This window comes from Micrococcaceae bacterium Sec5.7, assembly GCA_039636785.1.
Classification (GTDB): Bacteria; Actinomycetota; Actinomycetes; order Actinomycetales; family Micrococcaceae; genus Arthrobacter.
Genome location: CP144169.1, coordinates 3389447 through 3443869, shown reverse-complemented (window position 1 = coordinate 3443869; position 54423 = coordinate 3389447). Strand labels below are relative to the sequence as shown.

The window sequence follows — 54423 nt, the reverse complement described above, 5'->3', positions numbered from 1 at the left end:
CTGTGGAACAGCTGAACTGTCATCGAGCCAGGAAGCCAAGCAGTAGTCCGGCATTTCGGCACCTTCGGGCCACTCCAATCTGCCTTCGTTACTCGTCTGTCCCAAATGGGATTCCGTGGGGGTGCTGGGACGCGGCCGTGACCGGATCGAGGTCGGCCAGGGCGAGGGGGCGCGCCGGATTCTGTGGAAGCGGGAAGCTGCTGGTCGCATGCAGCGTGGAGTCCACGTGCAGGAGTTCGCCGGGCTCCATCAGGCGCCAATCCGGTTTGGTATCCATTGGTTCGCTGGCCACGAGTACATACGGTGTGGTCACGCGGTCCTCGCTGCGGGCGTTGATCCGGCGGCTGCGGGCCTCAATGTGCCCCTTGCCTTTCAGGTCTTTCGGGTGTCGTTCCAGGACGTAGAGTTCATGGGTTTCCGGGTAGCGCACGGCCCAAAGGTCGGTGGCTGTGGTGATGATCAGGTTCAGGCTGTAGACGGGCAGCGCCTCCGCGGTCCACCGGAGCGCCCGGGCAATGCCTTCTCCTACGTCGCCGGCGGCCAGCCGGGTTTCGGCGGTGATGAGGGCGAAGAGCCGCTCGCTGTCGGTCTGTCCTTGGACCAGTTCCTCCACTCCGAGCTCGGCCAGGCGTGCGTCGAGCTTCTCCAGTTGCTCGAAGGCTCCGTTGTGCGCGAACAGCCGCCCGTCCTGTTCGAAAGGGTGGGTGTTGACCATCGTGTGGGACCCGGTGCTTGCGTAGCGTACGTGGGCCAGGAAGGTGGTGCTTTCCAGACGGCGCGCTTCCCGTGCGAAGTCCCGGTCTTCCCATGCGGCGATCGGTTGTTTCGACACCTCAGGGCTTCCGTCCGGTGTGAAGACTCCGATCCCTGTGCCGTCGGGTTCGCGGCGGCTCTGCAGGGACAGGCTGTTTGGGGCATTCAGCAGCCAGAACGTGGCCTTTATGGGGGTGTTACCGGCGTGCAGGCCGAACAGACGGCACATGCGGCCTCCAATACGGTGGGGTCAGGCTCAGCCGGGCGTTGCACCCGGCCGGTGGCCGGTTTGCAGGTCCTCCAGGAAGCTGGCCGCCGGGTTGTGCCGCCGCCACTACCTAGAGGTAGCTCTTGACACTCGCTCGGAGGACTTCGCTGTGCTCGTAGATTGTGCTGGCCCTTCGGTGGTGAGTCCCTCCGGAGGGCCAGTACGTCCATCACGGCGACGGTTTGACTACCAACGCTGAGCCGCCCCCGCGCCTGACGGGCTCAGCCGCGGCGACCATGCTCCCGTCGGGCCTGAACTCGATTGCGGTGGCCGCGCCGATCTCTGCTGCCGAGGTGAACGCGTCACCCGATGGTGTGAACTGATGACCGTACGGTGTCAGCTGGCTTCCGTATGCCGCGATGAACTCCGGCTCGGCCGTGACCTTGGCCGTGTTCCGTTGCGACGCGCGCGGTGCCGCGATCGCCTCGGAGATGCTCATGCCCAGATCCACCCTGTTCAGGATCGTCTGCAGGACGGTGGTGATGATCGTCGATCCGCCGGGCGAGCCGAGCGCGAGGAACGGCTTGCCGTCCTCGAGGATGATGGTCGGCGACATCGAGGAGCGCGGGCGCTTCCCCGGTTCGATCCGGTTCGGGTCGGTCGGGTTATATACGGTCGAGAAGTCGGTCAGCTCGTTGTTGAGCAGGAACCCCCGGCCGGGCACCACGATGCCGGACCCGCCGGTCTGCTCGATCGTGAGTGTGTACTCGACCACGTTTCCCCACTTGTCCGCGACCGTCATGTTGGTGGTCGAGATGTTCTCGGTGTCTTTCTCGTCGGCGAGAGGCGCGGCGGCAGCCGGGCACGCGCCGTCGTACGCGGACACGTCCCCCGCTGGGACGGGCTTGGCAGCCGCGTGGAGGGGGTCGATCTGGCAGGAGCGCTCCTTGCCGAACAGCGGATCAGTGAGCGCGGCGGTGGGCACGTCAACAAACGCCGGGTCGCCCACGTACTTGCCCCGGTCCGCGAACGCGAGAGCGCTCGCCTCGAGGTAGTGGTGCAGGGCGCTGGGCCTGGACATCTCGGAAAGGTTGAACGTGTCCAGGATGTTCAGGGACTCGCCGACTGTGGTGCCCCCGCTGCTCGAGGGCGCCATGCCGTAGACGTCCAGGCCGCGGTAGTCCACGTGCGTGGGCGCCTGGTCCAGGGCGCGGTATGCGGCGAGATCCGCCGTCGTCATGTGGCCGACCGGGACGGGCAGCGCGGTGGTGGCGGTCTTCGGCGGAGCCTGGACTGTGGCCGCGATCTCGGCCGCGAGCGGGCCGCTGTAGAAGCCGTTCGTGCCCTGCTTGGCGAGGAGCCGGTACGTCGCGGCGAGGTCATGGTTCTGGAAAACACTGCCGACGGCGGGTGCGTCGCCGCCGGGGAGGAAGAGGCTGCTCGTCGAGGTGAATGCCTCGAAGCGAGGCTTGTTGTCGAGGGTCTGCTGGCGGAACGTTTCGTCGACCACGAAGCCGCGGGTCGCGACCTTGATTGCGGGCTCGAGGGCATCGCCGAGGCTCAAAGTGCCCCAACGGGCGAGTGCGCGCTCCCAGGTGGCCGGGGTGCCGGGGACGCCCACGGAGACGCCGCTCGTGACGAGCTCGGGCGTGAAGCGGTAGGGCTGGCCGGTCGTTGGGTCAATGAACGCGTCGTGCGGCATCGCTGCCGGTGCTGTCTCGCGGCCGTCGATCGTGCCGGCTTTGCCGGTCTTCGCGTCGTAGAACACGAAGTAGCCGCCGCCGCCGATCCCGGCACTGTACGGCTCGGTCACGCCCAGGGTCGCGGCCGCGGCGACGGCGGCGTCCGCCGCGTTGCCGCCCTTGCGGAGGACCTCGATCGCCGCAGCGGATGCCTCCGGGTCCACGGTGCTCACTGCGCCGCCGTACCCGGTGGCGGTCGCGGTCTTTTCAGTCTCCCGCGGATCGGCGAACGCGGGGCTGACGACGGCGCCGCCCGTCACGCTCACAGCCAGAGCCGCCGTTACGGCAGCCAGTCGACGTCTCAGATGTGGCATGGCGCTCCCGAGTTAGGGTGATGCGAGTAGGTGGTGGGCGCCACACTACCCCGCAGCAATACGACATTCAACGCTGGGCATTTGGGGGCAGCTTGCAGAAGCGCAAGGTTCCGGTCGTCGACTTATGCAGGCCCTACACCACCAGCCGCAGCGGGCGTTCGCCCAACTGCACCGTGATTTCCTGGCCCCATGAAGCGGCGAGGCGGTCGTCTTCCATGCCGTCGCCGAACACCACCAGTTGGTCGGACGCCACGGTGATCCGGAGTGACTCGCCGGCCTGCAGCAAGCCCTCGGTCAGCGCGGTTCCTGTGATGGGGGACGGCCAGGCTTCGCGGACGAACCACGCGAGCCGGGGGTCCTTCGGTGCAGGCAAGTTGCGTCCTCCGCGCTCCCGGGCGATCGATGCGCACCAGCCGGTGGCGCCCGTGCCGGTGGAGACGATCAGTCCCGAGGAGGACTGGCGCTCAGCCTGGCCGCCGGGCGCCGTGAGCTGGTACCGGGCTGACTGGTGCGAGGCGTGTCCGACAAACACCTCGTTGAGCCCCGAAAGTTCCTGCCCGTCGTCGAGCCGTGCCGTCACCGTGGTCAGACTCTGGCAGCGCAGTCGCTCCACCGGCCCGGCCACTGCGGCGTCCTGCAGCAGACCGGCCGCTGCCCGAGGGGTGTGCCGGACCAGGACGCCCGGATTCGCCCCGGGCTCCGGATCGATTCCGATGACGGGTTGGCCGTTGAGGTACTTCGCCGCGTTGGCCACCAGTCCGTCCTGGCCCACCACCGCGATGACGTCCTCCGGCGTGAGTAGGAAGCGGCTCAGGTCCTGGCGCTCCACCTGGGCGTGCCGCCACTCGGCGGGAACCGCCGCGCGGATGACCGAGAGCGCCGCCTGTAGCCGGTCGTGGTGTAGCTGGACGTCGTGGAGGGTTCGACCTCGGTTCCTCAGGAAGAACTCGGCCTGGCCGCGGGTGGCGTGCCGGTCCAGGAGTTCTTGGAGCTCGGTCCGGCGGTGGACGATGACGAGGCGGGGGTTTGCCATGACGGGATCCTACTTCTGGACCCGGCCGGCCGCTGCTCCGGCCGCACTGACTGCACCCGCCGCACCCCCGGCTCCAGCCGCAACCGCACCGCCTGCAGGCTCCCGGAACAGCCCGGCAAGCGCTCCGCTGAGCAGGTCAGGCGTGATGGTGAGGTTCCCGATGTTGGGCAGGGATCCAGCCGCGTCACGCAGGGCCAGCGCTAACAGCGTGGCCTGTTCCATGCCCCGGTAGACCTCCATGGTGGCGGCCTCGCTTGCGGCAGATGCCTCACCCACCAGGCGGATCTGGTTCGCCTCGGCCGAGGCGCCGATGCCCTTGCGCTCTGCCGAAGCCTGCGCCTCGATGAACCCCGCGGCGGCCTTTTCCTCGGCCCCGCGCCGCGCATTGGCACCCTCTTGGCTGACCAGGTGTTCGCGACGGGTCGCCAGTTCGATCTGGCTTGCCATCTCGTTCTCGGAGATGGTCCGTTCGCGCTCGACGGCGAGTGCCCGGCGCTCGTAGACGGCGCGGTCTGCTTCGGCCTGGAGATGCTCCCGGACCGGTGTCTGCAGGGCCCGCTCGACGTCGGACTCCGGCCGGACTGCCAGGACCTGCACCCCGAGTATCTCGATGCCGGTCGACAGGAGCCGGGTATCCGCGCGGAGGGCTTCGGCGAGGACCGTGCGGAGCTGGCTGACTCCGCGCTCCAGTGCCTCGGCAAGCGTGGTGGTGGCGATCTGGTCGATCGCGTGGCTCTGGCACAACTGGCCGATGATCGTGGCTACCTGTTCCCGCCCAGCGGCCGGCGCGGAACCAACCGGCTGGAGGCCGAAGTCGAGCCGGCTGGAGACGGCCACGGGGTCAATGAAGCGGTAGGTCACGTTGGCCTGGACGCTCACATCCTGGTGGTCGCGGGTGATGGCGTGGAACAGCGTGGGCAGCTCCTGGTCATCCACGGGAACCTCGCTGAGCACGGAGTTGGCGGGACGGAACCAGAATGCCTGGCCCACTCCCTGGTGCTTCACCGTGCCTTTCTGCAGGTGGACGACATAACCGGTGGGACCGCCCAGGAAGTGGCTGATCCAGGGGCAGCCATCTGCAGCGAGGAGTTCACCATCGCCCAGCTCCGGGCGGTGTATGAAGCGGTGTGGGGCACGCGCCTGGACCCCCGGAATTTCCATCGTAAGGCCACCGGCACGCCCGGCTTTTTGGAGGCTACGGGGCGGATGACGGCGGGCGACGCCGGCCGTCCGGCCGCGCTGTTCCGGCTCGCCGAGGCGGCCCGGCCGGCGGCGGGCCAGCCAACCCGGGCCGTGCTCAACCCGCCGCTCATGCGCCCGCGCGACTGACTTCCCGCCCTGCGGGATCAATGTCCGACCCGTGCGCCACAATGTCTCCATGACCTTTGCGAACGTAGGAACTCTCGGCACCAAACCTGGCCAGCGCGACGCCGTCGTCTCCATCTTGCTCCGGCCCATGGCCGGACTGAAGGATGCGGGTTGCCTGCTCTATGAAGTGGGCATCAACGACGATTCGCCGGACACGGTGTTTGTCTGCGAACTGTGGGAGTCGCCCGAGGCTCATCAGGCCTCGCTGCAGCTGGACAGCGTGCGGGCAGCGATCAGCGAGGCCATGCCGCTGTTGTCCGGGGAGATGGGTGGCAACCAGTTCAATGTGCTTGGCTCGCCCATCCGCTAGCCCGCGCGGGCCCGCCAGCGGTCAGTGCCTCACTACGCCGGAGTCCACGTGAACTGCGGCTGCACACGGTTCAGGAACGCGCTGATGCCGATTCCCATGTCGGGGCTGTCCGGCATGGCGGCCCAGGCGTCCTCCCATTCCTGATCGATGCGGGGGTGGTCCATGTCCGTCAGATTCACCAGCCGCGGTGAACGCCTGGCCCGTGAGGAGAATGAATTTCGCGTTGGCATGGCCCACCAGCCGGACCAGCCGCTCGATTCCCGGTCTGGGGTAGATGATGCCGATCTTGGCCGGTGTCAGCGCGAAGACGGAGCGTTCGCTCGCGATGATGAAATCGCAGGCCGAGGCAATCTGCCAGCCCCCTCCCATGCAGGCACCGTCAACCAGTGCCACGGTGGGCTTCGTGATGGAACTGATGGCCAGATCTGCGCGGCTCAGCTGATCGACGCTCGTGTCGTCGTCCTGCCGGATCGATTTCGATCTCGGGGCCGTCGAGCCGGATTGTGCCCGGCAAGTTCGAGGAGTATGGCGAGGCTGCCATCGGCACCGCCCGGGAGATCAGCCGGGCGCTGGGTGCGTACTCAGCGAAGGGCTACTGAGCCGGCTGAGCCAGGTTCCTACTAAAGCCCATGGCGTCCCGCCCATTGACTTCAGGCGGGGGAGGGCTACGGTTGAATTACGTCAGCATGGATCTGTTGAACGCGTGTGCGTTGTAGGGGACAACGGCACAAATTACGGGTTTGCTCGGACACTCAGGCCCCAGGTCGGCAGCCCGTACGTCAATAACACGGTTCCACCCCAAGGGCCTTATCCTAATTCCCAGGTAGCGTCTCATGTCAGCAAATTTCGTCACAGCCTTGGCTGTTAAGTCCTTTGATGTCCCGGATAAGAAGCGGTGGCCGGACAAGGCCGAGGTTGATCTGGTCACCATAGATGACTACTCGGTTGCCCGCCTGATTCTCGACCCCGGCTGGCGATGGTCCGAATGCATCAAACCCATGGAGAAGACCGAGTTCTGCCAGCACCACCATCTCGGATTCTGCGTCTCCGGGGTGATGGAGGTCGAAACGTCCGAGGGCATACATTCCACGATTCATGCCAACGACACCTACACGCTTCCTCCCGGCCATGATGAATGGGTGGTGGGATCCGAGCCTTTTGTGGCCGTTGAATTCCTGGGCGCGGCATCGTTCGGCCGGCCCACCAGCCGGGGCGTGCATGCCAGAATCTGACAATCAATACCACCGCCGCGCAGCGGTGATACTCGGAGGAAACCGGACCGGAAGAAGACGACGACGACGGCGGCACGGAAGTGCCGCCGTCGTGCGCCCTTAGCGGTGTCCTACCGCGCGGTACCGGACGCCCGTGCCGGCTGAAGTGCCCGGGTGGCGGCCAGGGCACCGCTGAAGGCGTCCGCAATCAGTGATGTGGAGTTGAAGAGGATTATCTGTGCGCCGCGTTCCTGCCGGTGGCTGGCGTCTTCGGCCGAGTCGGCGATGACACACAGGGAACAATTCGCCGAGCCGGTGACATCGGCTGCTATCTGGTCGATGGCCGCCGTGACGTCGAGCCTTCTGCCATGGGAAGCCGAGTGACATGGACAGGTCGCTGGGGCCGATCCACACGGCGTTGAGGTTTGCTTCTGCGGCGATTCCGGCGTTGTTTGCGGCGGCTTCTTTGTCGCAGTCCTCCCCTCCCTATTTGCCCCCAGCAACCAGACGTAAACTGGCCTTCGAATCACTTGGCGTGAGTGGGAGTACGGATGCTCTGGAAGTTGCTGGTTCAGTACCTGCGGCCGCATCAGCGGCTGCTGATCGCCGTCGTCGTTTTCCAGCTGGCGCAATCCATTGCGTCCCTGTACCTGCCCACGCTGAATGCGGACATCATCGATGAGGGCGTGGCCAAGGGCGACACGGGCTACATCCTGCGGCTCGGCAGCGTGATGCTGCTCATCACCCTGCTCCAGATCGCCTGCGCGGTCACGGCCGTGTACTTCGGGGCGAAGGCGGCGATGGGGCTCGGGCGGGACCTGCGCGGCGCAGTGTTCACCAGGGTGGGCGAATTCTCCGAGCAGGAGGTCACGCGCTTCGGGGCGCCGTCGCTGATCACCCGTTCCACGAACGACGTCCAGCAGGTGCAGCAGCTGGTGCTGATGTCCGCCACCCTGATGGTGGCCGCGCCCATGCTCAGCATCGGCGGCGTCATCATGGCCATCCGCCAGGACGCGCAGCTGTCCTGGCTCATCGCCGTGAGCGTGCCCGTGCTGCTGGTCGCCGTCGGACTGATCGTTGTCCGGATGGTGCCGCTGTTCCGCAAGATGCAGGTACGGATCGACACCGTCAACCGGGTGCTCCGCGAACAGCTCACCGGGATCCGGGTGGTGCGCGCCTTCGTGCGCGAGGATGTGGAGACCGCGCGGTTCGCGACAGCGAACGACGACGTCACGGACGTTGCGCTGCGGGCCGGCCGTCTGATGGCGCTCATGTTCCCCGTGGTGATGCTGGTGCTCAACGTCTCCAGCGTGGCCGTGATCTGGTTCGGTTCGTTCCGGATCGAGGACGGCTCCATGCAGGTGGGCACCCTGATCGCCTTCCTGAGCTACCTCATGCAGATCCTGATGTCCGTCATGATGGCCACGTTCATGGCCGTGATGATTCCGCGCGCGGCCGTCTCGGCGGACCGCATCGGCGAGGTGCTGGCAACCGAATCCAGCGTGCGCCCTCCGGCGAATCCCGTCAGCGGGACCGCCGGCCGCGGCGAACTGGAAATGCGCGACGTCGGATTCGCCTACCCGGGTGCCGAACGGCCCGTCCTGGGCGGCATCAGTTTCACCGCCGACGCGGGGGAGACGACGGCGATCATCGGCAGCACCGGCTCGGGGAAGACCACCCTGGTGAACCTGATGCCCCGGCTCTTTGACGCCACCAGCGGTTCGGTGAGGATCGACGGCGTGGACGTCCGCGAGCTGCACCCGGACCTGCTCTGGGGTCACATCGGGCTGGTTCCGCAAAAGCCGTACCTGTTCTCCGGCACCGTGCGCAGCAACCTGCTGTACGGCAAACCGGATGCGACCGAGGACGAACTCTGGCAGGCGCTGAGGACCGCGCAGGCGCAGGATTTCGTCCTGGAGATGGAGGGCGGCCTGGATGCGCCCATTTCGCAGGGCGGCACCAACGTCTCCGGCGGGCAGCGGCAGCGGCTCGCCATCGCCCGGGCGCTCGTGAAACGTCCGGAGCTTTACATCTTCGACGACTCGTTCTCGTCGCTGGACACCGCGACGGATGCCAGGCTGCGGCAGGCCCTGAAGCACGACACCTCGGGGGCAACGCTGGTGATCATCGCGCAGCGCGTCTCCAGCATCGTGGACGCGGACCAGATCCTGGTGCTGGAGGACGGGCGGTTGGTGGCACGCGGAACGCATGACGAGCTGCTGGAGGACTCGGAGACGTACCAGGAGATCGTGTCCTCCCAGCTGGCAGCGGAGGAGGCGGCATGAGCACTGTCCGTGGTAACCGGCCCGGAGCGGCCGCGCCCGCCGGTGCGCCCGCCGTCGAACGCATTCCCCGGCCTGCCGGCGGGCCGGGGCGAGGCGGACCCTTCGCCGGGATGAACATCCCCGCCGAAAAGGCGATGAACTTCGGGCCGTCCGCCAAGCGCCTGCTGGGCACCCTGCGCCCCGAGCGGCTGTGGCTGGTGCTGGTCCTGGCGCTTGCGGTGGGCAGCGTGGCGTTCTCCGTGATCGGCCCGCGGCTGCTGGGCGAGGGCACCAACCTGATCTTCTCCGGCGTGGTGTCCAAGCAGCTCCCGGCCGGGGTGAGCAAAGCCGACGTGATTGCACGGCTGCGCGCGGCCGGCGAGGATTCCCAGGCGGACATGCTCAGTGCCATGACGCTGACCCCCGGCACCGGGATCGACTTCGCGGCGCTCTCCTCGGTGCTGCTGTGGGCGCTGGCGCTGTATGTCCTGGCCTCGGCGTTCGGCTGGGTGCAGGCGTACGTGCTCAACGGCGTCGTGCAGCGCACCGTGTACCGGCTGCGCGAGCGGATCGAGGCGAAAATCAACCGCCTGCCGCTGCGCTACTTCGATTCGATCCAGCGCGGCGAGCTGCTCAGCCGGGTGACGAACGACGTCGACAATATTTCCCAGAGCCTGCAGCAGTCGCTGAGCCAGGCGGTCTCGTCCATCCTCACGGTGGCCGGGGTCCTGGTGATGATGTTCCTGCTCTCTCCCACGCTCGCCGTCATTGCGCTGGTGACCATTCCGCTGACGCTGGTGACCACCGCGCTCATCGCCAAGCGCTCGCAGAAGCTGTTCGTGGCGCAGTGGAAGAACACGGGGGAGCTGAACGGCCAGATCGAGGAAACGTACACGGGCCACGCGCTGGTGAAGGTGTTCGGCCGCCAGCGGGAGGTGGAGGAGAGGTTCCGGCAGAAGAATGTGGAGCTGTACCAGGCGAGCTTCGGCGCCCAGTTCATCAGCGGCCTGATCATGCCGGCCATGACGTTCATCGGCAACCTGGTTTACGTGGGGATAGCGGTGGTGGGCGGGCTGCAGGTGGCTTCCGGCGCGATGCAGCTGGGCGACGTGCAGGCGTTTATCCAGTACTCGCGGCAGTTCACCCAGCCGCTGGCCCAGCTGGGGTCGATGGCCAATCTGCTGCAGTCCGGTGTTGCGTCCGCCGAGCGGGTGTTTGAGCTGCTGGATACCGAGGAGCAGAGTGCGGATCCCTCACCGGCCGCGTCTCCTGTTAGCGGGCGCGGGCGGCTGGTGTTCGAGAACGTCTCGTTTTCCTACTCGGCTGACAGGCTGCTCATTTCTGATTTGACGTTGGTCGCGGAGCCCGGGCAGACCGTGGCGATCGTGGGGCCCACCGGGGCGGGGAAGACCACCCTGGTGAACCTGATGATGCGCTTCTACGAGCTGGATGCCGGGAGGATAACGCTCGACGGCGTGGACGTCACCGCCATGACGCGCAACGAGCTGCGCTCGCGGATGGGGATGGTGTTGCAGGACACGTGGCTGTTCGGCGGATCTGTCCGGGACAACATCGCCTACGGCCGGCCGGATGCGTCCGAGGCCGAGATTCTGGAGGCCGCGACGGCGACGTATGTGGACCGGTTCGTCCATTCGCTGCCGGAGGGCTATGACACAGTGCTCGACGACGAGGGCGGCAACGTGAGCGCGGGCGAGAAGCAGCTGCTCACCATCGCCCGGGCGTTCCTGTCACGGCCTTCTGTTTTGATTTTGGACGAGGCGACGAGCTCGGTGGACACCCGCACCGAAGTGCTGGTGCAGAAGGCGATGAGCGCGCTGCGGTCGGACCGGACGAGCTTCGTGATCGCCCACCGGCTGTCCACGATCCGCGACGCCGACTTGATTCTGGTGATGGAGGCCGGGCAGATCGTGGAGCAGGGGACGCATGCGGAGCTGCTGGCCGGTGGTGGGGCGTACGCCGCGTTGTATGCCGCGCAGTTTGCGGCTCCGGTGGCGGAGGTCTAAGGGCGCAGTACCAACCACTATCGCTTCAACGCGGTCACGAAGGTCCCGGTCACGATCTTGCCCTCCGCCGCCCGCACCGGAAATGCTCAGCTGAAGCCTTAGCTGCAGAATTGGGCGAAGGTGGTGCCGGCCTGCTTATAACCGGACTGCAGCTCGGAGAGCTTCTCCGAGTCCGGGCTTGATTTCGCCGACTCGTCCGTGTATTCGATGATCGACTGCAGCGCGGATTTCAGGTCGTCCGAGGCCACTGCCTCGATGGGCCGGATCTGGTTTGCGAGGCGGTTCAGCCCCGTCTTGCCGATGCCGTTAGCCGGGCTCGACAAAACGGTCTTGACCCGCTCGCAAGTTTCGGCAGTGGTCAGTTTCGTCGGTGCGGAGCACGCCGATGCGGAGAGGAGGAGTCCGGTGGCGATCAGGGCGGTGGCGAGTTTCTTCATGGGTCCCTCAGTAGTTGATTGAGGTATCGATTGTAAGCAGAGTGCAGGGCCGGGCGTCGGCTCGGGACAATTGGAAGCCGGAGTGTGTTGCCTGCCAGCGGTCGGAGATAGCCGTCGCTGCGCTTCTCCTCCGTTCCGGGCAGGCTTCCACCGTGCGGTCCATCGTGCCGTGACATTTCGTCCCAGTACTGGCGGGCGGCGTAACGGATGGTGTTTCGGATCAGATGGACGATGAATTTCTGGACCACGGAGCTCCCAGACTTTGTTGATTGCCTCCGGCAGGCCCTTGAGCCCGTCGCAGACGGTGATGCACACGTCCTCCACGCCCCAGTTCTCGATTTCCGCCAGCACGGAGGGCGAGAACTTGGCGGCTCGGAACCGCTGAATCCGAATCGATTCTGCGCCGCTTCACCCGCGGAAGCCCCAAACCCTACCCACCAGGGGCTGGAGAAGCTCGGCCGCGCCGTATGCACGATCTTCGCCTGCGACTATCTCGCGGACCCGGAACGGCGCCGGGAAATCCACGGTGGACTGCAGGTCGTGGAGAACTGGAACAGCGGGAACACCATCATCTTCTACGGCAAGGAGGGCGAGTTTACCGGCCCGACCGCGAACACGCAGAAGTATCCATGCTGACCCTGCACCTGCTGCAGTCCACCCTCGTGCACGTCAACACCTTGCTGTGGCAGACCGTTCTGGAAGCACCGGAAATTCACGACAGCATTGGCCCCACGAACGCCGAGGGCTCTCACCGCTGTTCTGGACCCACATCAATCGCTGCGGCAAATTCCACCTCGACATGAACACCCGTCTTGACCTCACCCAGGTCAACAGCGCTGAAAGTCACAGCCGACGTCAAATCGAAAGTGATCCGCCCGGTTGTCTCGCATCCCACGGTCTGCCCATCGACGACACCCCACAGAATTCAGGGTGTTGCAGGCACCACCTGAACTCGCCACCATGTTCCGGGTCTGGGGCGGCGGAGCAGGAAAGCTTGGTTCCTGGATGTCTCCGATAAATCCACGGTCGTCTGCCAGTGTTCGACAGGGATTGGCTCTGCCTTCTGAGAATGCCGCTACTTTTGTGTCCAAGGTTCGAGTCCCCGCTGGGACTAGTACTACAGTCGCATTTGTAGGGTTGAGTTTCGGGCCCGGTAGTGGTGTCGTTTGGCGGTTTGTTGGTGTTTTCGGCGCCAGCGGGAACGCCCGAGGGTATGTTCGCGGCCGGGAAGCCGTGCCCAGATCAGGTGGGTGAGCAGGTGCCTGATCTCGGGCAGGGTAAGGGCTATGAGCTCGCCGTCGCCGGGATGAGGGCCCCCTTTTTTGACCGGGTGACGGTCAGGAAGGCGTGGGCGAGCATGGACAGGGTGATGTGCCGGTACCAGCCTGTCCATTGCCTGACCTGGTAGTGATCCAGCCCGGTTTCGCCTTTGGAGGTCTGGAAGGTTTCCTCGATCGCCCACCGGGCGCCCGCGACGCGGGCGAGTTCACCCAGGCCGATGCGTTTCGGTCCGTGGCAGATGTAGTAGGCCACGTCCGTCGGATCGGCCAGGGAGCGGCGGGCCAGGAGCCAGTGCTCGCTTTTCGGGTCGTTGCGGCCGTTGATCCGGGCCCTGGCCCACGCATATCGACGGTCCCCTTTGGTGCCCAGGCCGGCGGATCTGGTGCGCCAGGCCCGGCCGGAGAGGGACGCGATCAGCTCATCGGCACGGTGCTCGGTCCCCAGGGCGCCGGTCTTGGCGATGACGCGCTGGTTCATTGGCACCGCGAGGACATAGGAGACGCCGCGGTCCTCCAGGGATTTACGTAGCTTGGCGTGCTGGCCGTAGACGGCGTCGCCGGTCACCCAGGCCGCGGGCACGCCCGCGTCCAGGGCTCGGATAATCATGGTGATGGCCAGTTCAGGCTTCGTGGCGAAGGCACGCTCTTCGGGGATGCCGGCGCCCATGCACCGCTCCCGGTCATCGGTCCAGGCCTTGGGCAGGTACAGTTCCCGATCCAGAAAGGTCCGCCCCGCCGGTGTCGAATAGGTCAGGAAAACACCGATCTGCGAGTTCTCGATCCGCCCCGCCGTCCCGGAATACTGCCGGGCCACCCCGGCTGACCGGGCCCCTTTCTTCAGGAAGCCTGTTTCATCCACGATAAGCACCCCGTCATCGGAGCCGAGATGCTTCACGACGTAGGAGCGGAGGTCATCACGCACCGCGTCCGGGTCCCAGTCGGTGCTCGAGAGCAGCCGCTGCATCCGGTCCGGGATTACCTGCCCGGCCCGTTCCGAGAGTGTCCAGGAATTCTTGCGCTCCTCGGACGAGAGCAGCCCCTTCAGATATGCCACCGCGTTCTCCCGCGGCTCCGACCTGGCAAACCGGCCACCGATCAGCTCCCGGATTTCCTCGAGCCCATCCGCCCACTCCTGCACCTCAGCCACACAAATATCATCGCTCACCGCCAAGGATTAACACGGCAGCGACAGGAAATCCGATTAAAACGCCGACAAGCAACAAAATAAACACAACTGTAGTACTAGGATCCAAGTAGGACCGGCAGGGCCGGCCTTTGGACAATCTGGAGGCTGGACTCAGGCTCAGTTGCTGACCAGAATACCTGCAGCAAACTACGGACCAGGAGTACCCCTTCCATGACATCGAAGTTCGTGCTCGCCAGCGAACGAGTGACAGTAGCAGATGACTCTGGACACGTGGTCTGGGAGGGGAAACCGCTGGGAGTCGACGCGTTGGAAGTCCAGGCATTGCCCGATACTGATTCGGCGATTGTGTTACTGGACTATATGCAAATGGGGTCCGGTCCTGTCGGGAATTTGGTACGCATCTCAAGTGACGGGTCGATTCTTTGGGTTGCGGATCTGCCAAACCTGGCACCATCGGAATGTTACGTCTCTTTCGAGATCTCCGACCACGTCTTGGCCAACACATGGAACGGGTTCCGCGTCGAGATCGATCGTGAAACGGGAAAGATTCTGAAGAGCCTATTCACGAAATAGTGGACCGTCTACCGCGTGCCTCCTTCTGCGAAGGACCACGACCCTGAACCGGAGCCCGCAAGCCGGTCCCTCAGCGGACTGTGCTCTCCCGGATTGCGGCGTAGAGGAACATGTCACAACGCTCTCCGGCGATCTCCTGATGACTGCGAAGTAGTCCCTCGCGTTCGTAGCCGGCACGTTCGGCGGTGCGGATAGAAGCTGCGTTCCACGGCTCGATATACAACTCGAGACGGTGCAGATGCGGAATCGTCCAGGCAAAGGTAGTGAGGGCGCACAGGGCATCGGATGCAATGCTGTGGCCTCTCTCGTTCGGGGCAACGGCATATCCAACCTGAGCGCGGCCTGTGTCCAACTCCCTGGTCCATAGTCCGATGTTCCCCATGGAGCGACCAGTTTCAAGGTCGGCTATGGAGAAGGAAAATCCTGTCCCTTCGATGTGGCGCTGTCGCTGCCGCTCAATCCACGCTAAGGCTTCTTCATGAGTGGCATGCGGTGGGAGGCTTCCCACCGTGGGGACATACGGATCTTGGGAAAGGTCCATCGCCATCCCCGCGTCCAGATTCGTGAACGTGCGCAGCCGGATACGGCCATGCTCCGGGTCGGAAGATGGCCAGGGCGGAATATCACCGCTGATGCTCATCTCCCTAGTTTTGCATTGGGGGCGCCAAAGTAAGTTGCGCGTCCCGTTCTTCACCGTCCCCGCAAGCCGAACGGTAAGCGGACGGCTCTCGCTTGCTAGGGTCAACCCTATTGTCCCGCCCGTGAGAATTCGCCTGAAGGGGAAGAGCAGTGAAGGCCAACCACTATGACGATTTTGCCGAGAACTACTCGGCAGAGAACGAGTCCAGCCTCCTCAACGCCTATTACGAACGGCCGGCGATGATTGGGCTTGCCGGCGACGTGACCGGTCACCGGGTCCTCGACGCTGGGTGTGGCTCCGGGCCGCTGTCCGCGGCGCTGGCCGCGAAGGGCGCCATCGTGACCGGCTTCGATTCCAGTCCGTCGATGGTCGAACTGGCGAGGCAGAGACTGGGTGGGAGCGCGGAGCTGCACGTGGCGGACCTCGGCCGGCCGCTACCGTTCGCTGAGAATTCCTTCGACGACGTGGTCGCATCCCTTGTCCTTCACTATCTTGAGGACTGGTCGGCGCCACTTGCCGAGCTGAGGCGTGTTCTGAAGCCAGGCGGCCGCCTCATACTGTCGGTGAACCGCCCCGTCGTCTACAAGGTCATGGAGCCCGCGGCCGACTATTTCACGATCACGAAGTACTCGGAGAAGTACGTTTTCAACGGCCAGCCCGCGGTGCTGACGTTCTGGCACCGGCCTTTGCACGCTATGACCGATGCATTCACCGATGCGGGCTTCCGCATCGCGGTGGTAAGCGAACCGCCCGTCTCGCCAGATACGCCTCGCGAGCTCCTTCCGCCCCACCTCGGAGACCGGACAGCGTTCGTAAGCTTCATCTTCTTCGTCCTCGAAACTCGAACCGCCGTGCCCGTTTCGTCCGATGAGGAACTGGCTTAGGGGGTTGTTGGCCGGCGGTGAAAGCTGGCCTAAATGCTGAAGTCACTCCCGGGCCCCCGCGGAGGCGTGCCCGCAAGCCGATCGGCCTACGGGCACTCGAGACGTTCGGCTCAGTCCGACACCTTGCGGGAGTCGATACCGACCTTGACCCAGTACGCGAGTGCCGTATTGTCTTGGATTCGTTCGTAAGGCACGGTGAGCCATCCGCGGCCCATCGGACGATCATTGCCCATGTATGCCGGCTCTCCACCTCGGCGGAGCATATCGTCGTATGCGGCGGGATCGGTGCGCACGAGCAAATCGCCGCCACGCCCGGCGGCTACAGCCATGGTGTCACCCACCATGAAGGACAGGCCGCCGAACATGCGCACTTCACGCACGTTCTGGTGCGAGGTCAGTAGGTCTCGGAGCCTTTGCGCAAGGACGTCCCGCGGGCTCGGTGCGTCCGCTGTCACTGACCGCCCTTCGCGATGTAGTTCTGCCCCTCATAATGCAGATTGAGCGTGTCGATGAGGCCATCGCGGAAAGTGAAGAACTCGGCGAACCGGACGGTGCCGCCAGGCATCTCAGCGTCGTACAGGACGGCGGACCCGTGCTCGTCGTGGACCTCGCGGACCACGTTGATGCTGCGAACGGTCGAGATGAAGCCGGCCACACCGTGGAGGAAGCCGTCCGTTGCATCTACGATGTGGCCCGCGAGAGAGCCGGTGAAGTCGAGGTGGTCGGACAACAGCACACGAAGACCCTGCCCCTCACCAAATGCACCCGCCCCCGCGGTGAGAACGCGGTAGTACTCCTGCAGTGGGGCTGGTGCTGAACTTGAGATGGAGCCGGTCACGGATAACTCCCTCGGTAGCGGTGAAACTCAATATATGAAGTGATGGCTAGATTTTACGCCCGGAGTCACGGTTCAGGGAGCTATCGCGCCCTCTCCGAGAAGAATGCCGCGGGCCAAGAACCACAGCCCGAAGGGCGTCGCGATGCCCCTTCTAACCAGAAAACATGAGTCGTGAGGTTTTTCTCATTCTGTGCGCTGAACGAGAGATATAGACGTCCTAGCATCACATGCCACGAACGGACAACCGCATCCGAAGTTTTGGATAGGGTTGCGGACCGCTTACGGGAAGTGCATGGATTGGTAGTTGCCAATCATATTTCTGCCGCCGCCGGCCGGTTTAGGCTTCCTCTATGAAGCCTCGTGCAATCCTCATCTCAGCTTTACTGTTGGTCCTTGTCGTTGTTGTCATTATTGTGGCGTGGATCCTATGGAAACCTGCCATCAGCGGGGCCTAAAAGCCTCCCCTGCCCTTGGCTAGTCCTACAGATCTACTTGGCGTCTAACGAAATCGGGCCGAGTGACTCTCGGAACATGACCATATCCCCATAGCGCTCAGCGATCTCAATAGCCGTTGAATCGTGGCCGCGACCGGGGGCGGAACCCGGCAAATCCACATCCTCACCACCGACGACAATTTGTCCACCGGGGAGGCGATCCAGCGGATGGGGAACCGGTGGCGACAGGAAAACCAGTTCCGCTACGCCCGAATGCACTTCGACCTGGACTCCCACGATTCCTACACCAGTGCCGATGACGATCCGGAGCGGATGGTCCCCAACCCTGCCAAAAAGAAGGCTTACCAAGCGGTCGTCGCCGCCAGGAAACATTATGCGGACGTCACCGCCGAGGTAGATGCTGGCGAACTTGCCCTGAAAACCACACCTGTCGGCACCCGGGACTTCCTGATCACCAATGACATGATCAACCACGTCAAAGCACCACTCTGGACGGCCGAAACAGCACTCACCCAAGCCGAAGCCGCCCACGAGGCGTTACCGGCACGGGTTCGGCTCGGTGACCTCGCCCCCGGCCAGCAAGTACTCGACACGGAGACGAAACTGATCCATCACGGCATCCGCATGGCCGCCTACAACACGATGATGACCCTCGCCCGGGAGATCCGCACCAACACCGGCTACAAACGTGGTGCCGACGAAGCCCACGCCCTCATACGCCAAGCCTTTAGTAAATCGGGAGACATCGACACCACCGTCCCCGGCCACTTGACGATCACCCTGGACTCGCTGCCCACAAAAGCCAAAACCAACGCCCTCGCCGAACTCTGCGAACACCTCAGCAGCACCGAAACCCGCTACCCCGGCACCGATCTCACCCTGCACTACAAAATCAAGATGAAGGCCTGAAACCCCACACCCGAAATCTCACCATGTCCCGAGTCCTGATCCCTAAGCGCGTCGGGATGAATGAGCGGGTCGCTGGACATGCGGTGATCGAGAAGCTGTTGGCCGATCGGGAGGGTGTGCCGCCGCGGTCGTTTCTGGGTCGTGTTTTCGGTGCTGACCCGTTGACTCCGGAAAATTACCCTTGGTACAAGGGTGCTCTCGGGGAGATAGCAGTAGAACGGATCCTTGAACGGTTAGGTCCTGAGTGGATGGTCCTGCACGCCGTACCGGCGCGTCCGACATGGATCACGTGCTGATAGGTCCGGCCGGCGTATTCACCCTCAATACCAAGAACCACGCCGGGCAATCCGTTTGGGTTGCGGGTCGGACCTTGATGGTGTCCGGCAAGAAACAGCGCCATCTATACAACGCCAGCCACGAAGCCGCCCGGGCAGCGAAACTTCTCACCCGCGGAGTGAACGCGCCGGTTGAGGTCACCGGCGTTGTGGTCGTCGTTGCCCCGAAGAGCATGACTGTCAGGGAAAGGCCGTCCGACGTTGTTGTGGTCTCGGATCGGCAGCTCCTGGGGTGGCTGAGCGACCGCCCGAACTTACTCACGCCCAGGCAGATAGCGGTGATTACGGCTGCAGCATACGGCCCGGAACGTGGCACGGGAATCCGCCTGCCGTGGTGGACCCTGCGTTCCTGCAGTACGAATTCGCCAGGCTGCGGGCTCTCGTGGACAGCGCGCGACGTCGCCGCGCGGGATGGCTCCTCGCCCTTCTTGTCGGGACTCCGCTTCTCCTAGCCACCCTTTCTGCGTATTTCTGACGGCATAAAAAAATATCCGCCCGTATAAAAGAAACCTTATAGAGGCTCATACTTTTCTATAGACTGTCTGGATGGACTCTGACATGAACCCCTTCGCCCCGGGCTCTGGCCTCAAACCGCCGGCACTGGAGGGACGAGAATCAGAAATAGAAGCGTTCGGCCGCTTGATCGTCAGAACTAAACGTCAAGCCACCGAGCGGGGAATGCTCCTGTCCGGGCTCCGGGGCGTCGGGAAGACGGTTCTGCTGAACAACTTCGTCGCGCAAGCAGAGCGGCATGACTGGTTCGTTGTGCAGATAGAAGCCCAGCCCTCTCCGGAGGGCCGGAAGGCAACCCGGCAAAAACTGGCCAGGGCGATTGAGGCGGGAGCGCGAAGGCTGCGTACGAGGTCTGCCTGGGACTACGTGAAGGATGTCCTGGGCAGTATTGGTTCCTTCAATGTCACCCTTGGCGTTACGGGCGTGTCCGCGACGCTCGGGACCACGGAAGGCCGGGCGGACTCAGGGAACCTGGATATCGACCTCGAGGAGCTCGTTGAAGACATCGCAACAGCCATGGGCAAATCCCTCAGCGGCTTCGGAATCTTCATCGACGAGATGCAGGACCTGGACGAGGAGCTCCTGGGCGCGCTGATCTCTGTCCAGCACCTGGCCGGCCAGAAAGGCTGGCCTTTCTTCATCATCGGGGCCGGGCTACCCAACCTGCCCGGAAAGCTCAGCGCCACGAGATCCTACTCTGAACGCCTCTTTGACTACCGCACCATCGGAGCCCTCGACCACGCCTCGGCGGCGGACGCCATCAGCCTCCCGATGAACCAGCTGGGTGCGCACCTGGAGGCAGACGCCCTGCGGGCGCTCGTCACAGCGGCCGCCGGCTACCCCTTCTTCCTGCAGGCCTACGGCAAGGCCGTCTGGGACGTATCCTCCAACAAAACAGTCAACCTTGACGACGCCCGGCTGGCCATCGAAATCGGGACCGAACAACTCGACGCCGGGTTCTTCAGATCACGCTGGCAAAGAGCAACACCGGCAGAACGCCAATACCTCCGCGCCATGGCCGAGGACCACGACGAAGCCTCATCCACTGCGCAGGTGGCATCACGACTAAACCGGGCAGCCAGCCAGCTGACCGTCGCCCGCTCCAGCCTCATCTCCAAAGGCCTCATCTACGCCCCCGATCACGGCGCCGTCCGCTTCACAGTCCCCGGCATGTCGGGCTTCATCAGCCGGCAGTTCGAAGAATAGCCAGTAGGGACTTGCTCGCCGGAAGCGTTCCCGAACCCAACAAATAAATCCGGTGTTGCAGGCACCACTTGAATTCGCCGTTGGATATTTCACTTTTTAACAAGCCAGCCCTTGTAGGGTGGGAGGCATGGCTTCTCGCTTCTCCGAACTGGTCATCGACTGCCTGGATCCGCAACGGCTGGCGGAGTTCTGGTGCGAGGTGCTCGGCTTCGTCGTGCTCGACACCGAGGACGGCGCGATCGAGATCGGACCGGAGGAAGGGTTCGGCGGACTGCAACCGACCCTGATCTTCAGCCCGACGACCGAGCCCAGGACCGGCAAGCTGCGGCTGCACATCGACATCAACCCCACCGACCGCGACCAGGACGCCGAGCTCGAGCGCCTCCTGAAGATCGGTGCGCACCCGGCCGATATCGGCCAGACCGGCGAGGAGCAGTGGCACGTCCTGCTCGACCCCGAGGGCAACGAGTTCTGCCTCCTGCGACGCCGCCTGAGCTGAGTCCCCGCCTGAATGCAGAAACTAAGAGGGGGACCGCTGGAGGTGGTCCCCCTCTTCACGCAAACCTCGTCCTCGGCGCCGACTCCGAACTGGTCATTGTTGCCAACCGTCACGGAGAGGACCGCAAGAACCTCCACTCCAGAACGTTTGACTACCTGGGCGGCTCGCTGGAACACAGTATCCCTGAGAAGCCCCACGCCTTTGTCCTGCCCGCCTGCGGAATCAGAGAGCACGCGTGCGAGATCCTAGACGGAGGGGCGGATGCGTTCAGAAAGCGCAAGGACAAATACAGGGTCTAGGCCCAGACATGGACCTACCACTCACTAACAACCGGCGGCCTACGCCGATAACAGCGCATATGAAACCCATGGCCGTTGCCCTGCACTGACGCTGGTGCCCCGGTCGGCTTCCTACCCTAGGGGTCGGAGGTCCGACCCCCGCAGAGTCAGCCAGTCGTCGGGGCTTGAGGACCAATGCTCGGGAAAGTCACGCTAAGCCGATCCCGCGTGGTAACGATGGGTGCCTCGGATCGTTGAGCCTGTATGGCTAAACATAAATATCTGACTGCGGCCGAGGAGGCCTCGTACGGGCGATTCGAGGCGCAGACGACTACCACCGCCTAAGACGGGGAGGGAGGACCTGAATTTAGGCTAGGCGTAGGGTGGGATTTAGACGATAGGAGCACTTCATGAAGAAAATCCTCATGGTACTGACCAGCGTTTCCGAGATCGGCGATACGGGCGAGAAGACCGGCTACAACGTGGCCGAAGCTGCACATCCCTGGAAGGTCTTCAAGGATTCCGGGCATTTCGTCGACTTTGCGTCCATCCAGGGCGGCCAGCCCCCGCGCGACGAGGTGGACTCAGAAGATCCCATCCAGGTCGCCTTCACGGAGGACGAGACCACGCGCGCCGGTCTCTACAACACTGCCCGCGTCGACGTCGTTGATCCCGACCAGTACGACGGAGTCTTCCTCGTGGGCGGCCACGGCACCATGTGGGACTTCCCGGACAGCGAAGGCTTGCAGAATCTGGTGGCCAGCGTCTACAATGCCGGCGGCTTGGTGGGCGCGGTCTGCCACGGGCCGGCCGGCCTGCTGAACGTGGAATTGGAGAACGGGCTTCGCCTCGTCGAGGGCCGGAAGGTGGCCGCCTTCACCAACGACGAGGAGGTTGCCGCAGGGAAAGACAAGGTCATCCCGTTCTTTTTGGCAGACCGACTTGAGGAACAGGGCGCCACCCACGTCTCCGCTGATGTCTTTGAGGAGAAGGTTGTGGTTGACGACCGGCTGGTGACCGGCCAGAACCCGGCTTCAGCCGCCGGCGTGGCCAAGGAGATGGAGAAGCTCTTCGCAGAGGTCATCCACCAGGAAAAAGCCGAGGAACAGCACGAGACGGAGGCTCTGCGCGCCGAGAAGGACGCCGAGAAGAACGCCAAGAAGGCTGCCGCAGAAGCGGAGCACTAACACCAACAGCGCACTGAAACTGACGGCCACCCCGACAAAACGGGGTGGCCGTCAGTCGGCGTGCGTGCGCCGGCAACCACACTGTCCAACGCATCGCCGACCTGCTTCAGGTTCCGCGCTCCACGATCTACGGCCTCAACAAATCAAGCCTTCACATTGTCATCCACGGCCTCCGCGTTCAGTGCCAGCAGGACGGCCACTTTCTTGTAGAGCTTGGGAAGGTCATCGTTGCGCGTGTATTCCACATCGCTATGCTCGAGAATGAGCTTGCACAATAATTCCATGAGCTCCTTACACGAACCGATCGCCGCCGGCGGGTCACTTTCGATAACCCGCTAAGTGGGGATCCGGTTAGCTCAGGTAGTGGGGTCCGAATCCGCGCCGTGGGAGACGATTTGGCGGTAGGTGGCCGGGGCCTGTTGTGCACCGAGGTCGAGCAGCGATTGGAACGCTGCCATCGGGGTGCTGCGCCGGTTGTAGCGGAACATGAACTCGTCGAGGTAGACCTGCAGGTGTTCACTGCCCACCGAGCGGTGGGTGCCGCGTAACCAGGTTTTGAAGTTGCTGATGGCCCGGTGCACGCGCGGAAGGACCGGGTCCGGGTCCCCGGCCTTTTTGGCGGCCCGCTGGGAGCGTGAGCGGTGGTCGTAGCCGTTTTGGGTCAATGGCTTGTATCCCATCCAGCCGTCGGTGTGGACGATGGCGCCCGGAGCCACGGTCTCCTTGACGAACGTGCTCAACGTGTCGCCTGATGCGTTCGGGATGATCCTCATCCGCACCCGTCCGGAACCCTGACCACGCGCCTCTACCGCTACTACCACCTGCACTGCTTTGGCGGTGAGGTTCCTACTGCCCCGCCGCCCGGTCTCGCGGCCACCGACCTCACACTCGTCGACCTCGACCTCACCGGTCAGCAGAGTGCGTTCGGGGTTGACCGTCGCGCGGCGCAGCTTGTGCAGCATTGTCCATGCCGTCTCATACCGGGTCAGCCCGAGTTGGCGTTGCAACTGTCGTGCGGAGATCCCCACCCTTGAAGGAACGGCAGTTTCCGGCCAGTGCCAGGCCCATCACGATGACGACGATCCCCAGAACCCGGATCAGGGCGTCCTGCCACCGGACCATCCACGCCCCGATGATGCCGAAAGCGGCTCCGTAGAGGGTAAAGACAAGGGCGAATCCCAGGACAAAGAGCTCCACTCCTGCCAAGCACGCGCCGCCGGTTGTCCGGCCGCGTGGGATCCGTCAGGCCGGAGACGTAGCCGAAGTACCCCGGAACCAGGGGCAGGATGCACAAGGGGAGAGGAACGAGACAATGCCGGCGGTCATCGCCAGCGGGATGGCGATGATCAGGGCTCCTGACTGGATCGCACCCGCGAAATATTCGCCGATCGTCATTTATCCGTCCTCCATTCGGTCCTCCATGGTGGGTCTCCGGCCGGTTCTGACACCGGGGCCGGGGTGCGTGGCGGTGGTTTGTTCGTTTTCCGCCGCCGTCGCGGCCGGTTTTCCCTCGATTGTGGATTTCATCCGGGATTATCGGGGTTCCGGGTAGATGAGGGTGCGGGTGACGAGGTGGTGCGGGGCGGTGAGTGTCTCGTGCAGGATCCGTCCGTCGTCGGCGAGGGTGAGTTCCAGGAGGGCGTTTTCTGCCGGGTAGGACAGGGTCAGGCGGCGGTGTCCGTCCAGGTCCGGGAGGCGGGCGGTGAGGGTGGCGGTGCCGCTCGCGTAGAGGGCCCTGCGCACGAAGTCGGCACCGGTTGCTTCAAAGGACATCGGGGTTCCCAGTCCCTGCGTGGTGTCGCTGGTGACCAGTTCGTGCAGGGTGAAGGACGGGACGGCCTTCATCGCGGTGACGGCAGCGGTGAGCAGGTCGGCGGCGGGGGCCGGCGGCCAGGCGACGGTGAGGCCGGCGCGGTCTGTCCTCCAGCCTCCGGCGACCGGTGACACGCTCAGCAGGCTCGATCCGTCCTTCCAGGTCACGGGAGTGAAGAAGCAGCCCGTTCCGCAGCCGCGGAATTTCAGATCCTGTGTTTGCCCGTCCGGGTCGGCGATGGCCCCCGTCAAAGAGAACTTCGCGTCGTTGATGGGTCCTGACCCGTCGGAGAATTCCGGTGCGACCAGCTGGACGACGAGCTGCCCGGCACTGGCGCGGGCGCTGACTCCTATCTCCCCGGCAAGCGACGCCATCGGCACCACGGGTCCGGTAGCCGGCGGCGGGAAGGCCAGCGGTGCGTCGGCGCTGCCGGGCAGCGGGAGAACGGTGAGCAGGGCCGAGATCCCGAGGACGCCGACGAGTGAGACGGCTTCGACCCGGGCCGGGCGGCTGATGCGCTCGGGCGTTGCTTTGCGGCGCAGGTGCCGGCGTGCGGCCAATGCCAGAACGGCAGCGGCGGTGACCAGTCCGGTCTTGATCAGCAGCGCCCGGCCATAGTCCGTGGTTGTGATGTCCTTCAGCGGTATCAGCAGCAGGCCCGAGGCGAGGCCGGTGATCGCCACGGTGATGACAAGCCAGAGGGCCGGCCGGGAGTAAGCTGCGATCGCCGCCCGTGCCAGGGGCCGCTGATGCCGCCAGGCAACGGCCGTACGCAGGACGTGGAACAGGGTTCCGGCCCACAGGGCGGCCGCGGCCAGGTGGATCAGGGTCAGGGGGATTCCGATGACCGGGTTCGCCAGTTGCGGGTGGGCGCGCAGGGCCTCGGCGGCAACGACGGCGGCCAAGGGCGCCCACGCCCACCCGGGACGCCGGATCAGTTTTGCCGCCGCGGCCAGGGCGAACCCCGCGGTTTCGACCATAGCCAGGGCTCCGGGCCGTGTGGAGAGGAGCACGGCAGGGTCCGGGCGGGTCAGGCCTGCGGTGAGGGAGCCGTTGCCCAGCAGAAGCACAGCCAGGCCGAGGCATGCGCCGAGTCCGAGGAATGCACTGAACGGCAGCCAGGACCGCGGGCGGGGCGGGGCCGCCTGGATACGGCGAAGCAGGAGGGTGGCGGCGGGTTCGCCCAGGGCGGCGGCGAGGGCGGCGAAGAGGATCCCGCGCAGCACCCCCGTCGGCCAGGACCCCTGGGTGTCGGTGGCCTGGCCGCCGCCCAGGCCGGCGGTGACCGGTCCTGCGGCGTAGCGGTAGGAGCCGCCCATGACGTCACCGTCCTGGGCGGTGACCTGCCAGGTTACGGTGTAAATGCCCTGGTCGACGGCGCCGTGCACGGGAAGTTCCAGGGCGCGGTTGCCGTGGCTGAGCGCCGCGGTACCGACGGCAATGTCTCCGGGCCCGGTCAGTTTCACCGCGGTCCCGCTGATGGAGACGGGCTCGTCGAAGAGCAGGGTCAGGGTTTCCGGGGCGGTGGCCACGGTGGAATCGGAGGCCGGGCTGGTAAAGAGCAGATTCGAGTGGGCCGAAGCCGGGGCCGCGCCTCCCAGCAGGGAGGCCAGGAGGATGCCGGCCAGGGTCAGGAACAGGGCCGCAGCCCGCGGCAGCGACGCGCGGACGCGCCTGGCCGTTCGCAGGCGCGGGGCCCGGGCGGGCCTAGGATTCACGCCGGAATGACGGGGGACTCTCCCCGGTGGCAGGATTCGCTTGCGCCTGCAGGGTCCGGAGTTCTTCCCGGGTGGCGCGGATTTCCTCGCTGATGTCCGCCCCGGGGGCGGCGCAGCACCCGGCGGCGCCCGTGGCGGCTTTGTTCCGCCGCATCGGGCGGATGCAGAAGAACCAGGTCAGGGCCGCCGCCGCTGCGGTGGCGACCAGGGCGATCAGGACGGTGCTCATGCGGAAGCGTTCTTCCCCGGTGCCGGAGCCGGGTGCCGGGTGTCGAACGCGGGGGGTGCGGGGCGGAGGGCCTGGACCTGGGCGCGGAGCCGCGCCAGTTCCTGTTCCTGTTCCTGTTCCGCGGTGCCCGCAGGTGTCGTGGTTTTAGCGTTGCCGCGGCCGCGCATCATGAACCACATCATCAGGCCCATGCCGACGGGGCAGACCAGGGCGGGGAGGATATAGAGAAACTGTTCCATGGGAGGATCCTTCCGGGATCAGGTGGTCAGGGTTGGGTGAGGCGGCCCAGGTCGCGGCGCAGGGCGCGTTTTGAGAGTCTGCCATGGGCGATCAGCTTGCCCTCGGCGATCAGGCCCGGGGCGAACATCAGGCCGTGTTCGGCCGCGAGCCGGCGGCCCTCCTCGCTGTGCAGGTCGATTTCCTCGACGGTCAGGGCGAAGTCGGGGGCGAGTCCGGCCAGGACGGACCTGCCGTGGCTGCACGGGCCGCAGTCGGGCTGCGTCAGCAGGGTCAGCGCGATCATTGCCTGGTTCCGTCCTTCAGGTCGGACAGGAGCTTCTGGACGGGGATGAACATGGTGTAGTTGGGGGCGCCGCCGTAGTCGGCGCGCCACCGGATGGTGCCGTCCGGGCCGACCAGGATGAAGCTGTGTCCGTCCCGGCTGGCGCCCATCATGCCGAAGCGGTTCGCGCCGTACTGCCCGGAGACGGCCAGGTCCGGGTCCGAGAGCACGGTCGTGCCCAGGCCCATGTCGGCGGTCTTGCGGGCGATCAGGTTCGCCGGGTCGGTGGTGACCGAGACGACGGCGTCGACCCCTGCCGCTTTGACCTGGGCGGCGTCTTTTTCAAGGCTGCTCAGCTGGTCCCAGCAGGGCTGGCAGGTCAGGCCCTCCTGGAAGTAGAGCAGGACGTTTTTGCCCTGGTAGTCCTTCAGGGACACCTGCTTGCCGGTGGTGTCGGAGAGGGTGAATCCGGGGGCGGCCTGGCCGGGGCCGGGCTGGCCGACATCGTAGGACCTGCCCGCGCCGGGGCCGGTGCCCGCACCGGAGGTTTTCGGTGCGGACGCCGTGGAGAAGATCCCGTACAGGCCGACGAGGACGATCACAACGGCCACCGCGCCGGCCACCCACAGGAGCGTGCGGCGGCGGCGGGCGTTGGGTGCCGGCACCTGCGTCGTTTCCCGGTTTTTGGTTGACGTCATTTCTGGCTGTCCTCTGCTGTCAGGGCGGGGGTGGACGGTGTCTGCGGGGTGCAGCAGTCGGATGGGGTGTCGGTCGCCGGCTCCGGCGGGGCCGGGAGCGTGGGACGGTCAAGATGGCGCCGGGCCTGGCGGAGGATGAACGCCGCGCCCACGATCAGGGCCGCGGCGACGGCCCAGCCGGGGATCCATGCCAGCGCGGCAGTGGTCACCGCGGCGGCGTGCTGCAGGTCCGCGGCGATCTGCACGAGCCAGCCGTCGGAGCCCATGCCGGGGCCCAGCGCGGCCTGGATGTAGGTCAGGACCGCCATGGCCAGGAGCAGGAACGCAGAGGCGGCGGTGCCGAAGGCCATGGTGCGGCGGATGCGCCCGAGCCGGAGCGTGACCTGCCGGCCCTGGAGCCAGGTCCGGGCGCCCCAGTCCTTGCGGTCCCAGACCAGGGACAGGACGGCCAGCGGGGCGACCATGCCGGCAACGTAGGTGAACGCCACCGCCAGGGCCGCGGGGAAGGAGGCCGTCGCTCCGGAGAGGATGGCAACCCCTGCCAGCACCGGGGCGCAGCAGGAGGTCGCCGCACCGGAAAACACGCCCAGTCCGTAGACCGAACCGAAGCCATGGCCGGTCGGGGCCCGTCCGGGCAGCATCGGAAGCCGTGGCTTCCACCCGGCCAGCATCGCGGCCCCGCCGGCCAGCATCGCGGTGGCCGCGAGGGAGAAGACCAGGGTGTGCTGGCCGGAGACCAGGGCCACGAGGGCCGTGGCCCCGAGCCCGATCGGTACGATGACAGTCGCCACGCCCAGGGCGAAAACCAGTGTTGCCGCCAGGACTCCGCTGCGGCGGCGGAGCCCCGTGGCCAGGTAGGCGGGAAGCATCACCGAGACGCAGCACGGGGCTAGCAGGGCGACCAGTCCGCCCAGAAACGCGGCCAGCAGCGTCCCGCCGAACAGCAGCTCTTCCATCAGTTCGCTCCCACCCCGGCCGCAGCTTCCGCGGACACCGATTACTAATCTCCTAAGGAGTTTAGGTTACGGGTGGTGTGTGTGTCCACCGGGTCCGGGAACGGGCGTGCTTCCGGTGCTACCCGGCTGCGGTGTAGCCGGAGATGGTGGCGTCGGGGCAGAGGTTGTGCTGGGCGGCCACGGCGGCAGGACCGCCGAAAACCAGCAGCGGGAGGGCGAGCAGGACGGCGACCGCCACGGATCCCACTGCGGCATGGGCCCGGCCCAGGGGGCTGGGCGGGGGGATGAGTCTGCGCACCCGGGCTGCGGCACCGGCGCCGCCGGCGGCCAGCGCGACGGACGGCACGGCGTGCCCGGCACTGCCGGAAGCGACGGCCAGGAGGGCTCCTGCCACCGTCAGCCGGTCCGTGCGGGACGCGGCGACGTCGTCGGCGCGCAGTTCCACCAGCCGTGCCGTCTCCTCGGCGGCGTCCCGGAACAGGCGCAGGGCCGGGAATGCTGCGGCCAGTGCCCGGGACAGGGAGAGGATGAGGTCGTGGCGCTCGGTCAGGTGGGCGCGTTCATGGGCGAGGACGGCCGCAAGCTGGCCATCATCCAGCGCCCGGAGGGCGGCGGTGGTCACCACGGTGCGGCGGCGGCGCCCGGGCAGGCAGTACACCGCCGATTCCGCGGATTCCAGGATCACAACCCCGCGGTGGTCATCGCGCCGGGCCACCATGTCCAGGACACGCCGGTGCGCTGCCCGGTCCCGTTCCATGCGCAGGGCCGCCGCCCCGAGGCACCAGCCGGTGCGTCCCAGGACGCCCAGGGCGAGCACGGCGCCGGTGGCGCCGGCGGCGGCACCGCCCGGGGAGGCGTACTGTTCCCGCAGGGCCATGACGCAGGCCCGGAGCAGGCCGGCGAGGTCGCTGCTGACCCGGACGGTGGGAACCGTCAGCGCCATCCCGGCCATGGCCACGGAGGCCAGCACGGTCACGGTCAGCGCCTGCCAGAGCGCGATGGCCAGCCGGGGCGCCCGGTCAACCCATGCGGCCCGGCGCAGCAGCGGCGCGGCCAGGGCGGACAGGATCAGCGCGTACCCGAGCAGGATCAGCGCCTCCGTCACTGCTCGGCGCCCCTTTCCCGGTCCCGTGCAGCGCTCAGCAGGCGGTGCAGTTCGTCGGCCTCGTCCGGCTCCATTCCCTCCACGAACCCGACAAGGGCGGCGGTGCGGTCGTCGGTGGAGGCCAACGCCTCCCGGACGAGCCCGGCAACATAGGCCTCCCGGCTCACCGCGGATCCGTAGCGGAAGGCCCGGCCGTCGCGTTCCTTGGTCAGCCAGCCTTTGCGGTGCAGGATTTCGGCCACGGTCTGCACCGTGTTGTACGCCAGGCCGCGCTCCAGCCGCTCCAGCACCTCGCGGACCAGCAGCGGTGTGCCGGCCTGCCACACCTCCGTCATGATCGCGTTCTCCAGATCGCCGAACTTCGGCATGACTCTCCCGCCCTTGGCTGTACAGCTTGTCCATCCAAGGATAGGAGACAACCCCGGACATTGCACCTAATAACCTAAGTAGGTTAGGTTTACTGTCAATACGGGTCTGCGGGCCGGCCCCGGCGAACACACCGCCGCTGCCCGGCCGGGCACCGGAGACAGACCATCGCAGAGGGGCGATCCGAATGGCAGAACCGAAAACCCCGCGCCGGGGAGCAACGCCGGCCGGCGGCTCCACGGCCACACCGGCCGCCGCTGAACCGTTGACCATCAAGCAGCAGCGCGCGGCCAGGATAGCGGAGAAGCTTGCCGAGGCCAGGAGGGTGCATGCCCGGGCCGGGCGCAGGCGGCGCCTCATCATTGTGGGCGCCATAGCAGCGGCGGCCGCGGTGATCATTTCGCTGGTCGTATTCGCCCTCACCAGCGGGGCACCCAAGGGCTCATCCACGGCTTCCATTGAGGGCCTTCAGACCTACTCCGGGCTCACCTCCAACCATGTGAAGGGGTCCGTCAGCTACCCGCAGGCGCCGCCCGTCGGAGGCGATCACTCTGCGGTGCCGCTGAACTGCGCCGTGTACAGCGAACCGGTCCCCAACGAGAATGCCGTGCACTCCCTGGAGCACGGCTCCGTCTGGGTAACCTACGACCCGGCCCGCATTGCCGGCGACCAGCTCGCGTCCCTGCGCAAGGCCATCCCCAAGACCTATGCCATCCTCTCCCCGTACCAGGGGTTGCCGTCCCCGGTAGTTGCTTCCGCCTGGGGTGCACAGGTGCAGATCAACAGTGTCGATGATCCCCGGATCGCAGATTTCATAGCCAAGTACAGGATGGCAAAAACCGCCCCCGAACCCGGCGCCCCCTGCACGGGCGGGATCGACGGCCCCGGCAAGGTCTCCTGACACAGGGCAGGGCGAAAGAACCCATGGCGGTCACCCGCGCCGCCGGGACTCAGTGACGGCAGACAATAAGCGGCAGGAACGCCACACTTGAAATGGGCCACCCCATGGGCCTTCGGCCGCATGCAGTTTCTGCAGCGACAGGATCAAAGGAGAAATCAATCATGGGTTACGGATACGGTGGCATGGAATGGATGTGGCCGTGGATGCTGATCTGGCCGATCCTGGTGATAGTCGGGCTGGCACTTGCGGCCTTCGTGACAATCAGGCTGGCCCGGGGCGGCGGACGGAGCATCGGCGGACAGCCCGATACGTTCGACACCGCGCGTCGAATCCTGAATGAGCGCTACGCGCGCGGAGAAATCGACGACGAGGAGTACCGGAAGCGGCGGGACACCCTGCAGTAACGGATGAACACTTTCCACACCCGGCCACCGAAGGCAGGGATCAAGAAGTGGCCGGCACGCCGCGCAGGCAGCAACCCCGTATCACTGCTGCAACTCCGGAGTGATCGGCTGTTGAAAAAGTAGGTACAGATATCGATGAATACATAATTTTCTGTACCATGAGTCCGTGGGGACCCTTTCAACCACAGCCGTCCTCGCCCGTTTCGGCAAGGCTCTGGCTGATCCGACCAGGTCCTCGATCCTGATGACGCTCAAGGACGGCGGCGCTTTTCCGGCGGACCTCGCCGATTCGATCGGAGTAAGCAGACAGATACTCTCGAACCATCTGGCCTCTCTGCGGGACTGCGGGCTCGTGGTCGCGGAACCCGTCGGGCGGCGGGTCCGCTACGAACTCTCCGATACAAAGCTCGCCCACGCGCTCGAGGATCTGCTTGAGGTGATCCTGACGGTGGAGCCGATCTGCTCGTGCCCGATCGAGGACTGCGCCGTATGAGTGTCCTCACCGTTGACCGGCGCAGGGTGCTGAACCGTCGGATCCGTTGGTTCGTGGCCGCGACGATCAGCTACAACGCTCACGACCTGGCGTATCCGCTTCGACGCCCACCGCTACCAGCGCGGCTCGGGATGCCTCGATATCGCACTGGCCGGTCAGGTCTTCGCGACTCTCGGGATAGCGCTCAACGGAGCGCACATCGCGTCCGTCGACCCCCTTCCGGGCGTGCCCGGGGACAACTCCTCGTATCGTCTCGTGGCCCGTGCGATGTACCGGGAGATACCGACGATCACTTTCCCCGCCAGCCTCATCCAGGACGGCGAGAATGTGCTCACCCTGTCACCGACCCGACCGGCGCAGGCGCCTACCCCCGACAACTGGATGCAGCCGATGGCCGGAATCATGTACGACGCCATCCGCCTCCAGGTCGACGAGGGCTGACGCCAGGCCTTCGCCCCTCATCACTGACGGCGGGCGGATAAAGGCAGTCAGATGTCCCTTCGGTGCCGTGGCGCGCACGTCGCACTGAGTCCGACATTCTTGTCCCGAGTCATGCGGGGCTGGCTGTCACACATTTTTGAAACGATACAAACGTCAATGGTGTGGTTGCTAGGCCACGCGTTATCAAAAGGAAGTGAACGTGATCGCTAAACGGGGAGCATCGCCGCGACGGTGCTACTCAGCGGGCTCTGTGCGGTCTTACCTGTGTCTGTGGCAAACGCAGACCCCGGCAGCTACAAGTTCGACTTTGGCAACGGCCCCGTGGAAGAGGGATGCACGGGCCCGAGCGCCTCCGACGCGTACGACGCGAAAACCAGGTACGGCTTCAACACGCCACAGGGCATGGCCGATGTGGCCGCCTCCGGAGCAGGCGTGGCCGGCGACGCTGTGCGCTTTCTGGAATTCGGCACCAAGAGCGCCAATACCTTCAATGTCGACCTCCCGGTCGGCCTGTACAAGGCGACCGTCACGCTGGGAAACACATCGCGGTCCGGCGTCGCCGCCGAAGGTGTCTACCAAGTCATCAACATGACCGGGAACGCCGCTACGGATTCATTCGAAGTGCCCGTCACGGACGGCCAGCTGAACCTGCTGGTCACAGAGGGCAAGGCAGGTGCGGCGTTCACGCTGAGCGCACTGGAGATCGGAAAGGTCTCCCGCCATGCGGACATGGACCCCACCATCTGGGTTGGCGGCGACTCCACTGTGGCCAACTATTACCCGCTTGATGCCAGTGTCCAAGCCGGCTGGGGACAGCTTCTTCCCAACTACATGGACGCGGACGCCTTCGACGTCCGGAACCTGGCCTCCGGCGGCCAGATCGCACGGGGCTTCCGCAACGACGGCCGGCTCGAAGCGATCCTGAAATACATCAAACCGGGCGACCTCTTCCTCCTCGAGATGGGCATTAACGACCCCGCCGCCAAGAATGCCACCACTGAAGCGGAGTTCAAGGAAATCATCCGTGACACGGTCCGGCAGGTCGCCGCCACGGGGGCAACACCCTGGTTGCCCCCGCGCAGGGTCGGGCAACGGACTTCAATGCCGACGGCGTCCACAGTTCAGTGGACCGGTGGTACCGCCACTCCACAGCTGCACTGGCCCAGGAAGAGAACGTGCCCCTGGTGGACCTCAACGTGCTCAGCTCGGCGTACTTCACGTCCATTGGGCCCGAAGCCACGTTGAGGCTCTACATGCCCGACAAGCTCCACCCCAACCAACCGTGCCGGGGCTTCGGAACTTGCCCGGCTGGTGTCTGAGGATTTGGAACGGCAGGGGCTGCTGTAGCCGTGGGGTCAAAAACAGTGATAAAACGCCACGGTTGTTGGTTGTTGGTTGTTGGTTGCGAGCCGATCCAGTCCAACGTGCGACCTCGATGATTTGCTCCAACTGATCCGGCGTCACGGGCGCTTGCTCGAACGAGCAACCCGAGGGTTGCACGACAAGAGAGCGAATCAAAGGGAGCTGATCCATTTCTCATAGCTTGGCGCAGCCGGTTGCACCACAATCGGTAGGCGCGCTCACCGTTCCGTTTGCTGGCCTCGAAACGACGGTATCCGACTAACTTTTCGCGAGCACCGTGGACCCGTCGGGCCGTAGCTCTCCGGTCGGGGAGACGTGTCGGTACAGGGTATGCCGAGGGATGGCGAGCTCTTTACAGAGGTCGCCGACTTTGGTGTCCTTCTGACCCATGGATGCCATGGCAAGTCGCGTGCGCGGAAGATGTCGCGGTGGGGACCGTCTTAGGGGACTGTATGGCCGGGATGATGCGGAGAAGACTATTCGCCTGATTTAGTGACTGGCCAAGCTGCTCTGGCGCGCGCAGATGAAGGGGACGAGAATGGACTCGTGCTGCCCCTACACTCTGGCGGGGACGGCGACGCGATGAACCCCGCCGCCCGAAAGATTCAGCGTATCTTTCTCACGTTGACGCTGGGGAATACCCTTGCGGCCTCGTTCATCTGGGGGATCAACACCCTCTTCCTGCTGGATGCCGGTCTGAGCAACCTAGAGGCTTTTGCCGCGAACGCCTTTTTCACGGCCGGTATGGTGCTGTTCGAGGTGCCCACCGGGGTGATTGCCGACGGTTGGGGGCGCCGCGTTTCGTTCCTGCTGGGCACGGTGACGTTGGCAGGCTCGACCTACCTCTACTACCTGCTCTGGCAGCTTTCCGCCCCGTTCTGGTCCTGGGCGGTGGTGTCGGTGTTGCTCGGTCTGGGCTTCACCTTCTTCTCGGGTGCGGTCGAGGCCTGGCTCGTCGACGCGTTGCGCTTCTCAGGCTATGAAGGCGGGCTGGAGACGGTGCTCGGCCGGGGACAGATGGTGTCGGGCGTCGCGATGCTCGTCGGCTCGGTGGCCGGCGGTGTGATCGCGCAGGCCACCAACCTCGGCGTGCCGTTTTTGTTGCGGGTGGGCGTGCTGTTGGCCATGTTCGTCGTGGCCTTTTGGCTCATGCGCGATGTCGGTTTCACCCCCGAACGCTCGACCCATCCTCTCCAGGCGACCCGTGCCGTGCTCTCTGCCTCGATTGAGAGCGGTTTGAAGAACCCGCCGGTACGTTACGTGATGCTGGCCGCGCCGTTCAGTGCCGGCGTCGGGATCTATGTGTTCTACGCCCTGCAGCCGTTCCTGCTTGAGCTCTTCGGCGACCCGCGCGCGTATTCCGTGGCGGGTCTGGCGGCGGCAATCGTGGCCGGCGCGCAGGTGCTCGGCGGCTGGATAGCGCCCCGCATCCGGCGCCTCGTTCGCAGACGCACGACGGTGTTGATCCTGAGTAGCATCGTGGGCGCATTGATTCTGGTCGTACTCGGGTTCACCCGGGTGTTCTGGGTGGCCCTGGTGCTGTTGGCGCTCTGGGCATTGGTCGCCTCTGCGGGCACCCCCGTGCGGCAGGCGTACCTGAACGACATGATCGCCTCGAAGCAGCGGGCAACCGTGCTGAGCTTCGACTCACTCATGGGATCAAGCGGTGGCGTTGTGGTGCAGCCGCTGCTCGGTCGGGCAGCCGATGTGTACGGCTACCCTGCCTCGCTGGCGATCGGCGGCGTTATCGAGTTGATCGCGGTGCCGTTCCTGCTGGCGAGTCGTCAGCAACGTCCCCAGGCCGATGAGGCCAACGCCTCGACCGGCACGTCGAACGCGGAATCACCGCCGTCATAGACGTTGTTGTGACCCGGTTGACCTGCTCTATGACCTGGAAACAAACTCGCCGCGAACCTCGATGTAGTCAACGGAATTGCTTGCCCTGTTCGCCTTTGGGGCTCCGGGTGTTATCAAGGGGTGTCCTCGAAGGAGTACGTGTGTGCGCTGTAGGACCGTTTCCAGAGCTTTCGCCCGCTCCAGATCCGTCAACTCACCCCGACCAACCACAACCAAGAGGCCGCTGGTCAACCGGCTCAGCGACGGACGCGGTAGCGGATGTGGGTGGCCTCCGGTGTGTCGATCACCCGGACGATCTCCAACTCGCCGCGCGACGGCAACACCTGCACCAGCACGCATTGGCCACCGGCGGCGGCCTTTGCCTCTCAACCGAGAGGTCGGCTCTGACTCATGCCCACGCCGTCGCCCCCGACCCATTGACGCGACCTCACAACCAAACTATTCTACAACCAAATGGTTGTAGATCAGATGAGTGATGCCGAACTTGACCGCCTGTTCCAGGCGTTCGCCGATGCAACCCGTCGGGACATCGTCGCCCGGGTCACGGCGGGGGAGTATTCGGTGTCCGGCCTCGCTGCGCTCTACGCCATGAGTTTCGCCGCCGTCCAGAAGCACGTGGCGGTGTTGGAACGCGCGTCCCTCGTCACAAAGGAGAAGCGTGGAAGGGAGCAGATCGTGCGGGGCAATCATGAAGGACTGCAGAAAGCCCGGCGGCTGCTCGATGAGTACGAGGTGATCTGGCGGCAGCGCGCCGACCGGATCGCAGACATTCTCGCTGAAGGATAGGAAGGGTTTCATCATGACGGTTATCAGTTTGGTCAAGAATCCCGAGGCCCTGAGCCTCACCCTCGTCGCCGAGTTCGACGCGAGCGTTGAGCGCGTGTGGCAGATCTGGGAGGACCCGCGCCAGCTTGAGCGCTGGTGGGGTCCGCCAACCTGGCCCGCGACCTTCGAGAAGCATGACTTCGTGCCCGGAGGAAAGGCCAACTACTACATGACCGGGCCCGAAGGCGAAAAGGCCCGCGGCTGGTGGCGTTTCACCGATATCAAGGCCCCGCACCAACTGGAGTTCGACGACGGTTTCGCCGACGAGAACGGCAACCCTACCGGTGACTTGGGTACGACCCATGCCACCGTGACGCTCGAGGCCGTCGGCGACCGCACCCGGATGACCATCCTGTCCACCTTCGAAGCCGAAGAGCAGCTTGAGCAGATGCTCGCCATGGGCATGGAAGAGGGCCTGAAGGGGGCTGTTGGGCAGGTCGACGCCATCCTCGCCGAATCCTCAGTCTCCTAACGGCTGCCGGACCAGGCATCAGGCGGTAAGGGCGCAAGGAAGGCGGACGACGGCGGGAGGCCCCCGCCGTCGTCCGCCCGCGTTAGCGACCCCTAGATCCACCAGCGGCGCCGCCGGTAGACTCGCGCCCATGACTCAAGTGGACGATCAGGGGCGCCCCGAGCCTCCCCTCGCAGCTGATGAGACCGAGACACTCCTGGGCTTCCTGGACTACCAGCGAGCCACCCTGGCGTGGAAGTGCTCCGAACTGGACGCGGCCGGCCTTCGGGCAACGGTGGGGGCGTCGTCGATGACCCTGGGCGGCCTGCTCAAGCATCTGGCCTACGTGGAGAGCGACTGGTTCTCCGGGTCTCTGCATGGGCGGGACCGCCAGCCTCCGTGGGACGCCGTGGATTGGAAGGCCGACCCGGACTGGGAGTGGCATTCCGCCGCCGACGATACCCCGGAACGGCTCCGAACCCTCTGGCAGGGCGCCGTTGCCCGTTCCCGGTCGCTCGTCGCGGATGCCCTGGCCGACGGCGGCTTGGACCAGCTCGCCCGGCGCGCCTGGCCTGACGGTACGGCACCGAGCCTGCGGTGGATTCTGTGCCACATGATCGAGGAGTACTCCAGGCACAACGGCCACGCCGACCTCCTCCGTGAATCGGTGGACGGGCAGACCGGAGAATAGCCGCGGGCGGCCGAACGGAGGACGACGGCGGGGGACGGCTGGGGACGACGGCGGTACGCCCCGCCGTCGCCGCCGGTGAGCTCACGGATCCGTTCGATGCCCTCGTCGCCGCGCTCGGCGATCACATCGGCGGCGCCGAACTCGCGTCCGAGGCACCACATGGCACAGGCACGCGAACGGCCAGACCCTGCACGTCACGGAGGGCCGGGGCCTGGTCCAGTCCCGAGGCGGCGAAGTGATCGAAATCCGCCCCGGCGACACCATCTACACGCCCCCGGGCGAACCCGTAAGCTCCTGTAGCTGGTGACGAGGGTGGCGTGGTGGTATCCCCGACCCCCGGCCTATTGTCAATCTGTCCTACCTATTTGGGCGGGGGACAGGTTCTTGACGGTCGTCGGCTGCTGCGACGATTTCGCGTCGGAAAACACGTGGCATAAAGCGGATCGCTAGCCTAACGGCGTCGGCGGGCCAGCCAGACGACGAGCGCCAGTACAGCGACGACACCGAGCGCGACAGGACCAAAATGGCGCACCAGTATCGGCCACATGGTTGAGCCAAGGTCCAATTCGGCCGCCGGCGCGGACTGGGGTTTGAACGGAGACTCTCCCGCCGCAGGCCGAGATACCGCTGACGCGGCTGCGGCCCGCTGGCCCGCGGAGGCGGGCCCGGCCGGTGCCACGGTGTCCTGTGCTGTCGCCAGAGGTTCCGTGGTCCCAGGTTCCGTGGTCGTCCCGGCTGCCGGTTCCGCGGTCTGCCCGGCCTCCCCGCCGCCCGCTTTCCCGACCACGCACTGGACAAATTGGGCCAGCAATTTGTCCGAGATGTCCTGGATGATACCCCGGCCGAATTGGGCCGGTTTGCCGGTGACGTTCATGTCGGTGGTCACGTCCACGGCAGTACCGTCGCCGTCCCGCGTCAGCACCGCTGTCACCGTGGCCCCTGCCGTGCCATTGCCGCGCTTGTCCTTCCCGGTCGCGGCAATGACCACGGTGTGCGAATCCTCGTCGCGTTCAAGGAATTCACCGGTGCCCGCATACATCATGGCGATTGGCCCGAGCTTGACCTTGACCGTTCCGGTGAACTGGTCGCCGCTCACAGAGGTGAGAACCGCTCCCGGGAAACAGGGCGCGATATCTTCCAATTGGTTGAAGGCATGCCACGTGTGCTCCAGCGGACCCGGAACCACGAAGTGATGTTTGAGTTCCACGTCTTCCTCTCGCCGTGTTCCGCTACAGCCCCGCGGCCGTGGCGACCGCCCGCCTGGTCAGAACCTCCGCCAGATGGCGCCGGTAGGCTGCGTCGCCATTGAGATCGCTGGCCGGATCGGTACCCTCGGCGGCGTGCGAGCTGGCGGCAGCGATCGCGTCCCGGGTCAGCGGAACCCCCGCCAGCGCCCGCTCGACCGCCGTGGCCCGCACAGGTGTGCTGGCCATATTGGTCAACCCGATCCGGGCCTCGGCGATGGTGCCGCCCTCCACCCGGACCATCGCGGCGACCGCGACGATGGACCACTGCTGGGCCACTCTGGTGAACTTCTCGTAGTGCGCGCCCCAGCCGGTGTACTTCGGCACCCGCACATGGGTCAGAATCTCGTCCTCGGCGATTGCGGTGGTGAAGTAGCCCTGGAAGAAGTCCGCGGCGGCCACCCGGCGTTCCCCGCCCGGGCCGGCCAGGATGAACGTCGCCTCTGCGGCCAGCACCGGCGCGGGCAAGTCGCCCGCCGGGTCGGCATGCACCAGGGCGCCGCCGAACGTGCCGCGGTGGCGGACCTGCGGATCCGCCACCGTTGCCGCGGCCTTTGCCAGCAAAGGCACATAGGCGGCCACCAGCGGGTCGGTGGCCACCTGGTGGTGAGGCGTCATGGCGCCGATCAGCAGAGCATCCCCGTCCTCTCGCACCCCGGCCAGCCCTTCAATCCGGCCCAGATCGATCACCATCTGCGGGTCGGCCAGACGCAGCTTCATCACCGGGATCAGGCTTTGCCCGCCGGCCAGCAGCTTCCCCGCATCGCCGGCCAAGGCCAGCAGGCTCAACGCCTCCGCCACGGTATTGGGCGCGGCGTAGTCGAATGCGCTCGGAATCATCGGACACCTCCGGTCATCTTGGCTTCTTCAAGTGCGGCCCACACACGGGACGGCGAACAGGGCATCCTGATGTCCTTCACGCCCAGATGCCGCACCGCGTCCAGCACGCCGTTGACGATGGCGGGCGTCGAGGCGATGGTACCCGCCTCCCCGACCCCCTTGGCCCCAAGCTGGTTGGTGGTCGAGGGCGTCTCGGTGCGTGCCGTGGTGTAGTGCGGCAGGTCGGGTGCGCCGGGAACCAGGTAGTCCACAAACGAGCCCGTGACCAGGGTGCCGGCGTCGTCGTAGACGGCCTCTTCATAGAGTGCCTGCGCGATTCCCTGTGCCAGACCGCCGTGCACCTGGCCCTCCACAATCAGCGGATTGACCACAACCCCGACGTCGTCCACGCAGACGTACTTGCGGATCGAGACCCGTCCGGTCTCGGTGTCCACCTCGATGGCCGCCAGATGGGTGCCGTGCGGGAAGGAGAAATTCTGCGGGTCGAAGGTCGCGTCGGAATCCAGGTTTGGCTCAAACCCGTCCGGCAGGTTGTGTGCCGAAAAAGTCGCCAGCGCGATTTCGCCCAGCGCCGTCGACTGATCGGTGCCTTTTACGCTGAACTTACCGTCGGCGAACTCGATGTCGTCTTCGCTGGCCTCCATGAGGTGAGCGGCCACGACCTTGGCCTTCTCGATCACCTTGTCCGCCGCGGCGAGCACAGCCATGCCGCCGACTGTCAGCGACCTGGATCCGTAAGTATCCAGTCCCCGTTGGGAGATCTGCGTGTCGCCGTGCAGCACTTCGACGTTCTCGAACGGCACGCCGAGCTTGTCCGCCACGAGCTGGCTCCACGCGGTTTCGTGGCCCTGGCCGTGGGAGGAGGACCCGGTGACCACCTCGATGTTGCCGGTGGGGAGCACGCGCACCTGGGCGTGCTCCCAGCCGCCGGCGGCGTAATTGAGCGCACCGAGCACCCGGGACGGCGCCAGTCCGCACATTTCGGTGAAGGTGGAGATGCCGATGCCAAGCTGGACTGGGTCGTTCGTTTCGCGGCGCCGGACCTGCTCAGCCCGGAGCGCATCGTAGCCGAAGAGCTCCAGCGCCTTCGCAGTGGCCGCCTCGTAGTTGCCGCTGTCGTATTCGAGCCCGGCAACGGTGGTGAACGGGAATTCCTCGTGCTTGATCCAGTTCCTTTCCCGGACCTGAAGCGGGTCCAGACCCAGTTCGGCGGCGAGTTCGTCCATCATCCGCTCGATCGCAAAGGTGGCTTCCGGACGTCCGGCACCGCGATATGCGTCGGTCCACGCCTTGTTGGTGAACAGATTCGTGCATTCGAACCGGTAGGCCGGGAACTTGTAGATCGAGTTGTACATGAAGGCGCCCAGGATCGGGATACCGGAGGCGACCAGGCCCAGATAGGCTCCCATGTCCGCCAGCAGGTTAACGTCCAGTCCCGTGACGATCCCCTCCTTGGTGGCCGAGAGCTTCAGCCGCTGTACCTGGGCCCGGCCGTGGTGGGCCGCCATCAGGGATTCGCTGCGGGTCTCGGTGTATTTGCACGGCCTGCCGGTGTGCCGGGCCGCCAGTACGGTAATGGCCTCTTCGGGGGTCACCTGCAATTTTCCGCCGAAGCCGCCGCCGACGTCGGGGGCGATCACGCGCACCTTGCTTTCCGGGATGGCCAGGGTCAGCGCCAGCATCAATCGCAGAATGTGCGGTATCTGGGTGGCGGACCACACAGTGATCTGCTCACCGGTGGGGTCCACTACGGTCGAGCGGGGCTCCATGAAGGACGGGATGAGCCGCTGCTGGTAGAACGTGCGCTCAATGAGGACCTCAGCGCCCTCCAGTGCCTCACGGATCGGTTTGCCGGTGCCGGCGTCGCCCGAGTCAAAGACCCAGGTGGCCGATTTGTTGGTGCCCAGGCCCGGGTGGGCCAGCACCTGGTCCTTCGCCGCTTCCTCCAGATCCAGGACGACGGGCAGCTCTTCGTAGTTGACGTCGACCAGCTCGACGGCGTCGCGTGCGGCGGCGGCGCTGCGGGCGATGATGCAGGCAACCACCTCGCCGGCGAAAGCAACCTCATCCACGGCGATCGCCGGGTGCGCGGGGGCCTTTTGCTCGGGAGTGATCGGCCAGGCGTTGGGCAGGCTGCCCTGCTCGGCGGCCACGTCGGCTCCGGTGAGCACCGCAACGACGCCGGGGGAGGACTTCGCGGCGGCGACGTCGACCGAGGTGATCTTCGCGTGGGCGAACGGACTGCGCACCATCGCCAGATGCAGCATGCCGGGCAGCGTGATGTTGTCGGTATACCTGGAGCGCCCGGTGATCAGATGGGCATCCTCCTTGCGGAGGCGGGCTCTGCCGACTTCTGCGGTGGTCATGCCACACCTGCCGTTTCGGTTTCGTCGCTGTCCGAGGACACGGTGCCCTCCGCGACGGCCTGGACCGCGGCAACAATGTTCTGGTACCCCGTGCAACGGCACAGGTTCCCCTCCAGGCCGTCCCGGATTTCCTGTTCGGACGGGTGAGGGTTTTCGTCCAGCAGGGACGCCGATTGCATGATCATGCCGGGCGTGCAGAAGCCGCATTGCAGCGCGTGGCATTCGTGGAAGGCCCGCTGCATTGGGGCGAGTTTCCCGTCCCGGGCCAAGCCTTCGATGGTGGTGACCCGGTGGCCATCGGCCTGGACCGCGAACATGGTGCAGGACTTCACGCTGACGCCGTCCAGATGGACGGTGCAGGCGCCGCAGTTGGTGGTGTCGCAGCCAATCAATGTGCCGGTCTTGCCTAGCCGCTCGCGCAGGTACTGAACCAGCAGCAGCCTTGGCTCGACGTCGTCGGTATAGCTCACATTGTCGACTTCGATGGTGATCATTGTGGAACTCGCCATTGAGATCTCCTCTCGCTGGGCGGACGAGCACGGCTGCCCGGCTGCCAGTCTTGATGTGTCACACGTTACATCAAGCCGAAGGCTTGCGGGTTAGGGATTCCCAAGTTCGTACCCTGCGTCCTCATGGTCGGCGTCGGCCATGGGCTCGTGGTGGATCCGCGCGTCCATGCTGCTCAATCGTCCACCTTCCCCGCCCCAGTGCAGCGCAATGATTTCGGCGGCGATCGAGACGGCCGTCTCCTCCGGCGTCCGGGACCCCAGGTCCAGACCGATGGGGCTGGAAAGTTTGGACAATTCGGCCTCGGTCAGACCTGCCTCGCGCAGCCGCTCCAGCCGGTCGTGGTGGGTGCGCCGGGACCCCATCGCCCCCACATAGGCCACGTTGTGGCGCAGCGCCACCTCGAGCAGCGGCACGTCGAATTTCGGATCATGGGTGAGCACGCAGATCACCGTGCGGTCATCGACCTGGCCGGCGCCGATCTGCGCCTGCAGGTAGCGGTGCGGCCATTCCACCACCACCTCGTCCGCCTGAGGGAAACGCGCAGCCGTTGTGAATACCGGACGCGCGTCGCAGACCGTGACCCGGTAGCCCAGAAAGCTCCCCTGTTTGGCGACGGCGGCAGCAAAGTCGATCGCGCCGAACACGAGCATCCGCGGCTGCGGGGCGAAACTGACCGCGAACACGCGCATCCCCTCGCCTCGCCGCTGGCCGTCCGGCCCGTAGGTAAGGGTGGAGTTGCGGCCGGCGGCCAGCAGGCCCTGCACGTCGTCGCAGACCGCGTGGTCGGCGCGGTCGCTGCCCAGGGAGCCGCTGAATCCGTCCGGGCGGACCACCAGGTGGCGGCCGACCCAGGCCGGATCCGGGTGTTCGATCACGGTGACCATGGCCACCGGCCGGCCGGCGCCGACGTCGTCGGCCACCTGCGGCAACTGCGGGAAGGTCTCGGTCGAGACCGGTTCGACGAAGACGTCCAGGATCCCGCCGCAGGTCAGTCCGACCTCGAAAGCATCGTCGTCGCTGATGCCGTACCGCTGCAGCACCGGCCGACCGTCGTGGGCGACTTCGGTGGCCAATTCGTAGAGCGCACCTTCGACACAGCCGCCGGATACTGACCCGACCGCGCGGCCGTCGGCGTCGACCATCATTGCTGCCCCCGCCGGCCGCGGCGCGGACCGGAAGGTGCGCACCACCGTCCCCAGTCCCACGGTATGGCCGGCCCGTATCGCGGCAACCAGATCATCCAAGACCTCACGCATTGGCAAGCACGTCCAACAGGTCCTCGAAACTTTGCATTGAGTGCCCTCCTATAAAGAAGTCAACGTGCGGCAGTACCGCCGTAATTCCCCGCTGTATGGGCTCGTATCCAACTTTGCCCCGATGCGGGTTGGACCACACAATGCGCCGCGCCAAGTGATGCAGCCGCTCGGTCTGGCGTCCCAGTAGGGCGGGGTCACCCCGCTCCCAACCGTCGCTGGCAATGACGACGACGGCGCCGCGCGCCACCACACGCTGGCCCCAGCGGTCGTTGAAGGCCCGCAGCACTTCCCCCAGCCGGGTTCCGCCCGACCAGTCGGGTACGGCGCGGCCCGCGAGGGCAAGGGCTTTTTCGGTGTCCGGCACCCGCAGGGCGCCGGTCACCCGGGTCAGCCGCGTGCCCAGGGTGAAGACCTCCACCCGATGCGGGGCGGCCTCGACTACTCGGTGGGCGAGGCGCAGCAGGCTGTCCGCATAGGGTGCCATCGAGCCCGAAACATCGATCAGCCAGACAACCCGGCGTGGTTTGCGCGGCGCCCGGGCGCGGCGCAGCGGACCCGGTTCCCCGCCGCGGCGCAGCTGGTCGCGCAGGGTCCGCACCCGATCGACGTCGCCGTGCCGGTCCCGGCGTTTGCGCCGGGTCTGCCGGGTCGGCAACCGCACCGGGAGCTCCTCGAACATCCGGTGCAGCAGCGCCCGCTCGGCGTCATCCAGCGTCGCCACGTCCCGGTGCCTCAGCCGCTCCCGGCGGCTGGCGAGCGCCCTCAGCTGGTTCCGCCCGTCCTCCCGGCCGCCGTCGTCGTCCAAAGAGGCCGCACTGACGGACGTTGCAGACGGCGAGACGCGGGTGGCGGAGGAATGCTCCACCGAAAACCAGGCCTCAAAGGTCCGCTGATAGGTCGGCAAGTCATCGGGCGACGCGCACAGAGTTGCCCGGCCGGCCCAGAAAACGCTGGCGCGGCGGTCCAGGGCGAGCCTGCCCACGGCATCGACGAAGTTGCGCGCTCGGTCCGCGGTCACCATCACCCCGGCCGAGCGCACCGCAGCGGCAAATGCCAGGAGGATCTCCTCGGCGCCGTGCTCCACGGCGGCCATCGGTCAGCCGAGCATCCGGGCCAGGGCTGCCGAGACCCGCTGGGTGTCTTCGCGGTACTTGCAAAGCGCGCCGATGCTCGCCGCGGCCGAGGCCAGGTCCAGCTCGGCCCGGCCGAGCTGCTGAAGAGCGCGGGCCCAGTCCAGAGTTTCGGCCACGCCGGGAGGCTTGAGGACGTCGTCGGAAGCCCGGATCTGCTGGACCACGCGCACCACCTGTTCGGCCAGCAGCGGGGGGACTTCCGGCAGCCGCGTGCGCACGATCTCCACCTCGCGGGCCAGCCCAGGGTGGTCAATCCAGTGGTAGAGGCATCGCCGTTTGAGTGCATCGTGGACGTCCCGGGTCCGGTTGGAGGTGAGCACGACAATCGGCGCGGTGTCTGCCTTGACCGTGCCGAACTCGGGGATGGAGACCTGGTAGGTGGAGAGCACTTCCAAGAGGAAAGCCTCGAACTCGTCGTCGGCACGGTCGATTTCGTCGATCAGCAGCACGGCAGGGCTCTGCTGCAGCGCCTTCAGGATCGGCCGCGCAAGCAGGAATCGCTTGTCGTAGAGCGAGTGCTCCAGCTCGGCCACGCTCAACCCCGCGCCACCGCCGGCCTCCACGCTGCGCAGATGCAGAATTTGAGCGGTGAAGTCCCAGTCGTACAGGGCCTGCGTGGCATCGATTCCCTCGTAGCACTGCAGCCGGATCAGTGGCAGCCCAAAGGCCTGCGCGAGGGCCTCGGCCAGGGAGGTCTTGCCGGTACCGGGTTCCCCCTCCAGCAGCAGCGGGCGTTCCATGCCAAGGGCGAGATAGCAGATCGTGGCCAGGCCTTCATCGGCGAGGTAGCCGGTGGAGGCCAGCATTTCGGCCAGTGCTGCGGCGGAGCTGATAGACGTCTGCGTCATTGCACCAGCATAGGGCCACTGATCGACGGGGTCCGTGGATTCGAGGCCAGTCGCCAGAGGGGAAACACATCATGCAGCTGCCGCGTTGACACGCAGACGAGTCCGATCACGACGAAGTTCATCACGGCGGCAACTATATCGTCTGCAATGCTCGACAGATGCCGGCAATTACTAGTCCGCTACCAAGTCCAACCTCGATTTCGCATGGTGAGAAGCGAAGGTGTGCTGCGCCAGCGTGGTGAGGGCGGTGACGCGATCGGGTTCCGAGACGGCGGAGAGAAGAATGACCCTGAATTAGTGCTGTTTGGGGTGCGGGATTCGGCGGTGCCGGTGGTGTGCAACGTCGTGGCCCGCCGCTTCCGGGTTGCCGTACCGGTGCTGGCCCGGCCGCTGCGGACGCAGCGAGTCCCGCTGCAGTTGCTGTGATTTTCCTGCTCAAGGCTGCCGTGCGTTTCTGCCTTTCGAGAGGCCGATCAGAACCAGGTGGGCGTGCGCGGCACGTAGGGCTCTTCGAGCGATTGAATTCCTCGTCGGTGAGCTGGACCTCGAGCGCGGCCACGGCGTCGGTGAGGTGGTGGGGTTTGGTTGCGCCTACGATCGGGGCGCTAACGACGGGTTTTTTGAGTACCCATGCCATCGCGACCTGGGCCATCGAAACTCCCCGCGCTGCAGCAATCCGCTGCACAGCGTCGACGATCGCTTTGTCGCTGTCGAGCCAGAGGGGGCGGCCGAAGCTGTCGACGCCGGAATCCTGACCCGAACGGGCCGTGCCCTGCTCACCCACGGGCGCGTGACTTTGCCGCCGCCAAGGGGGCTCCACGGGATGCTCCCGACGCCCTGGCTGGCGAGGAGGCCGAACATCTCGAATTCTTCCTCACGCTGGATCAGGCTGTACCGGTCCTGCATCGAGATGAACTTCGTCCATCCGCTCAGCTCGGCGGCGTGCTGCATCTTGGAGAACCGCCGGGCCCACATCGATGAGGCACCGAGGTAGCGGACCTTGCCGGCCTTGACGATTTCGTGCAGGGCTTCCATCGTCTCTTCCGCCGGCGTCTGGGGGTCGAAGCGGTGGATCTGCAACAGATCGATGTGTTCGGTGCCGAGGCGGCGCAGGGACGCGTCGGCCCGTTCGAGTACCGCTTTGCGGGAGAGGCCGGAGCCGCCGGGGCCGCCGTGCATGGGCCAGAACAGTTTCGTGGCCGGAACGATGTCCTCACGGCTGCTGTACTTGCCGGTCAGCACCCTGAGGCGGATGATCTACGCATATCCGACGTTCCACCGCGCTATTGAAGACGCATTGGACCGTCTTGAGTGAATCAGGCAGGGTGTACCAATGACCAGCGAGCCCATCGCCAACTACGGCATGCTCTCGGATTGCCGCTCCGCCGCGCTCGTGAGTTCCTCGGGTTCCGTGGACTGGTTGTGTTTCCCCCGTTTTGACGGCCCCTCGGTTTTCGGACGGATCCTGGGCGAGGACGCGGGCTTCTGGTTGATCCGGCCCGCGGCCCCACACTCCTCGACCCGGCGGTACCTCGGGCCGACGATGGTTCTGGAGACGGTCCACACCACAGCCGGCGGGACCGTGACAGTCACCGACACCCTGGCCCTGGGAGACGGGAACCGGGGCCACGAACTCGGCGCCGGGGCTCCCGGTACCTTGCTGCGGCAGGTGGCCTGCACCGAAGGAGAAGTGGAGGTGGAGATGGCTTTCGCGCCCCGGCCGGAATACGGCTTGGTCCGGCCGCTCCTGCAGGAGGCGGGGGGCGGCATTTCCGTCCACGGCGGGGCCGACGTGCTGGCCTTCTCCACCCCGGTTCCCTTCGCATTGAACGGCGGCGCCGCGCATGCCAGGCCGGTGCTCCGTGCCGGAGACGTTCTTGGATTCGCCCTTCACCACCAGAACAGCTGGCTGGGCGACCCATCCTTCTGGAGCCAGGAGGAGATCGCCCGCCGGATTGAGGACACGCTTGAGGGCTGGGGCAGCTGGTCGCAACTGCATCAGAGCTACGACGGACCCTGGCAGGACCTGGTCGCTTCCAGCGGCAGGCTCCTGCAGGCACTGACGTTCTATCCGACCGGCGCGATCGTCGCTGCCCCGACGACGTCCCTGCCCGAGGTCGCCGGCGGCACCCGGAACTGGGACTACCGGTACACCTGGATCCGGGACGCCAGCATGACCCTGCAGGCGCTGTGGGTGGCCGCGTGTCCGGACGAGGCCGGCAAGTTTTTCCAGTTCCTCGCGACGGCTGCCGCCGACAGGCTGAGTAGCGGCGACGAGCTGCAGATCATGTACGGCATCGGCGGGGAACGGGACCTGTCCGAACGCGAACTGGCCCACCTTCCGGGCTGGCGAGACAGCGCCCCGGTGCGGGTGGGCAACGGCGCCTGGGACCAGCGCCAGCTCGACGTCTACGGCGAACTCCTCGACGCAGCCGCCACCCTCCCGGAATATCTCAACGATCTGGAGCCCGGGACGCGGCAGTTCCTTGCCGATGCGGCCGACGCTGCAGCATCGCGCTGGCAGTCCACAGATCAGGGCATCTGGGAGGTCCGCGGCGCCCCCCGGCATTACCTTCATTCAAAGCTGATGTGCTGGGTGGCCGTGGACCGGGCCATCAGCCTCGCAGGGGTCCTGAACGCGGAAGAGCGGGTTCCGCACTGGATGCAGACCCGCGCCCAGCTCGCCGACTCGATCCGCATGAACGGCTGGAACGAGACAGCCAACGCCTATACCCAGGCCTACGGCTCCGAGGACCTGGACGCGTCGTCGCTGATGCTCTCCATCGTGGGGTTCGTGCCCGCCGATGACCCCCGGATGCTCGCAACGATCGACGCCATCGAAGACCGGCTCACCGACAGCCGGGGCCTGGTGTACCGGTATCAGGCCGACGACGGGCTCTCCGGGGAGGAAGGAACGTTTCTGTTGTGCACGTTCTGGCTGGCCCATGCCCTGGCCCTGGCCGGGCAGACCCGGCGCGCCCGGGCCGTCTTCGAACGGGCCGCGGGGTTCGCCACGGATCTGGGCCTGCTGGCCGAGGAGGTTGCCCCGGACAGCAGCGAGCTGCTCGGAAATTTCCCGCAGGCTTTCAGCCATATCGGCCTCGTCAACGCCGCCTGGGCCATCCACACGGCCGAGGACGAAGACGGGCCCGCTGCCGCCGGCGCCGGGGACGCCCCGTGACGGGTTCCGTTCCGGGCAGACGGCGCCGGGCGGTGATTCGGCTGGGGATACTGGTGGTTCTCGTGGCCGTCGCTGCCGTGGCGGTGCTGGTGTTTCCGCTTCCGCCGGTCGAGGAGATCCGGAGCTATTTGTGACGCTGGCGCCGGTGCCCAAGAATGTCCTGTCAGTCGCCGCGATCCTGGGTTCCGTCGCGACCTTCTGGCTGGGCCGGGAGGCGGTGGAGAAATTCACCGGGGCGCGGGTGGAGAAAGTCGACCGGCTGCTGCGGCGGCGGGGGCTGGCGCCCATGATCGGTGTCCGTCTGGTGCCCGTGCTGCCGTTTACGGCCATCAACTATGCCGCCGGGCTGACGTCCATCGCTGGTGGCACTACTTCCTAGGGACCGCCATCGGTGACGGACAGCGGCGTCCGGCGGATCATCGCCGGCTACCGGTCCCTGCGGTGAGGCACGGGCCAGTCCAGCCGGCGGCGGCGGAACCAGACCAGCCCCGCCATGGCCCGGCGTGCCACCGGAGAGGCCAGGCGCTCCCTGACATCGGCGACGGCAGCGTTCCAGACCCCGTCCGAATAGGTCGGGTACGGGTGGGTTGTCCCGGCAATGTCAGACGTTGTCATCCCTTTCTGGACTGCCAGGGTCAGTTCAGCCAGGGATTCCCCGGCCCGCGGGCCGACGATGGTGCCGCCCAGGATTTTTCCCCGCCGGTCCACGATCAGCCGGGTGAACCCGCCCGTCGTGTCCTCCGTCACGGCCCGGTCGACATGGCTGTGCCGGACAGTCCGGGCACGGTGCTGCAGGCGAGCCTCGGCGGTGGTGAGCCCGACGGCGGCCACCTCCGGTGAGGTGAATGTCACCCGGGGCACGGTGCCGCTGACCTGGCGTTTGAGCCCGAGCACCGCGTTCGAGGCCGCCACGGACGCATGGACGCCGGCCAGATGGGTGAACTGGGGGTTTGCGGTCACATCTCCCGCGGCCCAGACGAGCGGGTTGGAGGTCATCATCCGGGTGTTCGTGATCACCTGGCCGGCCTTGTCCAGGCTTACCCCGATCCGTTCCAGGCCAAGTCCCGCGGTCCGGGGTTGGCGTCCGGTGGCCAGCAGAACCGTGTCGGTGTCAACGGCAGCGCCGTCCCGAAGCCGGATCCGGGATCCGGCGTCCGTGGTGACCGCGTTCTCGACGGTCGTGTTCTCCAGAATGCGGACACCGTCGGTTTCCAGGCTCTGCCGGACGAGGGCGACGGCGTCGGGATCTTCCTTGGGGAGGATCCGGGAGCGGACGATCATGGTGACCTCGGATCCAAGGCGGGCGAAGGCCTGTCCGAATTCGCAGGCGATCGGGCCGTCTCCGACAATGGCCAGCCGCCCCGGAAGGGTGTCGAGTTCCCAGATCGTGTCGGAGGTCACGGTGACCCCTTGGTCCAGACCCGGGATGCCGGTGCTGACCGGTGCCCCGCCGGTGGCGATCAGTGCCTGCAGGAATCGGATCGTCCTGCCGTCAACCTCGGCCACCCCGGGGGCGCGGAACGTCAGGGTGCCCTTGATGACTTCCACTCCGGCGGCTTCGATGGCCGCAGGGGAGTCGACGGGTTCGATGGTGTTGATCGCCGCAAAGATGCGCTTGCGCACCGCCGCGAACTCCGGCAATTGCCCGGTCAGCGCACGCGCTGTGATGGCGTGGTCGGCTGCCGACAGGAGGGTCTTGGACGGGACGCATCCGGTCCACAGGCAGTCACCGCCTGTGCGGGCCTGTTCGACCAGGAGGGTCCGCGCTCCGAACCCGGCTGCCGTTTTGGCGCCCACGATTCCGGCGGTCCCCCCGCCGACCACCAGAAGATCAATGATCCGGTTCTCGACTGCCATGATGGACTCCTCAAGAGTGACGTTGAATGCCGGACATTTGCGCCCGCCGGTCCGGTCTTGCGCGACCGTGCCGCTGCGGCGGAACGAACCTGAAGGAGCCCGCCATCCGCGATAAATACACGCTGTTTGCCCCGTTTTACGATCTGCTCTCGGGCGAATACCCTGTCTATCATGCAGGACGGGTGCTCGGCATCGACGCCCTTGCCCCCACGGCGGGCCAGCAGGTGCTGGACATCGGATGCGGAACGGGGCTGAATTTTCCGCTGCTGCAGGAGCGCATTGGTGCCTCCGGAACCATCGTCGGCATCGACCGCAGCGCCGAAATGCTCCACCAGGCGCGGCGGCGTGCCCAGGCGCGCGGCTGGGAGAACGTGATCCTGCTCCAGACGGACATGGTGCTTCTGGACCCCCGGTCAATCGCCGCCCGCATCCAAGAGAGCGGGGGAGCCGCGGTTTCGGATGCTGCCTTGGCAACGTATTCGTTGTCCCTGATGGCGGACCGGGAGCAGGCCTGGACGAACATGACCGGGCTGCTGTCCGCAGACGCCCGGGTCGGGGTCGTGGATATGCAGGACCCGGTGGGATGGGCGAAGTGGCTGACTCCGCTGGCGCGGCTTGCCTGCGCGCTGGGAGGATCCGACCGCACCGCCGCCCCCTGGCAGGCCGTCGAGGAACGGTGCGTCGATGTCGTCCGTGCCTCGGCCCGGGGCGGACACCTCCAGATCCGGGCAGGGAAGACGACGCACGACGGATAGGGGAGCCGGCGCTGCGTTCACATTTCCGACTCTTCCGGAGCGCAGTACACAGCTGCCGGCATTTATTTTGCTGTGTAGTGCAGATTACTGAACGGCATCATGGGCCGGCCATACGTTGAAGACGTCATCAAAACCTCTTCCATGGAAGGTCGCCGTCATGGCTTCTGCATCAGCTCTTTCACGTCCCACGTCCGGCACCGGCATCGGCCGGCGCGTCCTCGCCGGGGTCGCCGGGGGAATCGCCGGCGGTATCGTGTTCGGGATTCTCATGGCGATGATGGGCATGCTGCCCGTCATCGCGTCCATGGTCGGCTCCAACTCAGCAGTGGTCGGGTTCGGCGTCCATCTGATGATTTCGGTGCTGATCGGGCTCGGCCTGACAGCGCTGTTCGGCAACCGCTTCCTGACCGCGTATGGCCGCGGCGCCCTCGTCGGGCTCGGTTACGGGGCCATCTGGTGGGTCCTTGGGCCCCTGATGATCATGCCGGTCATGATGGGCATGCCCGTGTTCGCCGTTGACCTCACCGCGCTGATGAGCCTCATGGGCCACCTGATCTATGGCGTTATTCTGGGACTGGTGGCGGTCCGCGTCCTCAAGAGCCAGGCATGACCGACACCTGCCGGGTCGATGTGGCGGCCACCGTCTCCGGAGACCTGCGCCCGTGGGCCCCGCGGCAACGAGAGGCGGACGCGCTGATGTCAGGACCCGCTGACCCCTTCAGCTGTTTGAATGAAGTTGATCTGTTCGCTGACCTGAGCGCGCAGGAGATCGAGGCCATGGACCTCATGGCGCCGGCTCGGCTGTTCCGCCGCGGGGAACTGCTGTTCAGCCAGAGCCAGCCCGTCAAGGCGCTGTTCATCCTCAAATCCGGCCGGGTGCGCATTTTCCGGGTCGCCGAGGACGGCAAGGCCCTGACGATGGCCATCCTGGAACCGGGCGCGGTATTCGGGGAGATGATGCTCGTGGGCCAGCGGATGTATGACAACTATGCCGAGGCCATCGAAGACTCTGCGATCTGCCAGCTCAGCGTGGATGAGGTCGAGCGGTTCCTGCTCTCGGATCCCCGCATCGCCATCCGCATCTCGCGGCTCCTGGGCGAACAAGTCGCCCGCCTCGAAGAACGCCTGACAGACATTGCGCTGCGGCCGCTGGCCGCCCAGGTGGCGTCCACCCTGCTCAAACTCGGTGACGCCGCGGGGCAGCCGCGCTTCGGTCAGGCCCGGACCATCCACCTGACCCACGAACAGCTCGCCGGCCTCCTGGGCGCCTCCCGGGAGGCCACCAGCAAGATCATGGGTGAGCTCGCGGCCAGGAAGGCCATCCGCCAGGGCCGCGGGCGCATCGTCATCCAGGACCGCGACATCCTCTACAAGATGGCCCGGAGCACCTCATGATCACCGCCACGTTCCACGGCCAGGTGATCGCCCGCTCAGAGCGGACGGTGTATCTGGAAGGCAACCACTACTTCCCCCCGGATTCTGTAGCGCCGGACACACTCCAAGGAAGCTGGGTACGGACCCTGTGCTTCTGGAAGGGTGTTGCCCGCTACCACCACGTCCGCGCCGGGGGCTGCCGGGCACCGAACGCCGCCTGGTCCTACCCGCGGCCGACACCCCTGGCCCGGATGATCAAAGGCCACGTAGCCTTCGCCCCCGGCAGCGGCGTGATCGTCAGCGGCGACCGGCCCTGAGTTTTGTCCTGTAAATCCAAAGATAAGAGAGTACCCGCATGCCACGCATTCCCGCCCACACCGTTGCCACAGCACCCGAAGCCTCTCAAGGGATCGCCCGGAAACTGGAGCAGAAAATGGGCAAACTGCTCAACATCCACGCCGGGATGGCCCACTCAACGGCCGTGATCGCCTCCTACGAGGGGATGTCCGCCGCCATCGCCGCCCACGGCAGCTTTGATGCCCGCACCCGCGAAACGATCGCCTTGGCCGTCGGAAACGAGAACAGCTGTGACTACTGTCAGGCCGCCCACACCCTCTCGGCACGCCGGGCAGGGCTCGACGACGAGCAGATCCTCGCGATCCGCGCCGGCGAAGTGGACTTCGACGACAAACTCGAAACCATCTCTTCCGTCGCCCGTGAAGCCACAGCCAGAACCGGAAACGTCTCCGACGCGACCTGGCAGGCCGCACTTGACGCCGGCTGGAGCGCCGAGGAGCTGTCCGAGGCGTTCGCCCACATCGCGGCCAACCTGTTCACCAACTACTTCAACCACTACGCCGGAACCGAGCTGGACCTGCCCGCCGTCCCGGAACTGACCGCCTGAGACCCCTCCAGCCGGTGGAAGGGGGCGCCCGCTGGCTTCCACCCGGCCCGCCGATTAGCCTCCACACCGGCAGGAGAACCATGAAGATCCAAGCCCTCCTCCGGAGCGTCGAGCTCCTCACGCGTCCGGTCCACCCGGAGAGCAGGGCCGCGATGGATCAGCGCTGGGCCGAACTGCCCGACCACGTCAAGACCCCGGCGCAGCTGCTGGGACGAAGCGCCGTCGGTTGCTAAGGGTCTTTTCCGTGCCGAATAGTTCAACATGACTCGCGCAGCCCCCTGCTGTGGCTGCGGAGGGAGGATTTTCATGGAATACGTGACAGTGGGGGCGACCGGTGTCCAGGTGTCGCCGTTGTGCTTCGGGACGATGTCGTTCGGCTCGGAGACCGATGAGCAGGTATCGGGCGAGACGTTGCACCGGGCCCGTGAGCTGGGCATTGACTTGTCAGGGCCTGTTTGCGACCGAGGAACGACTCGCCTTGCACCGAAGCGGCTGGACAGACGGTATCGAGAAGCTGCACGAGCTCATCGAGTCAGTCACGTAGCTAGATGCTCGCCGCCAGGTTGTAGTCAGCCCCGTGCATGTCCTCGCACAGCGCCACACACGCACCCCCGCGGGTGTTGAACCCCGGGGCCTGCTTCCACAAATCCCGGGACGCAAGAGAACGACGGCGGGAGCCTCCCGCCGTCGTTCTCTCTGGTACTTGCGCCGCAAGCTGTGCGGGGATCTTCCTCAGATGGTGCGCGCGGGTTGTTGATGCGCGGGCCACCTGCCAACCCTCAAGGCGCTGGTGCCACACTGGCTTCGTAGGTGAGGATCTCGGATCCGTTGCCCTCTTCGCCGTTGTCCGGGGCGACCCGCATGGTCAGGTGATTGCCGTCGGCGGTCATTTTGAACGGATTGCGGGTGGCCACGTGACCCGTGCTTGACCATTT

60 protein-coding genes and 9 pseudogenes (1 of these 69 running past the window's edge) are annotated in these 54423 nt (G+C 65.8%); 33 read left to right on the top strand and 36 right to left on the bottom strand.

Annotated elements, in window-relative coordinates; all coding sequences use genetic code 11:
• Window positions 1-88 precede the first annotated feature (88 nt).
• The 4 genes from V3C33_16490 to V3C33_16475 form a co-directional block, all read right to left on the bottom strand.
• Complete coding sequence (locus V3C33_16490; GenBank protein XAS67038.1) at window positions 89-982, bottom strand: class II glutamine amidotransferase; 894 nt, start codon at window positions 980-982, stop codon at window positions 89-91.
• A 208-nt stretch (window positions 983-1190) separates the two neighbouring features.
• A complete protein-coding gene (gene ggt, locus V3C33_16485) occupies window positions 1191-3017 on the bottom strand; it encodes a gamma-glutamyltransferase (GenBank protein XAS67037.1) in 1827 nt (608 codons plus the stop codon).
• 133 nt (window positions 3018-3150) lie between these two features.
• Window positions 3151-4050 (bottom strand): hypothetical protein, encoded by a 900-nt coding sequence (locus V3C33_16480; GenBank protein ID XAS67036.1) that lies wholly within the window; start codon window positions 4048-4050, stop codon window positions 3151-3153.
• A 9-nt stretch (window positions 4051-4059) separates the two neighbouring features.
• Window positions 4060-5154, bottom strand: coding sequence for an SPFH domain-containing protein (locus V3C33_16475; GenBank protein ID XAS69767.1), 1095 nt, complete (start codon window positions 5152-5154; stop codon window positions 4060-4062).
• Here V3C33_16475 and V3C33_16470 point away from each other — a divergent pair.
• Window positions 5116-5379 (top strand): annotated as a pseudogene (locus tag V3C33_16470) (NUDIX hydrolase). The gene V3C33_16475 and the pseudogene V3C33_16470 sit on opposite strands and share 39 nt — an antisense overlap.
• A gap of 49 nt (window positions 5380-5428) precedes the next feature.
• Window positions 5429-5728 carry a putative quinol monooxygenase gene (locus tag V3C33_16465; GenBank protein ID XAS67035.1) on the top strand — a complete coding sequence of 100 codons (300 nt, stop codon included), beginning with the start codon at window positions 5429-5431 and terminating at the stop codon, window positions 5726-5728.
• A gap of 32 nt (window positions 5729-5760) precedes the next feature.
• Here the strand turns inward: V3C33_16465 and V3C33_16460 are convergent, their stop codons facing one another.
• The gene (locus V3C33_16460) at window positions 5761-5892 is read right to left on the bottom strand and encodes a hypothetical protein (protein ID XAS67034.1); all 132 of its coding nucleotides are present in this window, start codon (window positions 5890-5892) and stop codon (window positions 5761-5763) included.
• A gap of 76 nt (window positions 5893-5968) precedes the next feature.
• Window positions 5969-6136 (bottom strand): annotated as a pseudogene (locus V3C33_16455) (enoyl-CoA hydratase/isomerase family protein).
• 425 nt (window positions 6137-6561) lie between these two features.
• On the opposite strand from V3C33_16455, the gene V3C33_16450 reads away from it, so the two are divergent.
• The 3 genes from V3C33_16450 (at window position 6562) to V3C33_16440 (ending at window position 11227) form a co-directional block, all read left to right on the top strand.
• On the top strand, window positions 6562-6960 hold the full coding sequence (locus V3C33_16450) for a cupin domain-containing protein (GenBank protein ID XAS67033.1): 399 nt from the start codon (window positions 6562-6564) through the stop codon (window positions 6958-6960).
• Between the two features lie 530 nt (window positions 6961-7490).
• Complete coding sequence (locus tag V3C33_16445; protein ID XAS67032.1) at window positions 7491-9224, top strand: ABC transporter ATP-binding protein; 1734 nt, start codon at window positions 7491-7493, stop codon at window positions 9222-9224.
• Window positions 9221-11227 (top strand): ABC transporter ATP-binding protein, encoded by a 2007-nt coding sequence (locus V3C33_16440; protein ID XAS67031.1) that lies wholly within the window; start codon window positions 9221-9223, stop codon window positions 11225-11227. Before V3C33_16445 ends, V3C33_16440 begins: the two co-directional genes overlap by 4 nt.
• Before the next feature lie 98 nt (window positions 11228-11325).
• Here V3C33_16440 and V3C33_16435 read toward each other — a convergent pair whose 3' ends face one another.
• Both V3C33_16435 and V3C33_16430 read right to left on the bottom strand, forming a co-directional pair.
• The gene (locus tag V3C33_16435) at window positions 11326-11664 is read right to left on the bottom strand and encodes a hypothetical protein (GenBank protein ID XAS67030.1); all 339 of its coding nucleotides are present in this window, start codon (window positions 11662-11664) and stop codon (window positions 11326-11328) included.
• A gap of 215 nt (window positions 11665-11879) precedes the next feature.
• Window positions 11880-12015 (bottom strand): annotated as a pseudogene (locus V3C33_16430) (transposase).
• Window positions 12016-12045: 30 nt separating this feature from the next.
• On the opposite strand from V3C33_16430, the gene V3C33_16425 reads away from it, so the two are divergent.
• On the top strand, window positions 12046-12300 hold the full coding sequence (locus V3C33_16425; protein XAS69766.1) for a Tn3 family transposase: 255 nt from the start codon (window positions 12046-12048) through the stop codon (window positions 12298-12300).
• Entirely contained in the window at window positions 12294-12467 is a 174-nt protein-coding gene (locus V3C33_16420) for a hypothetical protein (GenBank protein XAS67029.1), read from the top strand. The genes V3C33_16425 and V3C33_16420 overlap by 7 nt, the downstream gene beginning before the upstream one ends.
• Before the next feature lie 481 nt (window positions 12468-12948).
• Here V3C33_16420 and V3C33_16415 read toward each other — a convergent pair whose 3' ends face one another.
• Window positions 12949-14082: an IS701 family transposase gene (locus V3C33_16415; GenBank protein ID XAS69765.1), complete on the bottom strand. Its 1134-nt coding sequence runs from the start codon at window positions 14080-14082 to the stop codon at window positions 12949-12951.
• Between the two features lie 219 nt (window positions 14083-14301).
• Between V3C33_16415 and V3C33_16410 the strand changes: the two genes are divergently transcribed.
• Entirely contained in the window at window positions 14302-14664 is a 363-nt protein-coding gene (locus V3C33_16410) for a hypothetical protein (GenBank protein ID XAS67028.1), read from the top strand.
• Between the two features lie 70 nt (window positions 14665-14734).
• On the opposite strand, the gene V3C33_16405 is transcribed toward V3C33_16410, so the two are convergent.
• Window positions 14735-15304 carry a GNAT family protein gene (locus V3C33_16405; protein XAS67027.1) on the bottom strand — a complete coding sequence of 190 codons (570 nt, stop codon included), beginning with the start codon at window positions 15302-15304 and terminating at the stop codon, window positions 14735-14737.
• Window positions 15305-15453: 149 nt separating this feature from the next.
• Here V3C33_16405 and V3C33_16400 point away from each other — a divergent pair, with 149 nt between their 5' ends.
• Window positions 15454-16188 (top strand): class I SAM-dependent methyltransferase, encoded by a 735-nt coding sequence (locus V3C33_16400; GenBank protein XAS67026.1) that lies wholly within the window; start codon window positions 15454-15456, stop codon window positions 16186-16188.
• Between the two features lie 110 nt (window positions 16189-16298).
• Here V3C33_16400 and V3C33_16395 read toward each other — a convergent pair whose 3' ends face one another.
• Together V3C33_16395 and V3C33_16390 are read right to left on the bottom strand one after the other, a co-directional pair.
• On the bottom strand, window positions 16299-16643 hold the full coding sequence (locus V3C33_16395) for a TfoX/Sxy family protein (protein XAS67025.1): 345 nt from the start codon (window positions 16641-16643) through the stop codon (window positions 16299-16301).
• On the bottom strand, window positions 16640-17026 hold the full coding sequence (locus tag V3C33_16390) for a hypothetical protein (protein ID XAS67024.1): 387 nt from the start codon (window positions 17024-17026) through the stop codon (window positions 16640-16642). The genes V3C33_16395 and V3C33_16390 overlap by 4 nt, the downstream gene beginning before the upstream one ends.
• Before the next feature lie 578 nt (window positions 17027-17604).
• On the opposite strand from V3C33_16390, the gene V3C33_16385 reads away from it, so the two are divergent.
• From V3C33_16385 to V3C33_16365, 5 genes are all read left to right on the top strand, one after another.
• Window positions 17605-18390: a hypothetical protein gene (locus tag V3C33_16385; protein ID XAS67023.1), complete on the top strand. Its 786-nt coding sequence runs from the start codon at window positions 17605-17607 to the stop codon at window positions 18388-18390.
• A 244-nt stretch (window positions 18391-18634) separates the two neighbouring features.
• A complete protein-coding gene (locus tag V3C33_16380) occupies window positions 18635-19177 on the top strand; it encodes a nuclease-related domain-containing protein (protein XAS67022.1) in 543 nt (180 codons plus the stop codon).
• Between the two features lie 94 nt (window positions 19178-19271).
• Window positions 19272-20444 (top strand): ATP-binding protein, encoded by a 1173-nt coding sequence (locus V3C33_16375; GenBank protein XAS67021.1) that lies wholly within the window; start codon window positions 19272-19274, stop codon window positions 20442-20444.
• Window positions 20445-20571: 127 nt separating this feature from the next.
• Entirely contained in the window at window positions 20572-20943 is a 372-nt protein-coding gene (locus V3C33_16370; GenBank protein ID XAS67020.1) for a VOC family protein, read from the top strand.
• Between the two features lie 688 nt (window positions 20944-21631).
• Entirely contained in the window at window positions 21632-22408 is a 777-nt protein-coding gene (locus tag V3C33_16365; GenBank protein ID XAS67019.1) for a type 1 glutamine amidotransferase domain-containing protein, read from the top strand.
• Window positions 22409-22551: 143 nt separating this feature from the next.
• On the opposite strand, the gene V3C33_16360 is transcribed toward V3C33_16365, so the two are convergent.
• The 11 genes and pseudogenes from V3C33_16360 to V3C33_16310 all read right to left on the bottom strand — a co-directional run bounded on the left by V3C33_16360 (window position 22552) and on the right by V3C33_16310 (window position 29797).
• On the bottom strand, window positions 22552-22692 hold the full coding sequence (locus V3C33_16360) for a hypothetical protein (GenBank protein XAS67018.1): 141 nt from the start codon (window positions 22690-22692) through the stop codon (window positions 22552-22554).
• A 72-nt stretch (window positions 22693-22764) separates the two neighbouring features.
• Window positions 22765-23433, bottom strand: a pseudogene (locus tag V3C33_16355) (IS1595 family transposase).
• 22 nt (window positions 23434-23455) lie between these two features.
• Window positions 23456-23803 (bottom strand): annotated as a pseudogene (locus V3C33_16350) (cytochrome c biogenesis protein CcdA).
• A gap of 138 nt (window positions 23804-23941) precedes the next feature.
• Window positions 23942-25939 carry a copper resistance protein CopC gene (locus V3C33_16345; protein ID XAS67017.1) on the bottom strand — a complete coding sequence of 666 codons (1998 nt, stop codon included), beginning with the start codon at window positions 25937-25939 and terminating at the stop codon, window positions 23942-23944.
• Entirely contained in the window at window positions 25929-26168 is a 240-nt protein-coding gene (locus V3C33_16340; protein XAS67016.1) for a hypothetical protein, read from the bottom strand. The genes V3C33_16345 and V3C33_16340 overlap by 11 nt, the downstream gene beginning before the upstream one ends.
• Window positions 26165-26407 carry a hypothetical protein gene (locus tag V3C33_16335; protein XAS67015.1) on the bottom strand — a complete coding sequence of 81 codons (243 nt, stop codon included), beginning with the start codon at window positions 26405-26407 and terminating at the stop codon, window positions 26165-26167. The genes V3C33_16340 and V3C33_16335 overlap by 4 nt, the downstream gene beginning before the upstream one ends.
• Before the next feature lie 26 nt (window positions 26408-26433).
• On the bottom strand, window positions 26434-26691 hold the full coding sequence (locus V3C33_16330; protein XAS67014.1) for a hypothetical protein: 258 nt from the start codon (window positions 26689-26691) through the stop codon (window positions 26434-26436).
• The gene (locus tag V3C33_16325; GenBank protein XAS67013.1) at window positions 26688-27368 is read right to left on the bottom strand and encodes a peroxiredoxin family protein; all 681 of its coding nucleotides are present in this window, start codon (window positions 27366-27368) and stop codon (window positions 26688-26690) included. Before V3C33_16325 ends, V3C33_16330 begins: the two co-directional genes overlap by 4 nt.
• On the bottom strand, window positions 27365-28324 hold the full coding sequence (locus tag V3C33_16320) for a cytochrome c biogenesis protein CcdA (protein ID XAS67012.1): 960 nt from the start codon (window positions 28322-28324) through the stop codon (window positions 27365-27367). Before V3C33_16320 ends, V3C33_16325 begins: the two co-directional genes overlap by 4 nt.
• 118 nt (window positions 28325-28442) lie before the next feature.
• Window positions 28443-29429, bottom strand: coding sequence for a M56 family metallopeptidase (locus V3C33_16315; GenBank protein ID XAS67011.1), 987 nt, complete (start codon window positions 29427-29429; stop codon window positions 28443-28445).
• A complete protein-coding gene (locus V3C33_16310; GenBank protein ID XAS67010.1) occupies window positions 29426-29797 on the bottom strand; it encodes a BlaI/MecI/CopY family transcriptional regulator in 372 nt (123 codons plus the stop codon). The genes V3C33_16315 and V3C33_16310 overlap by 4 nt, the downstream gene beginning before the upstream one ends.
• 185 nt (window positions 29798-29982) lie before the next feature.
• Between V3C33_16310 and V3C33_16305 the strand changes: the two genes are divergently transcribed.
• The 5 genes and pseudogenes from V3C33_16305 to V3C33_16285 all read left to right on the top strand — a co-directional run bounded on the left by V3C33_16305 (window position 29983) and on the right by V3C33_16285 (window position 33279).
• Entirely contained in the window at window positions 29983-30696 is a 714-nt protein-coding gene (locus V3C33_16305) for a DUF3105 domain-containing protein (GenBank protein XAS67009.1), read from the top strand.
• Window positions 30697-30857: 161 nt separating this feature from the next.
• Window positions 30858-31100 carry an SHOCT domain-containing protein gene (locus V3C33_16300; protein ID XAS67008.1) on the top strand — a complete coding sequence of 81 codons (243 nt, stop codon included), beginning with the start codon at window positions 30858-30860 and terminating at the stop codon, window positions 31098-31100.
• A 166-nt stretch (window positions 31101-31266) separates the two neighbouring features.
• Complete coding sequence (locus V3C33_16295; protein XAS67007.1) at window positions 31267-31593, top strand: metalloregulator ArsR/SmtB family transcription factor; 327 nt, start codon at window positions 31267-31269, stop codon at window positions 31591-31593.
• Window positions 31594-31677: 84 nt separating this feature from the next.
• Window positions 31678-32034, top strand: a pseudogene (locus V3C33_16290) (polysaccharide lyase family protein).
• Between the two features lie 270 nt (window positions 32035-32304).
• A complete protein-coding gene (locus V3C33_16285) occupies window positions 32305-33279 on the top strand; it encodes an SGNH/GDSL hydrolase family protein (GenBank protein XAS67006.1) in 975 nt (324 codons plus the stop codon).
• A 375-nt stretch (window positions 33280-33654) separates the two neighbouring features.
• On the opposite strand, the pseudogene V3C33_16280 reads toward V3C33_16285, so the two are convergent.
• Window positions 33655-33810 (bottom strand): annotated as a pseudogene (locus tag V3C33_16280) (recombinase family protein).
• Window positions 33811-33978: 168 nt separating this feature from the next.
• Here V3C33_16280 and V3C33_16275 point away from each other — a divergent pair.
• The 4 genes from V3C33_16275 to V3C33_16260 all read left to right on the top strand — a co-directional run bounded on the left by V3C33_16275 (window position 33979) and on the right by V3C33_16260 (window position 37220).
• Entirely contained in the window at window positions 33979-35253 is a 1275-nt protein-coding gene (locus tag V3C33_16275; GenBank protein XAS67005.1) for an MFS transporter, read from the top strand.
• Window positions 35254-35706: 453 nt separating this feature from the next.
• Window positions 35707-36039: a metalloregulator ArsR/SmtB family transcription factor gene (locus tag V3C33_16270; GenBank protein XAS67004.1), complete on the top strand. Its 333-nt coding sequence runs from the start codon at window positions 35707-35709 to the stop codon at window positions 36037-36039.
• A 13-nt stretch (window positions 36040-36052) separates the two neighbouring features.
• A complete protein-coding gene (locus V3C33_16265; protein ID XAS67003.1) occupies window positions 36053-36550 on the top strand; it encodes an SRPBCC domain-containing protein in 498 nt (165 codons plus the stop codon).
• A 130-nt stretch (window positions 36551-36680) separates the two neighbouring features.
• The gene (locus V3C33_16260; GenBank protein XAS67002.1) at window positions 36681-37220 is read left to right on the top strand and encodes a DinB family protein; all 540 of its coding nucleotides are present in this window, start codon (window positions 36681-36683) and stop codon (window positions 37218-37220) included.
• Between the two features lie 62 nt (window positions 37221-37282).
• Here V3C33_16260 and V3C33_16255 read toward each other — a convergent pair.
• Window positions 37283-37372 (bottom strand): annotated as a pseudogene (locus tag V3C33_16255) (alcohol dehydrogenase).
• Window positions 37373-37386: 14 nt separating this feature from the next.
• Between V3C33_16255 and V3C33_16250 the strand changes: the two are divergent.
• Window positions 37387-37527, top strand: a pseudogene (locus V3C33_16250) (cupin domain-containing protein).
• Between the two features lie 144 nt (window positions 37528-37671).
• Here the strand turns inward: V3C33_16250 and V3C33_16245 are convergent.
• From V3C33_16245 to V3C33_16205, 9 genes are all read right to left on the bottom strand, one after another.
• Window positions 37672-38427, bottom strand: a complete 756-nt coding sequence (locus tag V3C33_16245; protein XAS67001.1) for an SRPBCC family protein — start codon at window positions 38425-38427, stop codon at window positions 37672-37674.
• Window positions 38428-38449: 22 nt separating this feature from the next.
• A complete protein-coding gene (locus V3C33_16240; protein XAS67000.1) occupies window positions 38450-39304 on the bottom strand; it encodes a xanthine dehydrogenase family protein subunit M in 855 nt (284 codons plus the stop codon).
• Window positions 39301-41670, bottom strand: coding sequence for a xanthine dehydrogenase family protein molybdopterin-binding subunit (locus V3C33_16235; protein XAS66999.1), 2370 nt, complete (start codon window positions 41668-41670; stop codon window positions 39301-39303). Before V3C33_16235 ends, V3C33_16240 begins: the two co-directional genes overlap by 4 nt.
• On the bottom strand, window positions 41667-42179 hold the full coding sequence (locus V3C33_16230; GenBank protein ID XAS66998.1) for a (2Fe-2S)-binding protein: 513 nt from the start codon (window positions 42177-42179) through the stop codon (window positions 41667-41669). Before V3C33_16230 ends, V3C33_16235 begins: the two co-directional genes overlap by 4 nt.
• Before the next feature lie 90 nt (window positions 42180-42269).
• Entirely contained in the window at window positions 42270-43436 is a 1167-nt protein-coding gene (locus V3C33_16225) for an XdhC family protein (protein XAS66997.1), read from the bottom strand.
• Entirely contained in the window at window positions 43429-44529 is a 1101-nt protein-coding gene (locus tag V3C33_16220; protein XAS66996.1) for a VWA domain-containing protein, read from the bottom strand. The genes V3C33_16225 and V3C33_16220 overlap by 8 nt, the downstream gene beginning before the upstream one ends.
• 3 nt (window positions 44530-44532) lie before the next feature.
• Window positions 44533-45417, bottom strand: a complete 885-nt coding sequence (locus V3C33_16215; protein ID XAS66995.1) for a MoxR family ATPase — start codon at window positions 45415-45417, stop codon at window positions 44533-44535.
• Between the two features lie 133 nt (window positions 45418-45550).
• Window positions 45551-46102: an aldo/keto reductase gene (locus V3C33_16210; GenBank protein ID XAS66994.1), complete on the bottom strand. Its 552-nt coding sequence runs from the start codon at window positions 46100-46102 to the stop codon at window positions 45551-45553.
• Complete coding sequence (locus tag V3C33_16205; GenBank protein XAS66993.1) at window positions 46009-46659, bottom strand: aldo/keto reductase; 651 nt, start codon at window positions 46657-46659, stop codon at window positions 46009-46011. Before V3C33_16205 ends, V3C33_16210 begins: the two co-directional genes overlap by 94 nt.
• A gap of 91 nt (window positions 46660-46750) precedes the next feature.
• On the opposite strand from V3C33_16205, the gene V3C33_16200 reads away from it, so the two are divergent.
• Genes V3C33_16200 through V3C33_16190 form a run of 3 tightly spaced genes read left to right on the top strand, consistent with a single transcriptional unit; the run spans window position 46751 to window position 48977 of the window.
• The gene (locus V3C33_16200) at window positions 46751-48598 is read left to right on the top strand and encodes a glycoside hydrolase family 15 protein (GenBank protein XAS66992.1); all 1848 of its coding nucleotides are present in this window, start codon (window positions 46751-46753) and stop codon (window positions 48596-48598) included.
• Complete coding sequence (locus V3C33_16195; protein ID XAS66991.1) at window positions 48595-48732, top strand: hypothetical protein; 138 nt, start codon at window positions 48595-48597, stop codon at window positions 48730-48732. The genes V3C33_16200 and V3C33_16195 overlap by 4 nt, the downstream gene beginning before the upstream one ends.
• Before the next feature lie 11 nt (window positions 48733-48743).
• The gene (locus V3C33_16190; protein XAS66990.1) at window positions 48744-48977 is read left to right on the top strand and encodes a VTT domain-containing protein; all 234 of its coding nucleotides are present in this window, start codon (window positions 48744-48746) and stop codon (window positions 48975-48977) included.
• A 47-nt stretch (window positions 48978-49024) separates the two neighbouring features.
• Here V3C33_16190 and V3C33_16185 read toward each other — a convergent pair whose 3' ends face one another.
• A complete protein-coding gene (locus tag V3C33_16185; GenBank protein XAS66989.1) occupies window positions 49025-50455 on the bottom strand; it encodes an NAD(P)/FAD-dependent oxidoreductase in 1431 nt (476 codons plus the stop codon).
• A gap of 26 nt (window positions 50456-50481) precedes the next feature.
• On the opposite strand from V3C33_16185, the gene V3C33_16180 reads away from it, so the two are divergent.
• The 6 genes from V3C33_16180 to V3C33_16155 all read left to right on the top strand — a co-directional run bounded on the left by V3C33_16180 (window position 50482) and on the right by V3C33_16155 (window position 53721).
• Window positions 50482-51210: a class I SAM-dependent methyltransferase gene (locus V3C33_16180; protein XAS66988.1), complete on the top strand. Its 729-nt coding sequence runs from the start codon at window positions 50482-50484 to the stop codon at window positions 51208-51210.
• 157 nt (window positions 51211-51367) lie between these two features.
• Entirely contained in the window at window positions 51368-51820 is a 453-nt protein-coding gene (locus V3C33_16175) for a hypothetical protein (protein XAS66987.1), read from the top strand.
• On the top strand, window positions 51817-52605 hold the full coding sequence (locus V3C33_16170; GenBank protein ID XAS66986.1) for a Crp/Fnr family transcriptional regulator: 789 nt from the start codon (window positions 51817-51819) through the stop codon (window positions 52603-52605). Before V3C33_16175 ends, V3C33_16170 begins: the two co-directional genes overlap by 4 nt.
• The gene (locus tag V3C33_16165) at window positions 52602-52901 is read left to right on the top strand and encodes a DUF427 domain-containing protein (protein ID XAS66985.1); all 300 of its coding nucleotides are present in this window, start codon (window positions 52602-52604) and stop codon (window positions 52899-52901) included. Before V3C33_16170 ends, V3C33_16165 begins: the two co-directional genes overlap by 4 nt.
• A 38-nt stretch (window positions 52902-52939) precedes the next feature.
• Complete coding sequence (locus V3C33_16160) at window positions 52940-53488, top strand: carboxymuconolactone decarboxylase family protein (GenBank protein ID XAS66984.1); 549 nt, start codon at window positions 52940-52942, stop codon at window positions 53486-53488.
• 80 nt (window positions 53489-53568) lie between these two features.
• Window positions 53569-53721 (top strand): hypothetical protein, encoded by a 153-nt coding sequence (locus V3C33_16155; GenBank protein ID XAS66983.1) that lies wholly within the window; start codon window positions 53569-53571, stop codon window positions 53719-53721.
• A gap of 546 nt (window positions 53722-54267) precedes the next feature.
• On the opposite strand, the gene V3C33_16150 is transcribed toward V3C33_16155, so the two are convergent.
• Window positions 54268-54423 carry the 3' end of a DUF6454 family protein gene (locus V3C33_16150; protein ID XAS66982.1) on the bottom strand. The gene runs 852 nt beyond the window's last position, so only the last 156 of its 1008 coding nucleotides appear in the window; its start codon lies beyond the right edge, outside the window; it ends in the stop codon at window positions 54268-54270.

What these genes read in the sequence shown, in the direction of transcription:
- V3C33_16490 (XAS67038.1), bottom strand. Translation starts at nt 982, where the DNA reads ATGTGCCGTCTGTTCGGCCTGCACGCCGGTAACACCCCCATAAAGGCC.
- ggt (XAS67037.1), bottom strand. Translation starts at nt 3,017, where the DNA reads ATGCCACATCTGAGACGTCGACTGGCTGCCGTAACGGCGGCTCTGGCT.
- V3C33_16480 (XAS67036.1), bottom strand. Translation starts at nt 4,050, where the DNA reads ATGGCAAACCCCCGCCTCGTCATCGTCCACCGCCGGACCGAGCTCCAA.
- V3C33_16465 (XAS67035.1), top strand. Translation starts at nt 5,429, where the DNA reads ATGACCTTTGCGAACGTAGGAACTCTCGGCACCAAACCTGGCCAGCGC.
- V3C33_16460 (XAS67034.1), bottom strand. Translation starts at nt 5,892, where the DNA reads ATGGACCACCCCCGCATCGATCAGGAATGGGAGGACGCCTGGGCCGCC.
- V3C33_16450 (XAS67033.1), top strand. Translation starts at nt 6,562, where the DNA reads ATGTCAGCAAATTTCGTCACAGCCTTGGCTGTTAAGTCCTTTGATGTC.
- V3C33_16445 (XAS67032.1), top strand. Translation starts at nt 7,491, where the DNA reads ATGCTCTGGAAGTTGCTGGTTCAGTACCTGCGGCCGCATCAGCGGCTG.
- V3C33_16440 (XAS67031.1), top strand. Translation starts at nt 9,221, where the DNA reads ATGAGCACTGTCCGTGGTAACCGGCCCGGAGCGGCCGCGCCCGCCGGT.
- V3C33_16435 (XAS67030.1), bottom strand. Translation starts at nt 11,664, where the DNA reads ATGAAGAAACTCGCCACCGCCCTGATCGCCACCGGACTCCTCCTCTCC.
- V3C33_16420 (XAS67029.1), top strand. Translation starts at nt 12,294, where the DNA reads ATGCTGACCCTGCACCTGCTGCAGTCCACCCTCGTGCACGTCAACACC.
- V3C33_16410 (XAS67028.1), top strand. Translation starts at nt 14,302, where the DNA reads ATGACATCGAAGTTCGTGCTCGCCAGCGAACGAGTGACAGTAGCAGAT.
- V3C33_16405 (XAS67027.1), bottom strand. Translation starts at nt 15,304, where the DNA reads ATGAGCATCAGCGGTGATATTCCGCCCTGGCCATCTTCCGACCCGGAG.
- V3C33_16375 (XAS67021.1), top strand. Translation starts at nt 19,272, where the DNA reads ATGGACTCTGACATGAACCCCTTCGCCCCGGGCTCTGGCCTCAAACCG.
- V3C33_16370 (XAS67020.1), top strand. Translation starts at nt 20,572, where the DNA reads ATGGCTTCTCGCTTCTCCGAACTGGTCATCGACTGCCTGGATCCGCAA.
- V3C33_16365 (XAS67019.1), top strand. Translation starts at nt 21,632, where the DNA reads ATGAAGAAAATCCTCATGGTACTGACCAGCGTTTCCGAGATCGGCGAT.
- V3C33_16360 (XAS67018.1), bottom strand. Translation starts at nt 22,692, where the DNA reads ATGGAATTATTGTGCAAGCTCATTCTCGAGCATAGCGATGTGGAATAC.
- V3C33_16340 (XAS67016.1), bottom strand. Translation starts at nt 26,168, where the DNA reads ATGAGCACCGTCCTGATCGCCCTGGTCGCCACCGCAGCGGCGGCGGCC.
- V3C33_16335 (XAS67015.1), bottom strand. Translation starts at nt 26,407, where the DNA reads ATGGAACAGTTTCTCTATATCCTCCCCGCCCTGGTCTGCCCCGTCGGC.
- V3C33_16330 (XAS67014.1), bottom strand. Translation starts at nt 26,691, where the DNA reads ATGATCGCGCTGACCCTGCTGACGCAGCCCGACTGCGGCCCGTGCAGC.
- V3C33_16325 (XAS67013.1), bottom strand. Translation starts at nt 27,368, where the DNA reads ATGACGTCAACCAAAAACCGGGAAACGACGCAGGTGCCGGCACCCAAC.
- V3C33_16320 (XAS67012.1), bottom strand. Translation starts at nt 28,324, where the DNA reads ATGGAAGAGCTGCTGTTCGGCGGGACGCTGCTGGCCGCGTTTCTGGGC.
- V3C33_16310 (XAS67010.1), bottom strand. Translation starts at nt 29,797, where the DNA reads ATGCCGAAGTTCGGCGATCTGGAGAACGCGATCATGACGGAGGTGTGG.
- V3C33_16305 (XAS67009.1), top strand. Translation starts at nt 29,983, where the DNA reads ATGGCAGAACCGAAAACCCCGCGCCGGGGAGCAACGCCGGCCGGCGGC.
- V3C33_16300 (XAS67008.1), top strand. Translation starts at nt 30,858, where the DNA reads ATGGGTTACGGATACGGTGGCATGGAATGGATGTGGCCGTGGATGCTG.
- V3C33_16275 (XAS67005.1), top strand. Translation starts at nt 33,979, where the DNA reads ATGAACCCCGCCGCCCGAAAGATTCAGCGTATCTTTCTCACGTTGACG.
- V3C33_16270 (XAS67004.1), top strand. Translation starts at nt 35,707, where the DNA reads ATGGTTGTAGATCAGATGAGTGATGCCGAACTTGACCGCCTGTTCCAG.
- V3C33_16265 (XAS67003.1), top strand. Translation starts at nt 36,053, where the DNA reads ATGACGGTTATCAGTTTGGTCAAGAATCCCGAGGCCCTGAGCCTCACC.
- V3C33_16260 (XAS67002.1), top strand. Translation starts at nt 36,681, where the DNA reads ATGACTCAAGTGGACGATCAGGGGCGCCCCGAGCCTCCCCTCGCAGCT.
- V3C33_16240 (XAS67000.1), bottom strand. Translation starts at nt 39,304, where the DNA reads ATGATTCCGAGCGCATTCGACTACGCCGCGCCCAATACCGTGGCGGAG.
- V3C33_16235 (XAS66999.1), bottom strand. Translation starts at nt 41,670, where the DNA reads ATGACCACCGCAGAAGTCGGCAGAGCCCGCCTCCGCAAGGAGGATGCC.
- V3C33_16230 (XAS66998.1), bottom strand. Translation starts at nt 42,179, where the DNA reads ATGGCGAGTTCCACAATGATCACCATCGAAGTCGACAATGTGAGCTAT.
- V3C33_16225 (XAS66997.1), bottom strand. Translation starts at nt 43,436, where the DNA reads ATGCGTGAGGTCTTGGATGATCTGGTTGCCGCGATACGGGCCGGCCAT.
- V3C33_16220 (XAS66996.1), bottom strand. Translation starts at nt 44,529, where the DNA reads ATGGCCGCCGTGGAGCACGGCGCCGAGGAGATCCTCCTGGCATTTGCC.
- V3C33_16215 (XAS66995.1), bottom strand. Translation starts at nt 45,417, where the DNA reads ATGACGCAGACGTCTATCAGCTCCGCCGCAGCACTGGCCGAAATGCTG.
- V3C33_16200 (XAS66992.1), top strand. Translation starts at nt 46,751, where the DNA reads ATGACCAGCGAGCCCATCGCCAACTACGGCATGCTCTCGGATTGCCGC.
- V3C33_16185 (XAS66989.1), bottom strand. Translation starts at nt 50,455, where the DNA reads ATGGCAGTCGAGAACCGGATCATTGATCTTCTGGTGGTCGGCGGGGGG.
- V3C33_16180 (XAS66988.1), top strand. Translation starts at nt 50,482, where the DNA reads ATGCCGGACATTTGCGCCCGCCGGTCCGGTCTTGCGCGACCGTGCCGC.
- V3C33_16175 (XAS66987.1), top strand. Translation starts at nt 51,368, where the DNA reads ATGGCTTCTGCATCAGCTCTTTCACGTCCCACGTCCGGCACCGGCATC.
- V3C33_16170 (XAS66986.1), top strand. Translation starts at nt 51,817, where the DNA reads ATGACCGACACCTGCCGGGTCGATGTGGCGGCCACCGTCTCCGGAGAC.
- V3C33_16165 (XAS66985.1), top strand. Translation starts at nt 52,602, where the DNA reads ATGATCACCGCCACGTTCCACGGCCAGGTGATCGCCCGCTCAGAGCGG.
- V3C33_16160 (XAS66984.1), top strand. Translation starts at nt 52,940, where the DNA reads ATGCCACGCATTCCCGCCCACACCGTTGCCACAGCACCCGAAGCCTCT.
- V3C33_16155 (XAS66983.1), top strand. Translation starts at nt 53,569, where the DNA reads ATGAAGATCCAAGCCCTCCTCCGGAGCGTCGAGCTCCTCACGCGTCCG.